This window comes from Colwellia sp. BRX8-7, assembly GCF_014077275.1.
In the GTDB taxonomy this organism is placed as follows: Bacteria; Pseudomonadota; Gammaproteobacteria; order Enterobacterales; family Alteromonadaceae; genus Colwellia_A.
Window position 1 is genome coordinate 115,344 of record NZ_JACGVP010000007.1, and the last position, 57,671, is coordinate 173,014.

At 37.3% G+C, this 57,671-nt stretch carries 52 protein-coding genes (1 of these 52 only partly in view); 29 read left to right on the plus strand and 23 right to left on the minus strand.

Annotated elements, in window-relative coordinates; genetic code table 11:
- Positions 1-235 precede the first annotated feature (235 nt).
- The 3 genes from H4J57_RS08805 (at position 236) to H4J57_RS08815 (ending at position 3,489) form a co-directional block, all read left to right on the plus strand.
- On the plus strand, positions 236-514 hold the full coding sequence (locus H4J57_RS08805) for a peptidylprolyl isomerase (RefSeq protein ID WP_070375959.1): 279 nt from the start codon (positions 236-238) through the stop codon (positions 512-514).
- A gap of 40 nt (positions 515-554) precedes the next feature.
- Positions 555-914 (plus strand): hypothetical protein, encoded by a 360-nt coding sequence (locus tag H4J57_RS08810; RefSeq protein ID WP_182175821.1) that lies wholly within the window; start codon positions 555-557, stop codon positions 912-914.
- A gap of 343 nt (positions 915-1,257) precedes the next feature.
- Complete coding sequence (locus H4J57_RS08815) at positions 1,258-3,489, plus strand: M4 family metallopeptidase (RefSeq protein WP_182216502.1); 2,232 nt, start codon at positions 1,258-1,260, stop codon at positions 3,487-3,489.
- Between the two features lie 61 nt (positions 3,490-3,550).
- Here the strand turns inward: H4J57_RS08815 and msrQ are convergent, their stop codons facing one another.
- The 4 genes from msrQ to H4J57_RS08835 all read right to left on the minus strand — a co-directional run bounded on the left by msrQ (position 3,551) and on the right by H4J57_RS08835 (position 6,383).
- Positions 3,551-4,144 (minus strand): protein-methionine-sulfoxide reductase heme-binding subunit MsrQ, encoded by a 594-nt coding sequence (msrQ, locus tag H4J57_RS08820; protein ID WP_182175823.1) that lies wholly within the window; start codon positions 4,142-4,144, stop codon positions 3,551-3,553.
- 81 nt (positions 4,145-4,225) lie between these two features.
- Complete coding sequence (gene msrP, locus H4J57_RS08825) at positions 4,226-5,245, minus strand: protein-methionine-sulfoxide reductase catalytic subunit MsrP (protein ID WP_182175824.1); 1,020 nt, start codon at positions 5,243-5,245, stop codon at positions 4,226-4,228.
- Positions 5,246-5,347: 102 nt separating this feature from the next.
- Positions 5,348-5,710, minus strand: coding sequence for a glutaredoxin (locus tag H4J57_RS08830; protein WP_182216499.1), 363 nt, complete (start codon positions 5,708-5,710; stop codon positions 5,348-5,350).
- 121 nt (positions 5,711-5,831) lie between these two features.
- Positions 5,832-6,383 (minus strand): DUF2058 domain-containing protein, encoded by a 552-nt coding sequence (locus H4J57_RS08835; RefSeq protein WP_182242540.1) that lies wholly within the window; start codon positions 6,381-6,383, stop codon positions 5,832-5,834.
- A gap of 182 nt (positions 6,384-6,565) precedes the next feature.
- Here H4J57_RS08835 and H4J57_RS08840 point away from each other — a divergent pair, with 182 nt between their 5' ends.
- From H4J57_RS08840 to H4J57_RS08850, 3 genes are all read left to right on the plus strand, one after another.
- On the plus strand, positions 6,566-8,977 hold the full coding sequence (locus tag H4J57_RS08840) for a penicillin acylase family protein (protein ID WP_182242541.1): 2,412 nt from the start codon (positions 6,566-6,568) through the stop codon (positions 8,975-8,977).
- 52 nt (positions 8,978-9,029) lie between these two features.
- Positions 9,030-9,422 carry an MAPEG family protein gene (locus H4J57_RS08845; RefSeq protein WP_070375942.1) on the plus strand — a complete coding sequence of 131 codons (393 nt, stop codon included), beginning with the start codon at positions 9,030-9,032 and terminating at the stop codon, positions 9,420-9,422.
- Between the two features lie 200 nt (positions 9,423-9,622).
- Positions 9,623-10,804, plus strand: a complete 1,182-nt coding sequence (locus tag H4J57_RS08850; protein ID WP_146796287.1) for a chorismate mutase — start codon at positions 9,623-9,625, stop codon at positions 10,802-10,804.
- A gap of 158 nt (positions 10,805-10,962) precedes the next feature.
- On the opposite strand, the gene H4J57_RS08855 is transcribed toward H4J57_RS08850, so the two are convergent.
- The gene (locus H4J57_RS08855; RefSeq protein ID WP_182242542.1) at positions 10,963-12,564 is read right to left on the minus strand and encodes a YdiU family protein; all 1,602 of its coding nucleotides are present in this window, start codon (positions 12,562-12,564) and stop codon (positions 10,963-10,965) included.
- A 188-nt stretch (positions 12,565-12,752) separates the two neighbouring features.
- On the minus strand, positions 12,753-13,208 hold the full coding sequence (locus tag H4J57_RS08860) for a hypothetical protein (RefSeq protein WP_182242543.1): 456 nt from the start codon (positions 13,206-13,208) through the stop codon (positions 12,753-12,755).
- A gap of 220 nt (positions 13,209-13,428) precedes the next feature.
- Between H4J57_RS08860 and H4J57_RS08865 the strand changes: the two genes are divergently transcribed.
- The 4 genes from H4J57_RS08865 to H4J57_RS08880 all read left to right on the plus strand — a co-directional run bounded on the left by H4J57_RS08865 (position 13,429) and on the right by H4J57_RS08880 (position 17,705).
- On the plus strand, positions 13,429-14,745 hold the full coding sequence (locus tag H4J57_RS08865; protein WP_182242544.1) for a leucine-rich repeat-containing protein kinase family protein: 1,317 nt from the start codon (positions 13,429-13,431) through the stop codon (positions 14,743-14,745).
- A 208-nt stretch (positions 14,746-14,953) separates the two neighbouring features.
- Positions 14,954-16,633, plus strand: a complete 1,680-nt coding sequence (gene ettA, locus H4J57_RS08870; RefSeq protein ID WP_070375937.1) for an energy-dependent translational throttle protein EttA — start codon at positions 14,954-14,956, stop codon at positions 16,631-16,633.
- Positions 16,634-16,790: 157 nt separating this feature from the next.
- Positions 16,791-17,171 carry a PilZ domain-containing protein gene (locus H4J57_RS08875; RefSeq protein WP_070375936.1) on the plus strand — a complete coding sequence of 127 codons (381 nt, stop codon included), beginning with the start codon at positions 16,791-16,793 and terminating at the stop codon, positions 17,169-17,171.
- A 36-nt stretch (positions 17,172-17,207) separates the two neighbouring features.
- Complete coding sequence (locus H4J57_RS08880; protein WP_182242545.1) at positions 17,208-17,705, plus strand: glycine cleavage system protein R; 498 nt, start codon at positions 17,208-17,210, stop codon at positions 17,703-17,705.
- A gap of 351 nt (positions 17,706-18,056) precedes the next feature.
- On the opposite strand, the gene H4J57_RS08885 is transcribed toward H4J57_RS08880, so the two are convergent.
- The 4 genes from H4J57_RS08885 to H4J57_RS08900 form a co-directional block, all read right to left on the minus strand.
- Positions 18,057-19,022, minus strand: coding sequence for a PstS family phosphate ABC transporter substrate-binding protein (locus H4J57_RS08885; RefSeq protein ID WP_182216486.1), 966 nt, complete (start codon positions 19,020-19,022; stop codon positions 18,057-18,059).
- Positions 19,023-19,486: 464 nt separating this feature from the next.
- Positions 19,487-20,782: a phosphate regulon sensor histidine kinase PhoR gene (phoR, locus tag H4J57_RS08890; RefSeq protein WP_182216484.1), complete on the minus strand. Its 1,296-nt coding sequence runs from the start codon at positions 20,780-20,782 to the stop codon at positions 19,487-19,489.
- A gap of 48 nt (positions 20,783-20,830) precedes the next feature.
- Positions 20,831-21,532 carry a phosphate regulon transcriptional regulator PhoB gene (gene phoB / locus H4J57_RS08895; protein ID WP_146796261.1) on the minus strand — a complete coding sequence of 234 codons (702 nt, stop codon included), beginning with the start codon at positions 21,530-21,532 and terminating at the stop codon, positions 20,831-20,833.
- Positions 21,533-21,729: 197 nt separating this feature from the next.
- Complete coding sequence (locus H4J57_RS08900) at positions 21,730-22,656, minus strand: porin (protein WP_182242546.1); 927 nt, start codon at positions 22,654-22,656, stop codon at positions 21,730-21,732.
- 314 nt (positions 22,657-22,970) lie between these two features.
- Here H4J57_RS08900 and H4J57_RS08905 point away from each other — a divergent pair, with 314 nt between their 5' ends.
- Together H4J57_RS08905 and rdgC are read left to right on the plus strand one after the other, a co-directional pair.
- Positions 22,971-24,716 carry a HAMP domain-containing sensor histidine kinase gene (locus tag H4J57_RS08905; protein ID WP_182242547.1) on the plus strand — a complete coding sequence of 582 codons (1,746 nt, stop codon included), beginning with the start codon at positions 22,971-22,973 and terminating at the stop codon, positions 24,714-24,716.
- A 135-nt stretch (positions 24,717-24,851) separates the two neighbouring features.
- The gene (rdgC, locus tag H4J57_RS08910; RefSeq protein WP_070375929.1) at positions 24,852-25,772 is read left to right on the plus strand and encodes a recombination-associated protein RdgC; all 921 of its coding nucleotides are present in this window, start codon (positions 24,852-24,854) and stop codon (positions 25,770-25,772) included.
- Positions 25,773-25,890: 118 nt separating this feature from the next.
- Here rdgC and hldE read toward each other — a convergent pair whose 3' ends face one another.
- Positions 25,891-27,315 (minus strand): bifunctional D-glycero-beta-D-manno-heptose-7-phosphate kinase/D-glycero-beta-D-manno-heptose 1-phosphate adenylyltransferase HldE, encoded by a 1,425-nt coding sequence (gene hldE / locus H4J57_RS08915; RefSeq protein WP_182216480.1) that lies wholly within the window; start codon positions 27,313-27,315, stop codon positions 25,891-25,893.
- 84 nt (positions 27,316-27,399) lie between these two features.
- Between hldE and lpxL the strand changes: the two genes are divergently transcribed.
- Both lpxL and H4J57_RS08925 read left to right on the plus strand, forming a co-directional pair.
- Positions 27,400-28,338, plus strand: coding sequence for an LpxL/LpxP family Kdo(2)-lipid IV(A) lauroyl/palmitoleoyl acyltransferase (gene lpxL, locus H4J57_RS08920; protein ID WP_182242548.1), 939 nt, complete (start codon positions 27,400-27,402; stop codon positions 28,336-28,338).
- A gap of 116 nt (positions 28,339-28,454) precedes the next feature.
- Positions 28,455-29,135: a TcpQ domain-containing protein gene (locus H4J57_RS08925; RefSeq protein ID WP_182242549.1), complete on the plus strand. Its 681-nt coding sequence runs from the start codon at positions 28,455-28,457 to the stop codon at positions 29,133-29,135.
- 31 nt (positions 29,136-29,166) lie between these two features.
- Here H4J57_RS08925 and glnE read toward each other — a convergent pair whose 3' ends face one another.
- Positions 29,167-32,040, minus strand: a complete 2,874-nt coding sequence (glnE, locus tag H4J57_RS08930; RefSeq protein WP_182242550.1) for a bifunctional [glutamate--ammonia ligase]-adenylyl-L-tyrosine phosphorylase/[glutamate--ammonia-ligase] adenylyltransferase — start codon at positions 32,038-32,040, stop codon at positions 29,167-29,169.
- A 185-nt stretch (positions 32,041-32,225) separates the two neighbouring features.
- Between glnE and H4J57_RS08935 the strand changes: the two genes are divergently transcribed.
- The 9 genes from H4J57_RS08935 to H4J57_RS08975 all read left to right on the plus strand — a co-directional run bounded on the left by H4J57_RS08935 (position 32,226) and on the right by H4J57_RS08975 (position 39,111).
- On the plus strand, positions 32,226-33,191 hold the full coding sequence (locus tag H4J57_RS08935) for a hypothetical protein (protein ID WP_182242551.1): 966 nt from the start codon (positions 32,226-32,228) through the stop codon (positions 33,189-33,191).
- A gap of 22 nt (positions 33,192-33,213) precedes the next feature.
- The gene (locus H4J57_RS08940) at positions 33,214-34,116 is read left to right on the plus strand and encodes a DUF350 domain-containing protein (RefSeq protein WP_182216473.1); all 903 of its coding nucleotides are present in this window, start codon (positions 33,214-33,216) and stop codon (positions 34,114-34,116) included.
- Between the two features lie 117 nt (positions 34,117-34,233).
- A complete protein-coding gene (locus H4J57_RS08945) occupies positions 34,234-35,940 on the plus strand; it encodes a polyamine aminopropyltransferase (RefSeq protein WP_182242552.1) in 1,707 nt (568 codons plus the stop codon).
- Positions 35,941-36,075: 135 nt separating this feature from the next.
- A complete protein-coding gene (locus tag H4J57_RS08950; RefSeq protein WP_070375922.1) occupies positions 36,076-36,489 on the plus strand; it encodes a YjfI family protein in 414 nt (137 codons plus the stop codon).
- Between the two features lie 23 nt (positions 36,490-36,512).
- Complete coding sequence (locus H4J57_RS08955; RefSeq protein ID WP_182242553.1) at positions 36,513-37,202, plus strand: PspA/IM30 family protein; 690 nt, start codon at positions 36,513-36,515, stop codon at positions 37,200-37,202.
- Positions 37,203-37,298: 96 nt separating this feature from the next.
- Positions 37,299-37,937 (plus strand): hypothetical protein, encoded by a 639-nt coding sequence (locus H4J57_RS08960; RefSeq protein ID WP_182242554.1) that lies wholly within the window; start codon positions 37,299-37,301, stop codon positions 37,935-37,937.
- A gap of 3 nt (positions 37,938-37,940) precedes the next feature.
- A complete protein-coding gene (locus tag H4J57_RS08965) occupies positions 37,941-38,270 on the plus strand; it encodes a hypothetical protein (protein WP_182242555.1) in 330 nt (109 codons plus the stop codon).
- Between the two features lie 25 nt (positions 38,271-38,295).
- The gene (locus H4J57_RS08970) at positions 38,296-38,772 is read left to right on the plus strand and encodes a potassium channel family protein (RefSeq protein WP_182242556.1); all 477 of its coding nucleotides are present in this window, start codon (positions 38,296-38,298) and stop codon (positions 38,770-38,772) included.
- 78 nt (positions 38,773-38,850) lie between these two features.
- On the plus strand, positions 38,851-39,111 hold the full coding sequence (locus H4J57_RS08975) for an LPP leucine zipper domain-containing protein (protein WP_182242557.1): 261 nt from the start codon (positions 38,851-38,853) through the stop codon (positions 39,109-39,111).
- Positions 39,112-39,430: 319 nt separating this feature from the next.
- Here the strand turns inward: H4J57_RS08975 and H4J57_RS20365 are convergent, their stop codons facing one another.
- Together H4J57_RS20365 and H4J57_RS08980 are read right to left on the minus strand one after the other, a co-directional pair.
- Positions 39,431-39,634, minus strand: coding sequence for a DEAD/DEAH box helicase family protein (locus H4J57_RS20365; RefSeq protein ID WP_409049407.1), 204 nt, complete (start codon positions 39,632-39,634; stop codon positions 39,431-39,433).
- 115 nt (positions 39,635-39,749) lie between these two features.
- A complete protein-coding gene (locus tag H4J57_RS08980) occupies positions 39,750-41,006 on the minus strand; it encodes a hypothetical protein (RefSeq protein WP_182242558.1) in 1,257 nt (418 codons plus the stop codon).
- A gap of 398 nt (positions 41,007-41,404) precedes the next feature.
- On the opposite strand from H4J57_RS08980, the gene H4J57_RS08985 reads away from it, so the two are divergent.
- Positions 41,405-42,592: a lipopolysaccharide assembly protein LapB gene (locus H4J57_RS08985; RefSeq protein ID WP_182242559.1), complete on the plus strand. Its 1,188-nt coding sequence runs from the start codon at positions 41,405-41,407 to the stop codon at positions 42,590-42,592.
- Positions 42,593-42,637: 45 nt separating this feature from the next.
- Here the strand turns inward: H4J57_RS08985 and H4J57_RS08990 are convergent, their stop codons facing one another.
- The 5 genes from H4J57_RS08990 to H4J57_RS09010 all read right to left on the minus strand — a co-directional run bounded on the left by H4J57_RS08990 (position 42,638) and on the right by H4J57_RS09010 (position 49,919).
- Positions 42,638-43,906, minus strand: a complete 1,269-nt coding sequence (locus tag H4J57_RS08990) for a PAS domain-containing sensor histidine kinase (protein WP_259366827.1) — start codon at positions 43,904-43,906, stop codon at positions 42,638-42,640.
- Between the two features lie 61 nt (positions 43,907-43,967).
- Entirely contained in the window at positions 43,968-45,368 is a 1,401-nt protein-coding gene (locus H4J57_RS08995) for a sigma-54 dependent transcriptional regulator (RefSeq protein ID WP_182242561.1), read from the minus strand.
- A 76-nt stretch (positions 45,369-45,444) separates the two neighbouring features.
- On the minus strand, positions 45,445-47,868 hold the full coding sequence (locus H4J57_RS09000; protein ID WP_182242562.1) for an FtsX-like permease family protein: 2,424 nt from the start codon (positions 47,866-47,868) through the stop codon (positions 45,445-45,447).
- Positions 47,869-47,876: 8 nt separating this feature from the next.
- On the minus strand, positions 47,877-48,611 hold the full coding sequence (locus tag H4J57_RS09005) for an ABC transporter ATP-binding protein (RefSeq protein ID WP_182221856.1): 735 nt from the start codon (positions 48,609-48,611) through the stop codon (positions 47,877-47,879).
- Positions 48,612-48,662: 51 nt separating this feature from the next.
- The gene (locus H4J57_RS09010) at positions 48,663-49,919 is read right to left on the minus strand and encodes an efflux RND transporter periplasmic adaptor subunit (protein WP_182216442.1); all 1,257 of its coding nucleotides are present in this window, start codon (positions 49,917-49,919) and stop codon (positions 48,663-48,665) included.
- 329 nt (positions 49,920-50,248) lie between these two features.
- On the opposite strand from H4J57_RS09010, the gene H4J57_RS09015 reads away from it, so the two are divergent.
- Entirely contained in the window at positions 50,249-50,923 is a 675-nt protein-coding gene (locus tag H4J57_RS09015; RefSeq protein ID WP_182242563.1) for an alpha/beta hydrolase, read from the plus strand.
- A gap of 308 nt (positions 50,924-51,231) precedes the next feature.
- On the opposite strand, the gene H4J57_RS09020 is transcribed toward H4J57_RS09015, so the two are convergent.
- Positions 51,232-52,440, minus strand: a complete 1,209-nt coding sequence (locus H4J57_RS09020) for a lytic murein transglycosylase (RefSeq protein ID WP_182242564.1) — start codon at positions 52,438-52,440, stop codon at positions 51,232-51,234.
- 152 nt (positions 52,441-52,592) lie between these two features.
- Between H4J57_RS09020 and H4J57_RS09025 the strand changes: the two genes are divergently transcribed.
- Both H4J57_RS09025 and H4J57_RS09030 read left to right on the plus strand, forming a co-directional pair.
- A complete protein-coding gene (locus tag H4J57_RS09025; protein ID WP_070375914.1) occupies positions 52,593-52,919 on the plus strand; it encodes a DUF6172 family protein in 327 nt (108 codons plus the stop codon).
- Positions 52,920-52,943: 24 nt separating this feature from the next.
- Positions 52,944-53,801 carry a PA4780 family RIO1-like protein kinase gene (locus tag H4J57_RS09030; protein WP_182221863.1) on the plus strand — a complete coding sequence of 286 codons (858 nt, stop codon included), beginning with the start codon at positions 52,944-52,946 and terminating at the stop codon, positions 53,799-53,801.
- Between the two features lie 10 nt (positions 53,802-53,811).
- On the opposite strand, the gene H4J57_RS09035 is transcribed toward H4J57_RS09030, so the two are convergent.
- From H4J57_RS09035 to H4J57_RS09045, 3 genes are all read right to left on the minus strand, one after another.
- On the minus strand, positions 53,812-54,588 hold the full coding sequence (locus H4J57_RS09035; protein WP_182216669.1) for a pseudouridine synthase: 777 nt from the start codon (positions 54,586-54,588) through the stop codon (positions 53,812-53,814).
- Between the two features lie 88 nt (positions 54,589-54,676).
- Positions 54,677-55,054, minus strand: coding sequence for a hypothetical protein (locus tag H4J57_RS09040; protein ID WP_070377181.1), 378 nt, complete (start codon positions 55,052-55,054; stop codon positions 54,677-54,679).
- 107 nt (positions 55,055-55,161) lie between these two features.
- On the minus strand, positions 55,162-55,518 hold the full coding sequence (locus H4J57_RS09045; RefSeq protein ID WP_182242565.1) for a hypothetical protein: 357 nt from the start codon (positions 55,516-55,518) through the stop codon (positions 55,162-55,164).
- A 365-nt stretch (positions 55,519-55,883) separates the two neighbouring features.
- Between H4J57_RS09045 and H4J57_RS09050 the strand changes: the two genes are divergently transcribed.
- Together H4J57_RS09050 and H4J57_RS09055 are read left to right on the plus strand one after the other, a co-directional pair.
- Complete coding sequence (locus H4J57_RS09050) at positions 55,884-57,371, plus strand: HAMP domain-containing sensor histidine kinase (RefSeq protein WP_182242566.1); 1,488 nt, start codon at positions 55,884-55,886, stop codon at positions 57,369-57,371.
- A protein-coding gene (locus H4J57_RS09055; protein WP_182242567.1) for a hypothetical protein crosses the window boundary here: on the plus strand, positions 57,371-57,671 show its 5' portion. The gene runs 287 nt beyond the window's last position; only the first 301 of its 588 coding nucleotides appear in the window; its start codon is at positions 57,371-57,373; its stop codon lies beyond the right edge, outside the window. The genes H4J57_RS09050 and H4J57_RS09055 overlap by 1 nt, the downstream gene beginning before the upstream one ends.

Consider the following 57,671-nt stretch of genomic DNA (forward strand, 5'->3'; position numbering starts at 1 on the left):
AAAGGGTAATGACGATTAATTTATCACATCACAATTAAATAAAACGATTATGATTTAACAAACACCGAATAAGGACCCGAGGACAAAAGTATAAATTTATTGTTAACTTGTCATTTTAATCAATAAACCGAGTATAAAGTTGATGAATATTAATTCAATCCATCGATTTCTTTAATTTTTTCTAAAGATACGGTAAAGTTAGAGGATTAATTTACACCATCATATAGGAAGCAACATGTCACAAGCATCAGCACGTCATTTATTAGTAGATACAGAAGAGCAATGTTTAACGCTTAAAGCACAAATCGAAGATGGAGCAGATTTTGCGGTTGTAGCGCAGGAGCACTCAAACTGTCCTTCAAAAATGCAAGGTGGAGATTTAGGATCATTTGGCCGTGGTCAAATGGTACCAGAATTTGATGAAGTGGTTTTCACTGCTGATTTAAACACAGTTCAAGGACCAGTAAAAACGCAATTTGGTTATCATTTATTAGAAGTAACGGCTCGCTCTTAATAGTCAGCTTGCTTAAAAATCGATAAAGGAAAGGTTATCAATGGCAAAAATTATAATATTGATGTTTCTTTTATCGATTTCAAATCACTGCCAAGCTAATTCTATTGCAATTGACGCGGTAAAAGCAGATGAAAAAATAATTCATTACCTTGCTGATAAATCTATCACTAACTTTCAAATAACTTACCAGCAACTCGAGCTTGGTGATATTTGTGGATTTGTTGGTTGCCAATGGCGAAAACTCGTTTCTGTCGTCGTAACGTCTAGAAGTGCTAATGCACCATCAACAACCATTGTCGCGCTTGTTGAAGGCATAGTACCTAACAACCAAGAACAACCTAAGGTTACCTTTGTAACGTTAAACAATAGCCTACCCAACACGCTAACCTTTATTAATTAACGAACGCGTTAATACCTTATTAATTTGTTAGATACTTTCATTATTTTCTCGAATCTTTATTTATTTTTCCTTATATAAATCATTGCCTATTTCACAAATATCACTTCGCATAAATTTTTTTAAACAATAATTTATTGATAGAGTTGTTAATTAAATATTAATAATAGATCAATTTGTTGCTAAAGATGTTAAATCAATGTTACGGTTGATTTGTCAGCAAAGACTGGCTAAAAAATCCTCAAGGCCATTGGAGGACAAATTAATCAAAGGAATGAGGGAGGAAAATAAAAATATCACTTGGCTTTTAATGCAAGTATAAATTAAGTAAAATTAGGAACACTTAATGCAAAATAATAATAAGATTTCTCAACTTTCATTCCTTATTGGCGCAGCACTTACCGCTGCAACAATGAACGCAACAGCTGTTGAAATGAGCGCCAGTTCACTGCAACAAGAAACAAACACCGGAACACCGGTTATGGCACCAGCAAGCCCAAGTCCAGTGCTTGGAAATTACCCGCTGGTAATCAAAAACCCTGCAGAACAAGCCTTTCAAAACATCATTTCAAATCAAAGCTCATACGGCTCAGTTGGTAATGAAAAATTTAAAGTTCGACGCCAATGGACTGATGAATTAGGTAAAAGCCATACTCACTTTGATCAAACGATTAACGGTATTAAAGTTTATGGTACAAGTATGATTATGCATACTAATTCGCCAATAAATACTTTTAACGCAAGTAATAGTGCAAGTAGCGTTTATAAAGTTACGGGTAAATTAGCCACTAATTCATTACCTTCGTTTTCAGTAATGAACAACGCTAGTGCATTAAGCAATGACTCTGCACAAGCACTGGTTGCTGCTGAAAGTGTTGGAGACGTGTTAAATATTCCAGAGCTTGCTTACGTGTACCTACCACTTTCAGAAGAAACTAAACTCGCTTATAGACTAGAAGTATCATGGGATAATGGCGGTGAAGACTTTGGTCGTGATTTTATATACTTTGATGTGAATACTTCTGAAATCTTAGCGAGAGAGCCACAAGTACATTCTGCTAAAAATTGGCGGACATACACGCTTAATGGCGGTTCGGCAAACTCGGCTCCAGGTACTTTGTTATGTACTAACACACAAAGTTGTGGCAGTAACGCCGCAGCACAACGTGCACATGATGGCGCGTCAAAAGTGTATGACTATTATCAAAGTAAATTTGGTCGCGACAGCCTTGATAACAATGGAATGACACTCGTATCTAGTGTTGATTTAGGCGTAGTTAACGCTTATTGGACGGGCTCACAAATGATGTATGGTCAAGCATCTGGTGGCATGAACGACTTTACCAGTGACTTTGATATCATAGGTCATGAATTAACACACGGTGTCACAGATAAAACGGCAAACCTAATTTATGCCAATGCATCAGGCGCCTTAAACGAAGCTTGGTCAGATATTCTTGGTATCTCAGCCGAAGCTTACCGTAATGGCACAACAAGTTCTTCATGGTTATTGGGAGATGGTTTATATAACACTCAAGGTCAGGCCTTACGTTACATGGATAATCCAACTCAAGATAATTACTCAAAAGATTGGTACCCAGAGCGCATTCCTTTTGTAAGTAACCCAAGTAATAGTAATGACCAAGGTGGTGTTCACGGTAACTCAGGTATTGCTAATTTAGCTTATGTTTTGTTGGTAGACGGTGGTACTCATCCGCGCAACAAATCAACGGCACAAGTACCCAGTATAGGTATGGCAAAGGCCGAAAAGATTTTCTATCGTGCACTTGTTACCTACATGAATCAAAATACTAATTTTGCGGGTGCAAGAGCGGCAACAGCTCAAGCCGCACAAGATTTATATGGTGCTACCGAAAAAACAGCAGTAGAAACGGCTTGGTGTGCTGTAGGTGTTGGTGCTTGTCCGACAACAGGAACACCTCCAACGGGTAATGTATTAACCAATGGTGTTGCTGCCACGAACCTAAGTGCGTCAACAAATGCAGACGTTGTTTACACGATGGAAGTTCCATCGGGCGCAACAGATATCAGCTTTTTAACAACGGGTGGTTCTGGTGATGCTGATATGTATGTTAAGTTTGGTTCAGCACCTACCGATTCAAGCTATGACTGTCGTCCTTATAAAGGCGGAAATGTAGAGTCTTGTGCAGGTACATCAACGGGTGGAACATATTATGTTCGAGTCAAAGCCTATTCAGCATTTTCGGGAGTTAGCTTAACAGGTAGTTTTACAGAAGCTGCTACAGGAAATCCTGCGCTTAATGGTTCAGAGTCGAATGTTGCTGTATCAAAAGGACAGTGGAAGCGCTTTACTCAAGTTTTACCTGCAGGTTATGCCGATCTGACTATTAGCCTTTCAGGGGGGTCAGGTGATGCTGACTTATATATTCGCCGAGGAGCACAATCAACAGCTTCTGCCTATGATTGTCGACCTTATAAAAATGGTAACAATGAAAGCTGTAGCTTTACAACCCCTGCTGCAGGTACATGGTATATAGATATATTTGGCTATAGTACAGCTTCAGGTATGACATTAACATTGCAAGCAAATCCATAAAATTATTTATAGTCATTACTTTATAAATAATAAATAAGTTAAGACTAGCCGGTGCTTTTGGCTAGTCTTTTTTTATCCACTTATTTAGTTTTTTAAAACGAAGTGCTAAAAGAAGAAAAGTAATAAAAAGATAAATACTCGGTTCTATGATTTCAGACTTTACCGACCAATAAAAATGAATCCCAACAAGAACAACGGCTAAGTAAACCCAATTATGGAGCTTTTGCCAATTTTTACCCATTTTTTTTCTTAATAACGAAACTGATGTTATCGCAAGCGTTAACAAAATCAATAAGCCCGCCATACCAATAGTAATATAAGGTCGTTCAAGTATTTCACTCACAAATAGTGACCAATCAAACTGCACTTCAAACACTAGGAAATTGGTTAAATGTAGGAAAGCATAAGTAAAGCTATATAAGCCTACTAAACGGCGAACTTTTAATAATATTGATATTTTAAAACGCTTACTTAAAGGCGTTATCATTAAACTTAACAACAATAAATTAAACGCACCAATACCGGTAAAGTGAATAATGGCTTCAACTGGGTCAGCGCCTAGTTGATCAGTAAAAGCCAGATAATAAGCATTGGCTAGCGGTAAAAAAGCCGCAAGGTGGACAAAAACTTTAAACAAAATAACTTTATACTTCATAGAGATGATACGACTCAAGTTATTACTACAGATTAGTGGGGCAATAAAGCCCCTACTCACGATTTTACCCTGTCGCTATTTTTAAAAGTTTTTCCGTAAATCAAGGTTTCTATATAGATCGGCAACTTCCTCACCGTAGCCATTAAAAGGCAAAGTATCGATACGGTTACGCGCAAACAATCCGCCAGAAGTTAATCTTCGTTCACTGGCTTGACTCCACCTTGGATGGTCAACTTCAGGATTAACATTGGCATAAAAGCCGTATTCGTTAGGGGCTAAAATATTCCATGTTGACGCAGGAGGATGTTCAACAAATTTTATTGCAACAATCGATTTAATACTTTTAAAACCATATTTCCATGGCACCACTAAACGGATTGGCGCACCATTTTGTGCTGGTAATGTTTTGCCATAGAGACCGACACTCATTAGGGTAAGTGGGTTCATCGCCTCATCAATACGTAACCCTTCCACATAAGGGTAATCAATACCGCCGCCCATTCGCCTACTTGCTTGTCCTGGCATTTGCTCTGGGTCGTGTAAGGTTTCAAAAGCAACATACTTAGCTCGAGAGTTCGGCTGTGCCTTTTTTAATAGTTTTGATAATTCAAAGCCAACCCATGGGATAACCATTGACCAAGCTTCTACACATCGCAGCCGATAAATACGCTCTTCAAGGGCAAAACTTTTCGTTAAATCATCTAAATCTAAAGTATAAGGCTTATCACACTCACCACTTATCGTGAGCTGCCAAGGTTTAATATTGAAGTTTTGCGCATTATTAACGGGATCGTTTTTACCTATACCAAATTCATAAAAATTATTATGGCTGGTTACTTTAGCTTCAGGTGTCAACACTTCAGTATTATTAGTAGCGTCAGCCGTGAACTTTAAGGGATAACGTTGAAAGGTATTTTCTGGTTCTGATGAAAAAAAATCTAAACCTTGGGCGTTTACAGTGCTAGATATAGTTGAAGATAATAAAGTACCGGCACCGAAGAAACCCATTTGCTTAATAAGCTGCCTACGCTTTAAGTAAACACTTTCGCTGGTAACTTGATGTTCTTTTAGTGCTGACTTTCCAGGAGATTTAATTAACATATGGCTACTTCTCAGGTTATTAATTAACTAACGATAAACCAATAGACCCGAGAAATAGAGAAATACTTCATTATTTATAAAATAATATTACTGTTCTATCAATTAACGGGCAAATTGATGTAAATAATCAACCACAGCAGAAGATTCATATAACCAAGTAACCTTTTGGTTTTCATCAGTGATTTTCAAACAAGGTACCGTACGTTTTCCACCTTCTTTGATTAACTCTTCACGATAATTCTCATTTTGATTAATATTACGTAATTCGATATTTAAACCATCGCGTTTTATAGAACGACGAACTTTCACACAAAAAGGACAAGCGGGTAATTGATATAAGCTCAAGTGTTGTGTGCTTGTATCTATTTCAGCTTGCAATTGAGTTGTTCTTTTTGGGCCGCTCGGTGAAAAAACAAAATTTAACAATAAGATAATACGACCAATAATCCAGCGAACAATAAACATAAATCAACTTCTCTTTATTTAAAAAAAAACACTAGACTGTCTAAAAACAGCCACCCTAATTTTGCGCGAGTTTAACATATCTACTTGGTTAACACTGCTTTCATTTCGCGCAAATGGCTATCTACCACATCATATCGTCAGGAATTTGATAATCGGCATAAGGATCGTCAGCTTCAACTAAATCACTTTCCACTTTATCATTTTGTACTAAAATAACACTAGCATCTAAAGTCGCTACTTTTGCTGCGGTTTCAGCTGTTACTAAATAACTCTGTTCGGTTAACCCACAAACCGCTAATCGTCCATTAACTAAAGCTCTATGGGTAACCGCGTTAACAAATAACTTTTTAATTTTACTGTTAAAGGTGTAATTATATTCTGTTTCACCGGTAACATTTTTTATTTGATGGTGTTCGAGTATTTGTTGGATGCGTAGCATTTTTTCTTTGTTGGCGAGTTGTTGCTTTTTTTCTTCATTGAGCGCGGTGTCTTTCGCCAATTTTTCTTTTTGAGCTTTAGCTAAGTCTTGCTTTACTTGTTCTTGTAAACTTTCGTCTTTTGCTACGCCACTGCGTTTTTGTTTATTTGATTTACGCTGGCTTGTATTTGCTTGTCGCGCTTTTTGCTTAGTCGTTAAGCCTGCTTTTAATAGCTGATCTTGTAAAGATGCCATACAAACTCCTTAATTAGGTTTATCAATAGTAATTATTGCTATTCTATCGGGAAAAATAGCAATAAAAAAGTAGCTCGGCTTTTCTTTGTACATAAACCGATAATAATCTTCTATCATTAAATGTTAACTTTATAAATAATAAGGTAATCTAGCACGTCTAAATATCCTAAATACACCACATTATGAATAGATTTAAACATATATTAATTGGTTTCTTGCTGATCTTATTTTTAGTTGTTACAAGTTTAGGTACTTGGATTTACAGCCAAATTGATAGCGCGTTACCGGTACTTGAAGGAAAGCGAACATTACTTGGCTTGAGTGATACAGCCATTGTTGAGCGCGATAGTCAGGGTATTGTCACCATAAAAGCGAAGAAACGTAACGATGTTGCAGTCGCCACAGGGTTTATACATGCCCAAGAACGTTTTTTTCAGATGGACCTACTGCGCCGTAATTCAGCAGGCGAACTCGCCAGCTTATTTGGCGAAAAAGCCTTGCCACATGATAAAGAGATCCGCCGTCATCGTTTTCGTGAGCGTGCTAGAGCCATAGTTGCACAACTTCCTGAAAAAGATTTAGCCTTATTAAAAGCCTATACCCGTGGTGTGAATCAGGGCATAAATAATTTAAGCTCACCTCCTTTTGAATATTTATTACTTCAACAAGCTCCCGTTTCTTGGCAAGAAGAAGACACCATATTAACCGTATTAAGTATGTACATGGACTTACAATATGCGGCAGGTGACCGTGAAAGAACCTTAGGAAATATAAAAAACACCTTAGGTGAAGATGTCTTTAAATTTTTGAATCCTAAAGGCAGCATTTGGGATGCCGCCATTGATGGTAGTCAGTATCCATCAAGTAAAATGCCAACACGTGCATGGCCTTCTGCCTCATCTGAACAAGATGCTTTAGCTGCTAATACGGTACAAAATTTAGTAAAAAATATACCTGAGCAAAAATATCAAGGTGAGGAGTTCCCAGGTTCAAACAACTGGGCGGTATCGGGGAAAATAAGTAAAACAGGAAGTGCTATTGTTGCTAACGATATGCATTTAGGAATACGCGTACCAAACACTTGGTTTCGGGCAACCTTTGAATATCAAAGCGATAACAATAAAGCCATCAAAGTAACAGGACTGACCCTCCCGGGAACACCTAATATCATTGCTGGCAGTAACGGTAATATTGCATGGGGGTTTACTAATAGTTACGGCGATTGGAGCGATATAATTATTTTAGATACCAATGCAGATAACAGCCAATACTTAACACCTGCTGGCTACCAAGACTTTACAGAGCATAAACATGTTATTGCGGTAAAAGGTCAAGACGCGCAGGAAATCATAGTCAAAGAAACAATTTGGGGGCCAGTTATAGGAACGAACAACAGCCAACAATTATTAGCTTATCGCTGGGTTGCTCATGATGTACAAGCCGTAAATCTGCACCAAACTCAACTCGAATTAGCCACTAGCGTTGATGAGGCATTTAACATTGCTAACCAAGCAGGTATTCCGGCACAAAATCTAGTTGTCGGAGATAAAGCGGGAAATATTGGCTGGACAATCATGGGGCCTATTCCAAAAAAATCCTCCTCGTTTGGTGAAACACCTACACATTGGGGTGACGGTATCAATCATTGGCAGGGATATTTAAAAGCGGATCTGTATCCTAAAATTAAAAATCCGCAAAATAATCGTTTATGGACCGCAAATGCTCGTGTGGTTGGCGGGGAAATGTTAGAAAAATTAGGCAACGGCGGTTATGCACTTGGTGCAAGGGCACAACAAATCAGAGAGGGATTGCTTGCAAAAGAGGTATTTTCAGAACAAAACTTACTTGATATTGCGCTGGACGACCGCGCCATTTTTTTAAAACGCTGGCAGAAATTTTTAATTGATAAAGTACTAACACCAGACGCGATTATCAATCATCCGCGTTGGCAAGCAGTGAAAGAAACCCTTAATACTGATAATTTATGTGCATGCACAGACTCGGTTGCTTATCGCCTTGTTAATAATTTTCGCTTGAATGTGCGTAATGATGTTTTTAGTCTACTCAACGAAAACTTAACTCACTTAGATAATGGCTACTCTTTTCACACCATTCGCCACCAAGTAGAAACACCGCTTTGGCAAATGATTAATGAACAACCAAGCAACTTTTTATGGTTGCCCGAAGATAACTGGCAAAAAGTTTTTGAGCGAGCACTCTCTGCCACCTTAACGGATATGACCCAAGACCAACCATTGGCTAAAGCGACTTGGGGGCAACAAAACACCAGTAAAATACAACACCCACTTAGTAACGCTATACCCTTTATTGGTCGTTGGTTAGATATGCTGCCAATACCTCTTGCTGGCGATAGCTATATGCCTCGTGTCCAAGGAAAGTCTTTTGGTGCATCTCAACGTATGGTGGTTTCACCGGGTCATGAGGCCTCAGGAATATTACATATGCCAACCAGCCAGTCTGGCCACCCGTGGAGCCCTTATTATGGTTTAGGTCATGATGATTGGGTACAAGGAAAGCCCTCACCTTTCTTACCGGGTGAGACAAAATATACACTGACATTACTGAGCTATTAAGCTAAATTTTCAACATTAAAATTAATATCTACAATATAAAAAGAGGAAAAGTATGACGATTCTTATCTGGTGTTTATTTGCAGCCACTCTATTGCCTTATTTAGCTAAAGCCCCTGTCGCAATAGCTATGAGTAAACTCGATGGTTATGACAATAACCACCCGCGTGCGCAACAAGCAAAACTAACTGGCTTTGGAGCCCGTGCACTCGCGGCTCACCAAAATGCTTTTGAATCACTGATTATTTTTGTCCCTGCGGTTTTACTCGCAATAACCACAAATACAATAACCGACAGTGTAACCTTCTTAGCAATTACCCACGTTGTCGCTCGAGTGGCTTACAACTTATTATATTTATTCAATATTGGACTACTGCGCTCAATTGTCTGGGGAGTAGCAACCGTGTCTTCTTTTGCCATTATTTGGCAATGTTTTCCACAAAGCTAAAAATCTATTTCTATTATAGATTTTTTTAATACAAGCCTTTAGCAATAAAGGCTTGAACAATTTCTTCGCCCTCGCTACAGTAATGCTATATATCCTAGCTAATAGCTTGTTTTAGTCGCCTTCATGACTTTCCTTTACTAAAACATCAGGATTCTTTCTTTTTAACCATTTTCGAAAATAATATATAGGGTGGAAGTACTGTGAGTGAAGATTTAGATCTGAATAAAATTCGTGAAAAAATAACCAAACTTGACCAGCAATTATTAGAGTTATTTGCTCAACGCCGTTCTCTCACTCTCAGTGTTGCAAAAAGTAAAGCGCATCAGATACGCCCCGTTCGCGATCAACAACGCGAGCAAGAATTATTAATACGTTTAATTAACCAAGGTAAAGTGCTTGGTTTAGACGCTCACTATGTTACCAGCGTTTATCAAACAATTATTGAAGATTCAGTATTAAATCAACAAGCCTATTTACAAACATTGGCCAACCCCAATATCCAAGTGCCTACGGTTAGCGTCGCTTTTCTAGGTAATAAGGGCTCTTATAGCTATTTAGCCAGTCATAGATATTTTTCACGCCGTGCAGCAAAAATCAATGAATACGGTTGCCAAAGTTTCAAAGAAATTATGCAACAAGTCGAATCTGGCCATGTAGATTACGGTATGCTGCCCATTGAAAATACCAGTTCAGGTAGTATTAACGAAGTTTATGACGCCCTACAACACACTAACTTGTCAATTGTTGGTGAGATAACTCAGCCTATTGAGCACTGCTTATTAACCGCAGTAAATACCCAACTCAGCAAAATAAAAACGATTTACGCGCACGGACAACCCTTTACTCAGTGCAGTAATTTTCTCGACAAACAAAAAAACATTCGCATCGAATATTGTGACAGTACCGCTGATGCAATGGCCCAAGCGTATGAGTTGCAAGACCCTACAGTCGCCGTTATTGGCAGTGAAGAAGGTGGTCATCTCTACAAGCTTCATGCTTTAGAAAAGTCGATTGCTAACCAAGCAGAAAATCACAGTCGCTTTATTTTAGTCGCTCGTAAACCTATTGATGTCGCTGAACAAATCCCGGCTAAAACGGCATTGATTTTGGCAACAGGACAAAAAGCAGGTGCCTTAGTTGATTGTCTTATTATTTTAAAAGCAAAAGGTATCAACATGTGTAAACTTGAATCTAGACCTATTCAAGGGCGACCATGGGAAGAAATGTTTTATATTGATGTTGAAGCCAATTTGAAGAGTGCTGTACTGCAAGAGGCAATTAATGAAATAACCTCAATTACTAATTTCATTAAAATATTAGGCTGTTATCCTATTGAACATATTAGCCCAACCAGTGTACCAAGTAGCGCGATAAACGCTTAGCCGTTGTCGCTTAACTTTTAAGTTAATGGCTTTGATAAAGTCTCTACGCCAGCAAAATTTACCTTACTCGACCTCTTGAAAAATACAGGTCGGTAAGGTTTTAGTTTTATTTTTAGTTTTAGTTTTAGTTTTAGTTTTAAGCGTTATTCAACAGCGTTTTAAGAGCTGCACGATAACATCGAACAACCCGCCTTATTTCTCGCCCATTCAGGACGTTTCTCACTGTAATGATGATATTTAACTTGTTCATCATAAGGGTTTTCCAGAACCTTTTGTAATTCATGTAATTTACTAAAATCACCTTGCTCTGCAAGCTCAATGGCTTGTTGTGCTAAATAATTACGCAATACATATTTAGGGTTCACCTTATTCATCGCCGCTTTTCTTTGCGCTGCTGTTTTTTCGTCGTGCTCAATTCGATTAGCGTAGTTTTCTAGCCAAGAAGAAAAACGTGCTTGATGCTGAGGCGTTAACTGCTCGTCTAGATAGAAACAATCGGCAAAATGATTGACGTTATTTGCTTTAACTTTTTTGTCATAACTAAAATCAGCCAGTAAACGATAGAAAATAGTCATGTCTGTTTCTATATCACCCAACAAGGTTTCGAGTGCTAAAAACAAGGCTGTGTCCGCTTTATGGTTTATATCTTCAGCCGTAATACCCAGTTTATTCGACATCATTTCATGCCACTGTTGTTGATACGTTTTACTGTAATTATTTAATATCACTTCTAGTGGCTTAGACTCTTCTATCAATGGATAGATAGCGTTCGCTAATTGAAATAAATTCCATTGTGAAATTTCACCCTGTTTGCCGAAGCTGTAACGCTTACCTTGAGCATCTGTTGTATTTGGTGTCCAAGACAAATCAAAATTATCAATCCAACCATAAGGACCATAATCAATCGTTTCACCGATTAATGACATATTGTCGGTATTCATTACGCCATGAACAAAACCAACCCGCATCCAATGCACCATCAATCGACAAGTGCGTTGGGCAATTTCATCAAACCAAGCTAAGTAACCTTGTACCGAGTCATTTTCGTGGTCATTTAATAAATGCGGAAAATCTCGTTTTATCGAATAATCAACGAGCTGCTTTAACAAAGCCTTATCTTTACGGTAAGCCGGTAGCTCAATACTTCCAAAACGCATAAATGACGATGACACTCGACAGACAACAGCGCCTAATTCAGCTTTCGCATTACCGTTATAAAACATATCCCGAACGACACTGTCACCCGTTAACGATAAACTCAGTGCTCGGGTGGTAGGAATACCTAAATGAAACATCGCTTCTGAACATAAGAACTCTCGTACCGATGAACGTAATACCGCTAAGCCGTCAGCCGTTCGTGAAAACGGTGTTGGTCCTGCACCTTTTAGCTGGAGAACTTTATGGCCATCTAAGGGAGTGTTTACTTCAGCTAAGTTAATGGCGCGGCCATCACCTAATTGTCCAGCCCAATGGCCAAACTGGTGTCCGCCATAACACATCGCATAAGGGGCAAATTCTTTGGGCACGACATTCCCCGTGAACAACTGTAAAAATTCATCACTTTTAAGCTGCTCTTCACTTAACCCTAATATTGAGGCAACATCACGACTAGCCGTAACCAACTGTGGATTTGACGTTCTTTTAGGTGATACCCAAGAAAAAGCAGCGGCATGAACTTGGTGCGGAAAAATAGACTCTTCTAAATCTTCAGGTAACTGTGAAGAAAAGCTATTATCAATATTGAAATCTAAGTAAGACAAAATAAGCGACTAATTGAAAAATAGAATTGAAAGGGAATTATTGACTGTCAGTTTCTATATTGCAATATTCATTTCAAACAAAAGGCTGATTTGGGTTATACCCTTGTCAGCTTTCTATTACTTATTTATATATTCACTTATACATATCATTAAAAAGTAATATCTACTTAGGTAAAAGCTAGCACTGACTATTGCAAAGCTATCGTCAGTTCAGCTTTAAAAGTGCTATGGCAAGATTGACAAGCCAGTATTAATTTTTGATATTCAGCGACAATAACAACCATATTTTTTTCTTTGGCCGCTTGCTTAATTTTGATAGCACCACCATGAACAACTTCGTCGAAACCTTTAAATGTAGCGACTTTTGTTCCTAAGGCTTTCATCAATTTTTTCCGTTGCGACATTGCTGGTTTTGGATGATTAATAATCCCCTGTGCTGCACTTTCAACAAGGCTAAAGTCTTCTAAAATAATTCCTTGTGTGATCATCTTGGTGTCAGATAACAATGCCTGCATGACCTGTTTAAACGTTACAATACTATTTTTATCAATACCTTGTTGATAATGCTGTGCGTTCGATGAAACAGCAACGAAAAAAGCTATCACAACACTGGTAATAATGATTTTTTTTTGTATTTTATACATAGTGACTCTTATTTTATCAGTGAGGTAAATGAATAAACTAAGGTTAATAAAGTGGTTAAGTTATGATGACATTAATCGCTTTAAGGATAACCAAACAGGAAATAATCATTAATAATCGCATAAGAACAGCCAATTTACGCCAAAAATATTAAAGCACTTTAGCTTAGTTCAGTTTCGCGGTAAAATAGCGGCAAATTTTAGCGCCCTATTAGGCTTTATCTTGCAAACATTAGCCCAGCTCAATTCAGGTAAATATTCAGATATAACGCATTTAACCCTCAGTGAGAATTTAACTGAATTTCCGCAAAAAATCTTTTCATTAGCAAACTCTCTTGAAGTATTAGACTTAGCAAATAACAAATTAACGGCTTTACCCTGTGAGTTTTCTTCATTGAAGAAGTTAAAGATATTATTTTTAACTGATAATAACTTTAAAAGTATTCCTGAAGTCTTAGCGGCTTGCCCACAACTAGAAATGATCAGTTTCAAAGGTAATCAATTAAGCCGAGTAGATGAAGACGTGCTGCCAACAGGAACACGTTGGTTGATATTAACCGATAATAAAATATCAGCACTACCCCATTCAATGGGCAAGCTAAGCCGTTTACAAAAATTAGCATTGGCTGGCAATCTATTACAGCAACTGCCCGATAGTATGAAGAACTGTAAAAATTTAGAATTAATGCGTCTTTCTGCTAATCAGTTAATCACACTTCCCGATTGGCTATTTCAATTACCTAACTTGGCGTGGCTGGCTTTTTCGGGTAATAAGTTAACACACAGTGTTAAACCAGTGATTGATCAGATACCGAGTGTTTCACCGCAAGACTTTCAACTAAAACAAAAATTAGGTGAAGGCGCATCAGGAATAATTCATCAAGCAACATGGTTAACTAGACCTATCACCATTGATTCAGACGAAGATATAGCGGTAAAAATCTTTAAAGGTGAAATAACCAGTGATGGTTACCCTATTGATGAACTAAATAATTGCCTGCAAGCCGGTGAACATAAAAACTTAATCAAAGTCATTGCTAAAATTATGTCGAAAGAGCAACTTTCTTTAATAATGGAGTTAATTCCTCAGCGTTTTTATAACTTAGGTTTACCCCCTTCATTAACAAGCTGTACTCGTGATACGTTCCCTACATCTGCCACATTAACAACAAGTCAGATAATAAAAATAGTCCTTAGCATGGCTGATACTTTACGTCATTTGCATGAAAATAAAGTCAGCCATGGTGACATCTATGCTCACAATACTATGGTCGATGAAAACGCAAATATGCTGTTTGGTGATTTTGGTGCCGCTTCTAACTTGAAGGTTTTGCCTGAAACACAACAAAAAGCAATGCAAGCGATAGAAGTGAGAGCTTTAGGCTGTTTATTAGATGATTTATTGCCTTTGTCTGCTCATTTAGAAAACACTGCGCAATACCAAGCTCTGTTGATAATAAAAGAGCGTTGTATGCAAGCCGATACGTTTAAAAGACCCACCTTTTTCGCTATCGTTGAGCAATTAAAAGTACACGTTTAACCTGATTTTTTAATTCATATTATTAGGCGTATAACCGGTGAGATCGAATGACTGGTTTTAAAAGCTCTCTTTTCAAACCAGTTTATTCTCTACAAAGCGATTTTTTTTAAACACCAGTACTAAAACGATTCAAACACATTTGCTTGCCCAGCCCCTTTAACCTAAAATATCGACAAGTTAATTTTTCCTTCAAATAATAAGGTTTTTCATGGCACAACCATTACCAGATAAATTTATCATGTCGATGAACCGCGTATCAAAAGTGGTTCCACCTAAAAGAACAATACTTAAAGATATTAGTCTTTCATTTTTCCCTGGCGTTAAAATTGGTGTTTTAGGTTTAAACGGTTCAGGTAAATCAACGCTGCTTCGAATTATGGCAGGTGTTGATAAAGATTTTGAAGGTGAAGCAACGTCTTTGGCCGGTACAAAAATAGGTTACTTACCGCAAGAGCCTCAACTTGATGAAAGCCAAACAGTGCGTGAAGCTGTTGAAGAAGGGGTTGCTGAAGTTAAAAATGCTATGGCTCGTTTAGACCAAGTCTATAACGAATATGCAGAAGAAGGCGCTGATTTTGATGCCTTAGCCAAAGAACAAGGCGATTTAGAAGATATTATTAATGCGCAAGATGGTCATAATCTTGATAACGTTTTAGAACGTGCGGCTGATGCTTTACGCTTACCTGAATGGGATCAAAAAATCGCGGTACTAAGTGGTGGTGAACGCCGTCGTGTCGCGCTTTGTCGTTTATTGCTCGAAAAACCAGACATGTTATTACTTGATGAACCAACTAACCATTTAGATGCTGAGTCTGTTGCTTGGTTAGAGCGATTCTTACACGATTATCCAGGCACTGTGGTAGCAATTACCCATGATAGATACTTCCTTGATAATGTAGCGGGTTGGATTCTAGAGCTTGATAGAGGGCATGGTATTCCTTATGAAGGTAACTATTCTTCATGGCTAGAACAAAAAGACGCACGTCTTGCACAAGAAAGTAAAGGTGAAAGTGCACTACAAAAAACCATTAAGCAAGAACTTGAATGGGTGCGTTCAAATCCAAAAGCTCGTCAATCAAAAAGTAAAGCCCGTATGGCGCGCTTTGAAGAGCTTAATAGTCAAGATCATCAAAAACGTAATGAAACCAACGAACTTTACATTCCACCTGGACCTCGTCTAGGGGATAAGGTTTTAGATGTTAATAACTTAACAAAATCTTTTGGTGACAGAGTACTCATTGATGACTTAAGTTTTAGTGTGCCAAAAGGTGCTATTGTTGGCATTATCGGACCAAACGGCGCAGGTAAGTCAACATTGTTTAAAATAATGTCAGGCGCAGAAAAACCAGACTCGGGTAATGTCGAGCTAGGTGATACGGTTAAACTTGCCAGTGTAGATCAGTTCCGTGATGACATGGACAATAGTAAAACCGTCTACCAAGAAATATCTCAAGGCCATGAGATATTACAAATTGGTAATTTTGAAATTCCAAGCCGTGCTTATGTCAGCCGTTTTAACTTTAAAGGTAACGATCAACAAAAGATCATCGGTGAGTTGTCTGGTGGTGAACGTAACCGAGTTCATTTAGCTAAACTAGTGCAAACCGGCGGTAACGTATTACTGCTTGATGAACCAACCAACGATCTTGATGTTGAAACCTTACGTGCGCTTGAAGAAGCGTTGTTAGAGTTCCCAGGTTGTGCCATGGTTATCTCGCATGACCGTTGGTTCCTTGATCGCATTGCAACTCACATTTTAGATTACCGTGATGAAGGTAAAATCAACTTCTATGAAGGTAATTTTACTGACTATGAAGCTTGGTTAAAGAAAACATTGGGCCCTGCAGCTACTGAGCCTCACAGAATTAGATACAAAAAAATTGGCTAACCTAAAGCTAATAGATAATTTTTAAATTACCTATTAGTTATTAAATAGTTATCGGCACTTTATTTTTGTGGTTTTATAAAAATCCACACGAATAAAGTGCCTTTTTGCTAAAAGGGAGCTATGCTAAAGATACCCATTTATAATTTGAACTTAAGCAATGGAAAATAGACGTCAATTCACGCGAGTTTTGTTTTCAATCAATGCGATATTAGAGGTTGAACAGCAGAATTATCCAGTTACTATCCACGACATTTCACTTAATGGCGCTTTGGTCACTATGCCTAAAGCTGAAAAGTCATTAAAAGGTAAGTTAGGCTTATTACATTTTGACTTAGTTAATGGCGAATCAATCGTTGAAATGCATATTGCTGTCGTTCATGAAGAAAATGACAAGCTAGGTTTACAGTGTGAAGTAGGCTTGCAATGTAATGCTATCGATATTGACAGTGTCACCCATTTAAGACGGTTAGTTGAATTAAATTTAGGTGATGAAAGCCAGTTACATAAAGAACTTTCACAATTATCACGCCTTGCTTAATATGATGACAATCGCCTTGCTTTATAGAGGAACATTATGAATCACTTAGTTATTTCATTTATTACCAAAGACCGTCCTGGTTTAGTCGAAACCTTATCCAAAGTCATTAAACAACACCAAGGTAACTGGCAAACCAGCAGTTTGCATCATTTGTCCGGCTGTTTTGCTGGTGTACTTGAAATAGCGGTAGCGCAAGCTCAATGTGAAGCCCTAACTCTTGCAATTACGACACTGGACGGTTTTAAAGTCATTATCGAAAAGACTACCCCTAGCCAAATTAACGATGAGTCACCGGTAGTTTTAGAGCTAACAGCAAACGATCGAGAAGGTATTGTAGAAGAAATATCTGCGGTTATTCACCATCAAGGCGGTAACATGATAAAGCTTGTCAGCGAGCAAGATAATGCGCCACATACTGGCCAGCCACTATTTAAAGCGAAGATAACCTTAGCGGTTAATAAAGAACAAACACCAAGCTTAATAAATGCATTAGAAGATCTTGCTGACGATTTAATGATTGATATTTCTCGTTAATCTGTTGAATAGTAACTTAATCTACACGGTTTTATTAGCCCACTTATCAATACTTCTTTGGGCTTGATAATCCCGTGATATTTTATTCATAGACTGGCTTAACCCTGATGTTAAAAAGGATCGAGTAAACAAGATTCCCCCTCTTTCCCCTTTAATAATGCTCCCGTAAAATTACTGTTAACTCCTAGCTACTAAACTAAACAACTAAGAAACTAAAAAAATAAGTATTAACTGAAAATAGCCTTAGCTCCCCTAAAGAGTTTGATGAACCTTTAGGGATTTACCAGTGCAATAGAAACAAAAAGGCCTGACATAAGCCAGGCCTTTTCAAAGTGGTACTGGTGCTTTTTCTTAAAGCTTAATACCTAATTTTTTCAATTCTTTTTGAACAACTGAGTTCGGTAATGGAATATAACCATCTTTCTCAACAATCTTTTGACCCGACTTAGAAAGTACCATAGTTAAAAATTCAGCATCCATTGGCGCTAATGGCTTGTTTGGATGCTTATTTACATAAACGTATAGGAAACGAGATAGTGGGTATTTTTTCGATATAGCATTCGCCATATTAGCTTCAACATAGTTGTCACCTTTTTTAGACAAAGCTAAAGCACGAACACCTGAAGTTGTATAACCGATACCAGAATATCCAATACCGTTTAGTGAAGAAGATACTGATTGAACAACTGAAGCTGAGCCTGGTTGTTCATTAACTGTGTTTTTAAAATCACCTTTACAAAGGGCTTTCTTTTTAAAGTAACCGTAAGTACCAGAAACTGAGTTACGACCATAAAGTTGAATGTCTTTTGCTTCCCAGTCACCTGTTAAACCTAAGTCGCCCCAACGGTCTGCATCTTTATCAGCACCACATTTGCGGTTATTTGAGAAAATAGCATCAACTTGATCAATACGTAATCCTTTAATAGGGTTATCTTTATGAACAAATACCGCTAATGCGTCAATAGCAACACGAACAGCCATTGGCTTATAGCCGTAACGCTTTTCGAATGCTTCTATTTCACGAGACTTCATCTTACGGCTCATAGGGCCTAAGTTTGAAGTGGCTTCTGTTAATGCTGGTGGCGCAGTAGATGAACCAGCGGCTTGAATTTGTATATTCACATTTGGGTAAGTGCGCTTAAACTCTTCAGCCCAGAATGTCATCATGTTTGCTAAGGTATCTGAACCCACTGAAGATAAGTTACCTGAAATACCACTGACTTTTTTATATTCAGGTAAATCTTTATCCATTGCTAATGATGAGAAACTCACCAAGCTTGCTAAACCTATAACGCCTAAAGCACGTTTAAAACCCATGTTATTCTCCACTAAGAGTGATGTCCCATTAAATTATTATTAATTTGTTTGGGGCTAATTAATTTATGAACACTATATAAAGTTTATGTGACAATTATATTTAAGGTTTATGACACTTATATTACAGTGATCAATATATGGGTATATAAACAACATTTAATCAATTTCTCTCCTTCCTTCAAAGATAAAGGCGAATAGTTAGACCCTAGCTACGATTTTATAACGAGTAGTATTACTGGAACTTACGGCGAAATAAGAATTAACACATCAAATAATAGCGTTCATCATTAAAGCCGTGAATGTTCAGATAAAAGATTAGGATAAAAATACCGCGGCAATAATTATTATAATGATAAAAATTTAGCGTGTGTTGAAGTTAGTTAACCTTGGTAAATAAGCCACGTTTAGCAAATAAAGCGCTATCGGCACCTTATTCACTAGTGGATAAGGTACTGTTCAGAAGATTATTTTTTATTTAATGCTTCAAAGTAAATAATAAACTCACTACCCTTGCCCCACTCGCTTTCAATGGCTAATTCGGCATTATGGTGATGTAAAACATGTTTAACAATTGATAGACCTAACCCTGAACCACCGGTGTCACGAGAACGTGACTTGTCTACTCTAAAGAATCGTTCTGTGATCCGGTTAACGTGTTCAGGACGAATACCAGGACCATTATCTTTAACGGAAAACTTAGCCTTATTACCACTTCGTTGCCATAAAATGTGAACAGAACCATGGGCAGGCGTGTAAGCAATAGCATTAGATATTAAGTTAACACACGCACTTTTCAATTCAGTATCTATGCCTTCAATCCATAAGTCATCATTAAGATCAGCAGTAATTTTGTGTTGTTTATCTTGGTTAAGCCAAGTGGCATCGTCGACCAATGTTTTAATTAGTTTAGGCATATCAACAAATTGTTTATTTTCTTCATCGGCATGATTTTCTACCCGCGATAAAACTAATAACTGCTCTACTAAGCGGTCCATACGTGATACTTGAGTTTCAATAGTGCTAAAAGCTTTTTGCCAATGAGGCTCGAGCGCATGTTCAGTGGTCAGTATCATTTCCACATAACCACGCACCACGGTAAGCGGTGTTTTGAGCTCATGAGAAACATTGGCAACAAAGTCACGCCGCATTTCTTCTAATCTTTTAATTTTACTGACGTCTCGGGCAAGAAAGAGTACTTGGTCACTTCCATATGCCATTAAGCGCAGCTCTAACTGTAATTCGCTGTTAATGGGTGAAATAATATGACAGGGCTGTTCAAAATTACCGAGTTCTAGATATTTAGAGAATTCAGGAAAACGAATGAGGTTGTCAATACGTTGACCAACATCACTGGGCCAACGAATGCCTAAAATGCGCTGAGCTTTTTTATTACCCCACAAAATAGTCAGTTCATCAGATAAGACTAAGGCAGCATCAGGTAATGCTTCAGCACCATCCCTGAATTTTCTAATTCTTTCGTTTAACTGTCTTTGTTTGTGGCGGTGCTGTCTAATTTGTCGGTACAGGCCATCATATATTTTCCCCCAGATACCTTCAGATTGTGGAGGAGAGAGTGACTTACTTAGCCACAGCCACTTAATAAGTTTAAATAAATGGTGATAATGCCAACATAAAATAACCAAGGTACTGATACAGAGTACGAGGAGAGTTTGGCCAATTAAAAAACCAAAGAACGCGCTTACCGACAATATAGTCAGTAAACGCGTGATAATACTTTTTACGGATAAACGAAAATACATAGTGAGTCGTTTTTACCTATATATAATAATAAAATGCATACTTATGTATTACACACTCGTTTTAAGCTTTCCGGAGAATCGGTAGCCAGAGCCTCGAACGGTTTGAATAAAATCTTCATGCCCTTCGCCAGTAATCGCTTTACGTAATCGTCTAATATGAACATCTACCGTTCGGTCTTCCACATAAACATTCGTCCCCCAAACATTATCAAGTAATTGTTCACGGCTATAGACTCGCTCGGTATGAGTCATAAAAAAGTGTAATAAACGAAACTCCGTTGGTCCAAGCTCAAGTGACCGGTCATTAATTGAAACCCGGTGGGCGATGGGGTCAAGTTTCATTCCATGAAATTCAATGGCTTCTTCGAGCGCGGTAGGAGAAACTCGGCGAATAACAGCTTTGATACGTGCTATAAGCTCTTTCGGCGAAAATGGCTTAGTAACATAGTCATCAACACCCGCATCAAAACCTTTAACCTTGTCGTCTTCATCGGCACGGGCAGTTAACATTATAATAGGAATAGATCGCGTATATTCATTTTGTTTTAATGATTTAGCAAGCTTAACACCTGTGCCTCCTGGCAACATCCAATCCAATAAAATCAAATCCGGATAAGGCTCAACAATCTTTGCTTTTGCCTGTTCGTAATCTTCAGCTTCAATAGCATTAAAACCATTTTGCTCTAATACAAAAGTAATCATTTCCCTGATCGGCGCTTCATCTTCAACAACCAATATTTGTCTATTCATGTAAACTTCCCGTTGTCTAACTACACTTTACTTATTGACCATTGTGATAACTTTTTATGACATTTATATTACACACAACAAGTTTAATTCATTTATCTTTAAGCCAAAAGCTTAATTTATTAATCATCATCTACAACGTTAGTTATAAAAAAAGCGACCAAAAGTCGCTTTTTTTATTTTTACAATACGGTAATTAATTAAAACTTGTATTCTATACCTGCCGCTAAGTAATCTTGATCAGCTTCATTGTCTAGATCAAAACTCGTGTAAAAAGCAAAAAGTTTAGTACTTTTCGCTAAGGCGTAATCCGCGCCAACGGTCATACCTGAACGGTGATCGCCGCCATCATAATTAGCCGTTTGTACTTGTCCTTTAACTGTAATTTTATCAAAGCCATATTTTGCTGAAAACAAGAAACCTTCGACATCACTGCCATCAGAAACTTTTTCTTGTCTGTGAACAATAGCACCTAAGGTAAAGCCAGCGAGTTTACCCTGCAAGGTTAAACGGGCCGCATCATAACCTTTTACTTCTGAGTCTACCGCGATAGCAGCATAAATCTTAGATTTTTTAAGCGCTTTATCACCATAAAAAAGGGCCATTGAGGTGCCATCTTGTCCATCAACCTCATCTTCTGCAATATAAGTAACACCCAGTTGAAAACCGTTAACCTTAGGTGATTTGTAAGTAACCGTGTCGCTCATGCGGTTCTCACCTTTCCAGAGCTGTTTAATATCTCCGTTTAAATCACTGAATAAGTCAACCTTGCCTTGTGACTGTTTTAATACGGTATCGTTAATACCTAATAATACTTCACCAAAATTACCTTTCAAGCCAATGTATTGATTACGATCAGAAATGCTATCACCCTTGTCACTATCACCATCAAGGTCGACTTGAAACTCTGCTTTAAAAATAACTTCAAGGCCATTACCCAAATCTTGACCACCTTTAAAACCTATACGTGAAGCGTTACTTTTAACTTCAGAGTAAGTACCAGTACCGTCATCTGATGACTGAACTGTAACATTGGCTTTACCATAGATATCAACATCACCAGCAAACGCTGATACAGAAAGAGTTGATAATAATGCCGCTACAAGAGTGCTGTAAGAAATTTTCATATATATACCTTATTGGGTGACAGAGTCTTTTATATTAAGAACGATTTAAATTAACTAATTATTTGCCGCATATTCTGCCTAATTTATATGACATTTTTGTGACATTATGAATTATTTTTTAAAAGTTTATGACAATTTGATAAATTTAGCTAAGAAAGACTTCGTATAAGCCACAGCAATTTAAAAAAATTATTTCCTTTAAAAAGAGATAAAACACCTTATATTGAATAAAAATCATTCTTATAGCAGAAAATACTTTTAACCTACCGTAAAATGTCTAGAATTAAGATAGGTATCATAATAAAGAAGATAAAATGAAGGTAACAAGCATTTCTCGAAAACTATTGACCCGAGTGCTCTCGGTTTATTTTGTTTTAACCTTTATTGTCACCTGCGTGCAAATTGGTGCTGAGTACATTAACACTAAGAGCCACATAAACAGTGAGTTACTGACCTTAGAAAAAACATTTAGCAGCAGTTTAACACGTGCTGTTTGGGAGCTAAATACACAGCAAGCTGTTGATATTGCTGTGGGATTAGTCGCCATTCCTATGATAAAAGGCATTATTGTTACCGATGAAAATGACCAAATCATTGCACAATTAGGTGAGTTTTCTGAGGGTGAACTTTTTAATCAACCCGATAAAGTAACCTTAAATAGTGAATCTACTGCCATTAGCTCTTTTTCTGAAGGATTATTCGGCCATTCATTTCAACTCATCTTTGAGTTTTCTGGTCGAACAACAAAAGTGGGGACCGTCGTTCTCTTATCAAGTAATGAAGTGATTTTCGATCGTATTGAAGTTGGTATATATTTTTTAATCGGTAATGCGATGGTAAAGACAGCCGCGTTAGTTATTTTATTTTCCCTCGCCTTTTCCAGCTTATTAACAAATCCGCTTAATGAACTTACTGAACAAATCAACCATTTTGATATAGACGATCCCGAAGCTTCAAAGCTTCATACCATGAGTTATGAAAATAACGAGCTGAACATTTTACAAAGAGCCTACAACAATCTGCTCGATGAGCTGGTGCAATATCAAAATCGCCTGAGTACCGCAAAACAAGAAATATTAATGGCGAATCATAAACTTGACGATCAAAATTTAATATTAGAACAAGAAGTCGCTAAAAAAACGTCATCACTAAGTACCACCATGCTTGAAATGAATAAACAACAGCGTGAACTTATCGAGCAACAAAAACAGTTAAAAGCTGAAAATATTCGCCGCAGCCAAACAGAACAAACCTTAACAAAGACCAATCAAGAATTAAAAAACTCGATTCTAGAACTCAAAAAAGCGCAAGAACGTTTACTTGATGCAGAAAAAATGGCTATTTTAGGAAAATTATCAGCTGAAATATCCCATGAAATTAATACCCCTATTGGTGTCAGTATTACCTCAACCAGTTATTTATCAGATTTGTTAAATTCATTAAAAAATGATGTCGACAACCAAAAATTAACCAAACGTTCATTAGATGACTTTACTAAAAATGCTGACCAAAGTTTACATTTACTCTTTAACAATCTTAATCGCGCATCTGATTTGATCACCAGTTATAAACAAGTCGCTGTTGATCAAACGAGTAATAAAACACGCAAGATTAACGTTGCACAATACCTAAATGAAATTATTCAATCTTTGCAGCCAAAATTAAAGAAAACCAAACATACGGTTAACGTAAACTGTGTTGATAATATTGATATTTATTGCCATGCGGGGGCAATATCACAAATATTTACTAACCTAATAATTAATTCTATTATCCATGGCTTTGATGGTATAGAGAATGGCATGATTACCATAAGTGCAAAACTAAAAGGTGAACGGCTACATCTGCATTACCAAGATAATGGTGTTGGTGTTCCTCAAAATAAATTGCCACAAATATTTGACCCTTTTTATACCACCAAAAGTGGTACTGGAGGCACAGGCTTAGGCACTCATATCATTAACGAATTAGTTACTGATACATTGAATGGCACAGTAGTCGCACATTCTGAGGTTGGACAAGGTCTTAGCTATGATATTGAATTTAATGATATGCGTTAAAAAATTCTTCATTGCGATATCTTAACGGTAAGACTCTGCAAGTGAGTGCTAATAGCTGATATTTAAGTTACTATATTGCTCTTTTAAAATTTATCAGCCGGTGCACTTAGTGTTCCAGCGGCGCAGGAAACTTCTATGTGGTTCAAAAACCTATACTTTTTCACATTTACTCGCCCTTTTGCATTATCAGAAGATCAATTAGAAAAACACTTAGCTGAACATTTATTCACCCCTTGTGGGTCAACAGAGCAATCGCATTTTGGTTGGGTAAATGCTTTGGGTAAACATGGCCATTCAACGGTTCATGCCGCTAACGGTAACCTTTTAGTTTGCGCAAGAAAAGAAGAGAAAATTCTTCCTGCTCCCGTTGTAAAAGATATGATTGAAGCAAAAGTTGCGCAACTTGAAGTTGAACAAGCGCGCAGCGCAACTAAAAAAGAAAGAGAACAGTTTAAAGAAGATATCATTTTTGAACTACTACCTCGGGCGTTTTCTCGTGTTACCGATACCCATGCTTACATTAATGCTGAGCATAACCTTATTGTTGTAAATTCAGGTAGCCGCGGTAAAGCTGAAGATTTATTAGCCTTGTTGCGCAAAGTTATTGGTACTTTACCCGTAACAAGTGTTTCACCAGAAAAAGCGCCTGATGAATTGATGACTGACTGGTTAAACGAGAAAAGTATTGGCGACAACTTTACTTTAGGTATGGAAGCAGAGTTTCATGCCTTAGGCGATGATGGTGCGGTAGTTCGTGTTAAAAATCAAGATCTTGATAGCGATGAAATTAAAACGCATTTAGACGCTGATAAATACGTAGTGAAATTAGCGCTTGAATGGGATGAAGCAATGTCGTTTATTCTTTGTGACGATCTAGCGATTAAGCGTTTAAAGTTTTTTGATGTCTTACAAGAACAAAATGACGATATCGATAGTGACGACGTTATAGCAAAACTTGATGCAGACTTTGCCTTAATGGCTGGAGAAATTAATCGTTTGATTAATGACTTACTGGCTGAATTCAATGTTAAAGCGACAGACTACTTAGAGAGCTAATACGCTTTAGGTTACTGATGTCTCTAAAGAAAAAAGCAGCTAATATAGCTGCTTTTTCATTGCTTCACTTTATTACTTCAGTATCAATCGAGTTAATAATACCGGTAAAATAGGTAGACTACTTCAAACGAATAGAGTTGATGATATCGGTCGTGGAAATACCTTCTTCAAAGTTAAGTACTTTAACTGTGCCGCCATTGGCCATCACTTCTTTACCGCCAGCAATATCTTCAACTTTATAATCCCCCCCTTTAACTAATATATCGGGGAGAATGTTGCTTATAATACGTTGAGGGGTGTCTTCTGAAAAACTCACTACCCAGTCAACAGCGCCTAAACCAGCTAAAACTGCCATTCGTCTGTCGGTAGGGTTAACCGGTCGTCCACTGCCTTTTAATCTTTTTACAGAAGCATCGTCATTAACAGCAACAATCAAACGAGTGCCTAAAGTACCTGCATGGGCTAAATACGAAACATGGCCTGCATGTAAAATATCAAAACAGCCATTGGTCATGACAATATTTTCACCACGAGCTTTTGCTAATTTAACCGCAATTTTTAATTGCTCTTCGCTGACAACACCAAAACCACTTTCTTGCCCTGTCGATATTTCAGCTAATAATTCGGTCTCGCTCACGGTTGATGTACCCAATTTACCAACAACAATACCGGCAGCAATATTGGCTAAAGCACTCGCTTGGGTATATTCAGCTTTTGCTGCAATAGCCAAAGCAAGTGTCGCAATAACCGTATCACCGGCACCGGTTACATCATAGACCTCACGCGCTCGAGTCGGTAGATGGAATTCGTCATGATCTCGACGGAGCAAGGTCATTCCTTGTTCACTGCGCGTCACTAACATTGCTTCTAAATCAAGGTGCACTAACAGTGCCTGACCTTTAGTGACAATATCATTTTCTGTTTTACATGCGCCAACCACAGCTTCAAATTCGGATAGATTGGGCGTTAGTAATGTTGCACCACGATAGCGTTCAAAGTCGGTACCTTTGGGATCAACTAAAACAGCTTTCCCTTGCTTTTTAGCTATAGCAATTAAATTTTGAACCTCTGATAACGTACCTTTGCTATAATCAGACAACAAGAGTAAGTCATGATTAACCAATTGAGCAGCTACTTTTTCTTCAAGTACTTTTTTATTTACTTCGCTAAGAGACTCTTCAAAATCTAAGCGGATCAACTGCTGATTTCGGCTCATTACACGTAATTTAGTGATCGTGGGAATATTAGCTTGTTGATCAAATTCACAATTAATATTTAATGCTGATAGCTTTTTTTTCAAATGCTGAGCGGCTTCATCATCGCCAGTAATGCCAACAAGAGTCGCTCTTCCACCAATAGAAGCTATGTTTAATGCAACATTTGCCGCACCGCCGGGGCGATGTTCATCTTGATTAATTTTAACAACAGGAACGGGGGCTTCTGGAGATATACGATGTGTTGGACCGTACCAATATCGATCTAACATAATATCACCAACAACCAACACACTTGCTTGCTCAAAAGCGGGAATGTCTACTTTCATCCTATGCCTCTTAACTCTTTATGGATATACAGATATAATGGTTAATATTGTATCACATGAATTTCAATGAGTTGACATCATCCCGTGAGTAAAAATAAAGTTTTACAACCTGATTTTAAAATATCCTTCCTATTACCTAAGTATTGGTTAACTTGGTTTGGGGTAATTGTTCTCTATACCATTTCATGGTTGCCTTATAAATTACAATTAATGCTCGGCAGGATGCTCGGGCGCTTACTGTATAAAATAGGCTCAAGTCGCAAAACGGTTGCGATGAAAAACTTGCAACTGTGTTTTCCAGAAATGTCGCCACAAGAACGTACCCGTATTTTAAAGAAAAACTTTGAAAATACCGGCATCGCTTTATTTGAAACCGGCATGGGCTGGTGGTGGCCAGATTGGCGAGTTAGACGAAAAACAAAGATTGTTGGCCTTGAGCACCTAGAAAAAGCCCATCGAGAAGGTAAAGGTGTTTTACTCTTAACTATGCACTACTTAAGTGTAGAAATTAACTGTCGTGGCATGGGTACTGGGCACCCTACGGTGGTTTTTTATCGCCCCCACAATAATCAACTAATGGAATTTTTTCAGTTTAGAGGTCGTGGCCGCTCCAATAAATACATGTTGGGTAAGCGCGACGTTAAGGGCTTAATGAAGGCACTACGTGATAAGGAAGTTTGTATTTATTTGCCCGATCAAGATTATGGTCGAAATCGCAGTTTATTTGTGCCTTTTTTTGCTGTACCTAACGCTGCAACAACCACGGGTACATTAATTTTTGCTCGCCAGAAAAACGTACAAAGTCACATACTCATACCGACCAGAAATGATGATGGCAGCGGATACACTTTAGAAATAAAGCCAATGATGGAGAATTTTCCTACCGATAATGACGAGGCTGACGTTATTCGCATCAACCAAGAGCTAGAGAAAGCCATTATGTTTAAGCCTGAACAATATATGTGGTTACATCGACGTTTTAAAACTAGACCTAATGAAGATGACCCTTCACTTTACAAATAAGTCATGGTTGAAATCATCAGCATTGTATAAATAACAACTTTTCAGTATGGTAGTATTTATTATAAGTACACCATACTGGAATTTTCCATATGGCCTCATAACTAAGACAGCCTTATATGAACTTTTGGTTACGCAACATTATTTTTGGTTCAATTCTAATTGCTTTAGCTTTTTTATTATTTGACAACCAAGAAGAGCTATTTTCTTCTTTGTCGGATGATACCCAGGCAACCGTAGAAGTTGCGCCGATTAAACCAGCAGATAAAGCTGTTCTGGCATCAGAGTCCTCGACTTCAAAAATAAAAAGTAACAATGCGGCAGCAGATGGTTTATCTCGATTTTACGCCAACTTACATGGTGACGATGGCAGTTCAGGTCCAAAAATTCGCAATAATATAGTTTACTTGCAAGAGCCAACGGGTGACATAGTCAAACTGCTAGAAGCTCGGCGCATGGTCACACGTCCCTTACGAAAAAACTGGCGTGGCACCAATGAAAACCACCCATTTCGCTTAGGTGAAACACTCTTTCAAAAACTTTCAGAATATGCAAATAGTGAGGGTTTAGAAGTTATTTGGTGGTTAAATAGAGATTTTTTGGTCAAAGACCCTTTTCGTATTAATAAAGAAATCATCAAAACAGCTTACCAAGTTGGTAAAGCGGTTGAAGGACATTTTCGCGAGGGTATTAAGGTCTATTTTTGTCATCAACAACGAGCCATTGTACTGATTGATTTGGATATACCCTACCTAGATGAAGAGTGTATTTTATTACCGCAAAAGTCTCAAAGACGCTAAATAATAACGTCTTTGTAGTTATCAAACATTTCTATAAAGATTTTTCATACAGTGACAGGCAAATAGCAGCAACGTTTTCAGCTATTACTTCAAAGTCTACCTTAGTCAATAATTGCTGCTCATTTTTTAAGGTCGCGTGGTGACCAAAATCACGTAACGTGCAATAACTAGTCGTTAGCTGCTTTTGTTGCTCTGAGCTTATTACTCCGCAGTGTTGTAGCCCTTTAAGTAAATGCAAGTTATCGGAATATTTGCAAAGCTCTGGGTGCCTTGCACTTTCGCTAAGTACAAGGAATTGCACTAAAAATTCGATATCAACTAACCCACCCTCGCCTTGCTTGATGTCAGTGTCAGCCGATGTTGATTTATCTAAATGCGCACGCATTTTTGCACGCATTTTTAAAACATCGGCACTGACATTTGCTCGTTCACGGACGCAAGTCAGTATTTCTTGTCTTATGGCTGAAAACTTATTAGCTAATTCAAGGTTACCAAATACAGTACGAGCTCTGACTAACGCTTGATGTTCCCATGTCCATGCTTCTTCTCGCTGATATTGTGCGAAAGTATCAACATGAACGACCAACAAACCAGAATTACCAGAAGGACGTAGCCGCATATCTAATTCATATAAAATACCACTGGCCATACGTGTATTAAAAATGTGCATAATACGCTGTGCTAGTTTCATGTAAAATTGCGAAGCGGGGATCTGCTTTAAACCGTTGGTAACCTCATTACTTTGACTATTATGAACAAAAACCAAATCTAAATCGGAACTATAACTTAATTCTATACCGCCCATTTTTCCATAGCCAATCGCAGAAAAACCTTTATGGTTTTCGCCAACTGTCGACTCGGGAACGCCAAAACGCTGAACCATTTGTTGCCAAGCTAAATGAATAACTTCTTCAATAATGGCTTCGGCAAGAGCGGTTAAATGATCGCTAACTTTAGTTACTGGTAAGATCCCACAAATATCACCGGTCGCAATTCGCAAGTGTTGTGCTTGCTTAAATTGTCTTAACATGTCCATTTGTGCCTCCTGATCATCTTCAGGTATCCGCAACATTGCTTGTCTTAAGTCAGCAGAATAACTACTCAGCTCTGGCGGATTGTGTAACAATTTAGGATCGATTAATTCATCTAATAATATCGGATACTTAGCAATATGTTCTGCGATCCAACTACTTTGATGGCACAGTTTAATGAGGTGCTTCAATGCGCCTTCATTTTCAAATAATAATTCAATATAGGCGGTACGCGTTGATATTTTATTAAAAATAATTAAGACCCGCTCTAGCGTAAAGTGACCACTATGCTCTTGCTGTATGTGCCACATTAAAACGGGTACTAATTTATCAAGTACGCCACGCCCTCGATTACCGATACTGCGCTTTTCCATCTCAGCTCTAAATTCAGCGAGCAAACTCCATATTTTTTTAGCATCAACGAAGAAGCTGACCTGTTCGATCCAAGCAACACTCTCCTCATCTGACCATTTACTGTCCCACAATGCTGTCCAATGCTGATCTTTCGCTTGATGATTAGGACTCTCTTCGCCAATAAGTGCACAAAATTCCTGATGAACGCTGTTCATTTTCAACGCTAAAAACTCAAGAAAGTCTGGCCATGTTTGACATTGTTTATGATTAAGTGCCCATAATAAACGTATTTGATCCAAGATATTATCTGGCAAGGTCTGAGTTTGTTGATCATTTAACGCTTGAATAATATTTTCTACTCGTCGTAAAAAACAATAAGCATCGGTCAGCACAGCTTCATTCTCAGCGGTAATAACTTCTTTCTCGACCAAAATAGGTAACACCGTTAATAAGCGGCGGTGTTGCAATTCTTTTATCCGCCCGCCACGAATAAGCTGAAACACTTGTACTATAAATTCAACTTCTCTAATACCGCCTGCACCCAGTTTTATGTTGTTATTTAATTGTTTACGACGCACTTCTTGGGCGATCATCATTTTCATACGGCGTAAGCTATCGATAACACTAAAATCAATATAGCGACGATAAACAAAAGGTCTGAGTATGGTTGAAAGCTGGTCATGATATTTGCCATGACCAATAAGACGCGCTTTGAGCATCGCATAGCGCTCCCAGTCACGCCCTTGCTCTTGATAATAATCTTCCATGGCATTAAAGGTTAAAACAAGCGGACCACTTTCACCAAAAGGACGTAAACGCATATCGACGCGATAAACAAAACCATCAGCCGTTTTTTGATGTAAGGCAGTAATTAATTTTTGTGCTAAACGAATAAAAAATTGCTGATTATCAAGACTACGCCTAGCACCTTGTGTTTCTCCCATTTCTGGGTAGGTAAAAATAAGATCGATATCAGAAGAAAAATTTAATTCACGTCCACCTAGCTTGCCCATCCCATAAACTAACAGTTGTTGAACCTCACCATTTTTGCTGTTGGGTATGCCCCATTTTTCTTGGCAGAGTAATGTTAACCAGTTTAATGCGGCTAAAATAAGCTGGTCAGCGAGTTCGGATAAACGCTCTAACGACAAGGTTAATTCAAGATCAAATAACAAGTCAGCAACGGCAATATTAACCATCTCTTGTAAACGAAACTGCCGTAAGATTTTATGTAATTGCTCTTCACTTTCACAAGGGGCAATCAGCTCAGTAAGCATTTGCTGATAATTGGGACAGTCAGTTTGGTAAACACGTTCACTTGAAAATAAAGACACCACAATGTCAGGGCACTGCAATGCACTGTTTAATATAAAGTCACTTGCCATTAATGCTTGATGAAAATCAGCGAGTTGTTGATCGGACAAATTAGCGGTTGCTTCGGGGTATTGATGATTAAACAATTGCGTGCTTTTTTGCTGTTGCAGGGAGAGTATATTTGGTAGCTGAGTTGATTTATTCATTTAATGACCCATTTGTTAACTATGCAAAAGATAAGGAAGAAGAATTTCAAATGAAATCACGAATTAATAGACATATTATGTCTATGATGCTATTAATAACGTGTTATATATATTACACATATAGATAGCAAATTCGTACTCAAATAACCTGAGTATATGTTAATAATAGCATTTTTGAGGACACTATGGCAGGAATGCAACACATCAAATACGCTTTTTTAAGCTTGATTATTTTCTTAGTCGGTTGCTCTGATCCCTTCGAAGAAAAAATTAAACAACAAACGCCAATCACTGAGCTTCGTATTCAACAATTAGCTGACGCCTTAACGGATGGTCAGGTACGTAATGCCAGTTTAATTCATCAATATGCTGAAAAACTTCAACAGCAAAAGCCACATCTTACGCAATTAATTAACGAATTTAACAAAGATGCGACGACAAAAGGTCCAATGTATTTATCGCTACTTGACCGTTTAGCAACCATTAAAAATCAACCAAGTATGTTTGCCAGTAAAGAAGATATTTTCAATGAACTGGTTAACATTTATCTTGCCGCTGACCCAGTACTTTACTCCGACGCATTAAGCGACCCACTCAATGTGCTTGCTGACATGTCTGATGGTATTTTGCCGCGCGTTAACTCGTTATCAAAAGCACAAAGTAAACAAGCCAATAATGCTCAGGACTTTGGTACCGGAGAACAGTTAATTGGCAATCCAAGTTATGGTAGTTGGACGCAAGGAAGCAATGGTATGTCTTTTTGGGCATGGTATGGCATGTATTCAATGATGGGTGATGTATTTGGTTCTCGCCGCACTTCATATAATGATTGGGGTCGTTCAAGAAACTACAGTTATTATAATGATTACGGCCGAACTCGCTATAGTTCACCAAGCCAATTAAAAAAACAAAATGATTTAGATACCCGTACAAAAAAATCATTTCAAAGCCGCGGTCAAAAATATAACAGTACTTACAGTAAAAGTCGGACGGGGTCATCTAGCCTTTCTAAACAAAGTAGTACGGCACAAACCAGTGCAAAGCGATTTAGTACCAATAGTTCATACGCAAAGAAGTCTAGCTACTCAAAAAGCTCCAGCTTTAGAAACAGCAAAAGCACCACATCTCGCAGCTTTAGACGCGGCAAATAACGAGTAGGATATAGGAATTAACATGAATACATTTTTTGAAATTACTGCCCTAAATCAAGATTTATTAATTTACTTAGTTATTGATATTTCTATTGCGATTGTTTTATTAGGTGCAATGCGTTTTATTTCAGGTTTATCGGCTAAAGTTAACTCTACGCAAGAGTTAGCACAAAAAGATAACTTTGCTTTTGGCATCAGTGTCGCAGGGAGTGTTGCCGCCTTAGGTATTGTTCTTACAGGTGCAATCAGTGGTGAAAATGCGCCAAGCTACTGGATGGAATTTGTTGGCATGTTCGCTTATGGCACATTAGGCTTGATACTGATAAAAATTGGACGTGTTATCCATGATAAATTATCACTGCAACACATCAATAAAACACAAGAGATTCTCAATGAAAATTTAACCATAGGTATTGTTGATGCTGCAGGTGCGATTGCGACGGCTATCATCATTCGCGCGGTTTTACTTTGGGTGCATGGTTTAGACGTTGATACCTTTATTGCCATCATTGCCGGCTTTATTATCTCTCAAGCTATTTTATTATTAGTTACCCGCTTAAAAGAGCGCCAATACGCAAAAAATAATCAAGGCGATTGCTTACAAGAAGCATTTACACGTGGACAAACCGCAATTGCTATACGTTATGCTGGCCAATTAATTAGTACCGCTTTAGCCGTTACCGCAGCCAGTCACTTTCTTACGTACTCACCTGAAACTTTATTTTATAATTTAATCTCTTGGTTTGTATTTGCGGTCGTGATGACTCTATTAGTCGCAATATTAACAGCCATTGCCAAACGTATTGTACTGTGGGGAATTAATTTAGTTGAAGAAGTTGATCAACAACAAAATATAGGCGTTGCTTGTGTTGAAATGGCAACGAGTATTTCAATTGCCCTCATTTTAACCGCATTGATGTCATAACCTTCCCCTCTTTTACCAAAAAAGCTTTAAGGGCATAAGCACTTAAAGCTTTTTTATCTTCAGGAAGAACAGTATTACCCATTGACCTTATTTGATGGTGCTAGGTACTTTATAACTATGAATAAAAAACAATTATTTTGGAACGATACACTGCTTATTTTAACCATGGCCGTTTTAGCTGGTTGTGGTTTAATCTATGAATACCTTTTATCCCATTATGCTGGTCGTGTCTTAGGCGCAATGGAAAGTACTATTTATGCCATGATAGGCTTGATGATTGTCGCCATGGGTTTGGGTGCTTTTGCCGCACGCAAGATCACTTGTGCATTCAAAGGTTTTGTTTGGTTAGAGCTTACCATAGCGTTTTTAGGTTGCAGCTCAATTTTAATTATTGGCGGCTTAATAGCACTCACTCAAACGTTTCCGCAGGTATTAGCAGACACCTTTAATTTGCCACCCGACTCTATGCCCCAGGGTGGATTTTTAAAACAACTATCGCAGCTCGCTTTTAATAGTCCCTATTTTTTTGGTTTCATCTTAGGTTTTTTCATTGGTATGGAAATTCCCCTTATCGCACGTATTAGAGAATCAATTCACCAAAAACATTTAAAAAATAACCTAGGCACTATTTATGGCGCCGATTATGTTGGGGCGGGTATTGGTGCTGCAATTTGGGTTATTTTTTTATTATCCATTGATATCAGTAAAGCCAGTGCGTTAACTGCTGCCTTAAACTTAATTGTCGGTGGTATTTTTATCTTTCATTTTTGGGATAAACTCACCTGGCGAAAAACCTTAGTTTCACTTCATATTTTATTATTGATCGCCATTGGCGTTATTTATCAGTCTGGTAATAGCTGGTTAAATCAAATGAGTAACTTGCTCTATTTAGATAAAGTTGTTTATACCGATAAGACCCGCTATCAACAACTCAACTTTACCCAACGACATATGGGAGCAGAGCAGCCAAGTGTGATTAATTTTTATCTTAATGGCCGTTTACAATTTTCGTCTGCTGATGAGTTTATTTATCACAGTTATTTAGTCAGTCCTGTTATGGCTGGTTCTGCTAGACATGACAATATATTAATCATTGGCGGTGGTGATGGATTAGCATTACGTGATGTCTTGCAGTGGTCGCCCAAAAAAGTCACCTTAATTGATTTAGACGCCGAATTGATGCAAATATTTTTGGATCCTACCGAAAAGTTATCACCGTCGTTGGCGGCTCAGCTTAATCAGTTAACGCAGAAAAGTTTACAAGACCCTAGGGTAAAAATTATTAATGAAGATGCCTTTTTAGCGATTGATACCTTGTTAAAACAACAGCAAACCTTTGATAGCATCATTGTTGACCTACCTGATCCTAGCCACCCTGATTTAAATAAACTTTATTCTGTTAATTTTTATGCGCGCTTAAATCAGTTGCTCGCGGGTGACGGCTTAATTGGCATACAATCGGCAAGTCCATATCATGCCAAAGATGCTTTTATTGCGATTGGAAAAACAGTAAAAGCGGCTAAATTCGCTCACGTTCAGCAATATCACGATAATGTGCCAAGCTTTGGCGAATGGGGTTGGACGATAGCATCAAAACGTGGTGCTAGCCCCCTTAACCGTTTACAGTCTTTAGAAAAATTACCGATTGAACATCATTGGCTAACACTACCTATGGTGATTAATTCATTCGAGTTTTCGAAAAGCTTTTATAAGAACCAAGCAGATGTTCCTATTAACTATTTAGGTAGCCATAATATTTATCAATTACATCAAAAAGCATGGCGCGATCAACAAGGTTTGAACAATGCTTATTTACAAGAATGACAAATAAATAACAAATAATGCAAATCGGCTCTTGACATATTATGTCAAAGTGCTAAATTTACCTCAACGACATAATATGTCTGAGAGATATTTACTTTTAGATTTATTAACGAAAAATACAGACTAAGGAATCACATGAATATTCATAAAATTGCTGATCACTTAAATAGCTTAGCGGACAATTCTGAAACCGGGATGGTTTTTGATTGTCAGCCTATTTCAGGCGAAGTGGACGTTTTACAAATTACTGTTATCGACCGTGAAGAATTACCAATTTTTGTTTCTGTAACCGATGATCAAATACTATGTATCACCTACTTATGGGGCGTAGAAGAAGTAAAACCTGAATACCTTCAAGACATGCACGTAAGCATGTTAGAAATGAATATTCCGATGCCTTTATCATCATTTTCAAAAATTGGTGATAAATACGTAATTTTTGGTGCCCTATCTATTAATTCATCTTTTCATGATATTGAACACGAATTAGGCGTTTTAAGTAATAACGCGATGGAAATTATAGATGATATGGGCGAGTACCTAATTTAATTAACCACCCTAAGGAAAAAACTATGAGTATTTTTAAAAAGATAATGACCGCAATTCGAGGTGGCGCTTCAGAAGTTGGAGAATCAATTGTTGATTCAAACGCTACCCGCATTTTTGAACAAGAGATTCGTGATTCAGAAAATCACTTAACTAAAGCTAAACGTGACCTTACTGGTGTTATGGCTCAACAAATGTCATCAAGCCGTGAAGTTGACCGTTTAAAGCGCGAAGTAATTGAACATGAAGGCTATGCAGTACAAGCCCTTGAAAAAGGTGATGAAACGTTAGCATTAGCTGTTGCTGAAAAAATTTCTCACTTGGAAAATGATCTAGCATCTCAACAACAAGCACTTGATAGTTTTTCAGGTAGTGCTAATCGTTTAAAAGAACTAGTGAAGAAAAGTGAGCGCCAAGTAGGTGAATATAAACGTCAACTTTCTATGGTTAAAACAACAGAAAGTGTTCAAAAAGCAACATCGGCAATCACAGATAACTTTTCATCAAGTAATTCTAAGCTGTTAAATGCTAAAGATTCTTTAGAACGTATTAAAGCTAAACAGCAGAAGTTTGATGATCAAATGAAAGCTGCAGAAGTGTTAGAATCTGAAAACTCAGATAATTCATTAGCTGCTCAACTTAAGCAAGCCGGTATTGGTGGCACAGATAATAGTGCGAATTCAGTATTAGATCGTTTAAAAGCTAAACAAAAGTAACACACATGCTCGTTAGCCATTATTGACTAACGAATACCGTTTTAACCGCCTAGCTGTTTTCCTCCCAACAACTAGGCGGATTTTTGGGATCTGAATATGAGTTTTCTAAAGCGACTATTTAAAAAGAAAGAAGACGAACGCCAAGTTAACTCAGCTGAAGAGTTAAAGATTAAAGATATTATTGTGCTGACCGACAGTTTCGCCTTACCTGAGTCCTTACGTAAACAACAGTTTCAAGTATCAGCCATTAACTGCTACGAATTTGAAAATAACACACAAACTGAATGGGTTTTACAAGGTGCGAACAACCTTGAACTTTACTTAACCATCGAAAGTGATGATAAAACTTACCTTAAATTTGCCCTTAAAATTCAGCACCAAGATATCGAATCACTGTTCGATTTAGATGAGTTTGCCACAATATTTGATGAACCTGGCCAAGCCTTTCTAGAGAGAAAGTCAGATTCTTTATTAACGTCAGGCTGGAGCAGTCCACAATACCAGCAACAAGTTTTTGCAAAAGTAGGTTATTTTCACCGCAGAGATAATCGTAGTGAAAGTTTAAGCGCCTATGAAGGAAATGAAGCAGGCGAGCAATTTGAACTTTATAGCTTACTTGATGAAGAGCAATCGCGCGGTATTGATATTGAAGTATGGCAAGATGGTGATACCGACTTATTTATTACGTTATACCGTCCAACTTCTGATATTATCGATATTTTCCCGGGGAGCTAATTTGTGAGCAGAAAATTACCTGAAAAATGGCAATCTTCAATTCAAGCAGTCAAGGCGGTGCAAGTTGCTTTTGATATGGATGAAAAAATTCAATTAGCAATTCGTACTCAAGCATTACATGCCGGTCTGAGTCCATCAGACCAAATTCGTGATATTCTTGGCCTACCAACGAATAAAAGACCTAAACGACCTCGTTTAACCGTAAGTTTAGGACAAGATGATTACCAAATATTAGCCTTAAAATACGGCCTTTCTCCTGAACAACAACTTGAAATAAAGCGTAAATTAATGGATGATTTAATTCTACATGTTACGCAAAACAATAATAATTAACTGCAAAAATGAAATTATACACATTATGATGATGCGCCATAAACTTAAACATTACACTATCGATGAATTTGGTATTAAGAATTATAAATCTCGATATATATTAATCTTAACAATATTGACACTCTATTTGATTATGGCTGGAGCAGCGAAACTGTTACTGCATTTCGAATTACCCGCACCTACAGCCAATATTAAAACATATAATGATGCTTTCTGGGCGCTACAAGTGAGCTCTAGTACCATAGGTTATGGTGATTACTATCCTGTAACTACAGGTGGCAGGGTCGTTGTTATGTGTATGTTCTATATTGGTGTTGGATTAATGAGTTTTATTGGCGCGCAGTTTATTAATCGTTTTTTTGGATTTTCTAACACAGACGTTAAAAATAGAGAGTTGCGCCGACAAAATAAAGAAATACTTGATCATAATAAGCAACTCGAAGTGAAAATTGATTTATTAGCCAATAAAATTGAAGAAGTTATTCACAAATCAGCCAAGTAAATATTAATAAATAATGTGTAATAAATTTATTATATTATGCCATACTTGTCTTTTAAATATAATAAAAGGGAAAACACTATGTTAATTAAAACTATTGCTCTAGCAGCACTTATCATGACAGCAACAGGCTGTGCTAACACTGACGCTTTAGAAGCAAGTGTAAGTAGCCTAAACCAAAAGGTTGATACACTAACTAATAAAGTTAATGCCTTAACGGATGAAGTTGCCGATGTAAAAAGTCAGCAAACAATGAATACAGAATCAATAGAAGGTGTTAAAACATCTGTTGCTAATGCTAATGAACGCATGGATAACATTGCTTCTAGCTACAAAAAATAACGGTTAGACCATAGGTCTATTAAATAAAACACGAGATTGATTATATCAGCCTCGTGTTTTTTATGCCTGCTATTTTCGTATCAACAAACTATGACTATTAGCGTGCAAGGATACAGAAATGCCTAGAAAGACAGGATGTCTGAGAAAGACCATCCTGAACATAAAAAGCCAGTTACCTTTCAGTAACCGGCTTTCAATTTTTGCTGATTCATATCAACATATAGCAGCACTTAACTAGCTACTTTTTCTTTTACCTAAAAAGCTTGGGCAAGTTCAACTAATTTCAAAGCTAAATGGGGGTCTATCCCTGGTTCTTTACTCAAGAAACAGTATAAAGGCGCTTATTGAGTTTTTCTGCCATATGGGCAATGAAACGCGTTTTACCACAACCTGTTGGCACTTTAATTAATACGGGTAATTGATGGTGATAGGCATATTCAAATAAGGAGACTTCATTCTTTTGTTCTTGATAATATAAAGAATCGTCAGTTTTGGTCGAAGGTTTAAGATTAACGGTGTTGATAAAAACTCAAAGGCGTAATTTAACTTAACGTTAAAATACGCCCTAAATGAGTTAGCTGCAAATTTGAATGGACCTTAGTTGATTCCGATCAATTGAGCATGAAAATAGCGATTAATTAGCCAAAAATTGCGCGCATTAAACCGATAGCTTGCTCAACACTTTTACCATTTTTAACCTGAATAATAATTGAGTCACGTTTACCCTGCAAGTACGCAGGAAGATCTTCTGAGGTAAGCGCTTTGTCCACTAATATTTCAGCTGACTCTTTACTACGTTTTTTAGGCGTCGCCTTTGACTTCGACTTCGCTTTATTAAGCATTTTTTCACGTAATTTAATGTAGTTTGAATTTGGTGCTAAATCAGCATCAGCAAATAAAAACAAATCAATTAATACCGCACGATTTTTCCAAAGAATAAGTTCACGATTTTCTTTGTTGCCAGTAGCTTCATCTTGAGAGCTTTCTTCGCCCTCATTTGCATCACTGTTTGCTTCAACTATCTCTGGTTGTGCTTGATGCCACCATGCGAAAGTACGCATAGTACCAATCATGTCATGCCAGTAAGATGAAAAATCTGTATTTTTTAATTTAGCAATCGATAAGCCTTGGCAAAGAATATCAATTTTATTGTTATTTAATGCAATAAATTGATCCGGTCTGCGCATCGCTAACAGACGGGTAGCTACCGCTAAAGGTGCTTTTTCGCCTTGGGCTTTTGTTTGGGTATATTCTTTAAAAATTTGTTGGAAGTCATTCACAAAGCTTTGGTAGTTTGCATGACTTACTTCTCCAGTTAAAGGTATGTGCGCTAATGCTGCATCAAACTTTTCTGGCGACTGCTCAAGTAAGGTATGAAAAACTTTTGCGCCTTTAGTGCCCGCAAACCATTCAACATCAAAATTATAAATGCTGTAGTCATGCTGAGTTGTGTGCTTACCAGAAAAAGCTAAACGGTCTTCAACAATTAAGTCTGCTAAAGGTTGTTGGCGAATTTCGTCAAGATAATTCAATAAACGTAAACGTTCATCTAAAGCATGAATCGTGCTTTGTTGTTCAATAAAACTGGCAAATATAGGCCAAGGAGCAATTCTAGCCATTTTAAACTGACTAAGCGTAAAGCCAGCTTCAAGAATATCTTGTAGCTTCTTAAGCGGTAAAAGTTGCTCATCTTCTAAAAGATCCTTATTAAGTTCTTCACGACATAGTCGGGCCAACTCGCCACACCAGCCCAGAAAATCATCTGGACGATGTGTCACTTTAACCGCCATTAAATTTAGGCTCAATGGCGTGACATATTTAAGGGCATTTTGATAAACCTGATTTTCAGCATCAGACAAGGGCATATTAACAGGTGAAGATAACAACTTTCTCATGAAACTATATAAACTCCGTATAAGGAATTATCACTAATAATACGGTTAAGCATAGATTAGAAATAATATAAAAAAAGCGTGAAAAATCCACGTTTTTATTAGGTATTGCAATTAAGTGTATCGATTATAGCAAATGAGGAGTGTTTTGTTGATTTAATCTGCGAAAAAAAACGCTAGCCAACTTTAATCTTTATGCATCTACACCACCCAACTTATAATTAGCATAGATAAAGCATAGCGTGTAGTTAAACGGAACGATAAAAGTGACGTGTAATGATTAGTTTTCAACAACACTTTATTATAAGTTATTATTCTGTTAATTTAAGTACAGAGCTCTTCGTAGTTAAGTTATCCCGTGGCAAGACGAGATAAACATACCCGAATGTTAAGGATGACAAATGCATCGCATAAAAATAATTTTACTTTTGATATTATCTTTTGTTTTTTCAGCCTGTTCAACTAAATCTATAGATGGCTCAAAATCTGATATTAAACAACACATCAATATCCCTATTAATTACAATTTATTTGAACAAACAAAAATAGCGCCATTAAATGAGCAAGAGCTGTTTTACCTAACGCAAGACCAACAGAAAAAGGTAAAAATAGATTTTGAGAAAAAAGTAGCTACGGGCTATGAACCTCACCAAGCACTCTATCAGATACTTAACGAAAACATGGCCAATTTTACCTATTATGGTGAAACATATAATGCCACTACCGTAATGCGTCTTAATAAAGGTAACTGTATGAGTTTGGCCATTTTAACAACTGCTTATGCTAAGCTTTTGGGGTTGGATTTCTCATATCGTAATGTGTATACATTACCAATTTTTTCTAAAAAAGAAGATGTTATTTTGTCATCTTCGCATGTACAAACAGTAATTTATGATCCCTCTTTTGTTGCTGATGATAACTTTTTCTATTTTTCTCCCTCCGGTATAACCATCGATTACTTCCCAAATAAAAATAATCGTAGAGGAGGAACGTTTTCTTATAATACCTTTGTCGCTATGTATTATAAGAATATTGCTGCTGACGCTTTAGCTGATAAAGATTTAGCGAAATCCTTTATGTATGCTAATACCGCCTATAAATATGACACTAAAAATATCGAAACAATTAATTTATTAGCCGTTATTCACCGCAGGGCTGGCGATGTAAAAACGGCAGAAGCAATCTACAAAATAGGTATAGGTAGAGGAAAACCAAACATAGCACTATTAAGTAATTATATTATGCTACTTAAGTCTCAACAGCGAATGGAAGAAGTGAGTTTTCTGCAAAGTAAGATGGAAGAATTAGACGACCCTAGCCCCTATAAATCGTTAACTCAGGCTTATGTCGCAACACAAAACAATGATATTAAACAAGCAGAAAGACACTTTAAAAAAGCATTGAAGAAAGCGCCCTATTTAAACCAAGCCTATATGGAACTATACCGTATTTACATCAAGCAACAAAAAATGGAGATGGCCCAAGCTATGTTAGTTAAAGCACTGGAGTGGACCTATGAGCTTGATGAAAAAAAGCTCTATAAGCAGAAGCTCTATAATATTAACCAAAGCATTGCTAGAAATATCTAAACGGTAATATTGGTAAATATCGAGTGTAGTTGATAATTTATCGTATCAACCTTTAGGTAGCGATATGACAGCTTCAACCCCTGCGACATTTTCTCTGTTTTTTAAGGATAAAAGTCCATCATGATTAAATAATATTTGTTTGCATAACGTTAAGCCAATACCACTGCCTTGTGGTTTTGTCGTATAGAAAGGGACAAATAAGTTATTTTTGTTAGCTATCCCGCTACCTGAATCACAGACGTGAATGTGAAAATATTTATCATCCTCATGACAAAACACTTCAATAATTTTATCTGTGCTACGAGTTATCTGCATGGCTTCTTTAGCGTTTTTAAAGACATTTATAAAGACTTGCTCAAGCTGAGCTTTATCTGCGTAAATATTTACCTGCTCTAAATCAATAGAATTTTCTGGAAATAGAATACGACAATCATTAAAGAGCGCAATACAATGGCTAATAAAACCTTGCAAGGCAAATCTACTTTTATTGGGTTCAGGCAAGTGAGAAAGCTGACTATAGCTGGCAATAAAGGAACTAAGCGAACTTGCTCGTTCGTTAATAATATCAACCCCCGTTAATAAAGACTCGCGATTTAAGGCTTTCTGCCCATCTTGTAATTTAGAACTTATCGATTGGCTAATACTAGAGATAGGTGTTAAAGAATTGTTCATTTCATGACTCAAAACACGCAATAAACTTTGCCAAGATTTTCGTTCTTTTTCTAATAATAATCGTTGTGCTGAGGTGATTAAAAAGAGTTGATGTTGCTTGCCTTCACTTAAAAAGTATTCTTTAAAAAGGAAGTGTTCACCGCTAAGCTGGGGTTGTTCAAAATCAATAATACCGCTTTGTGCTTCACTAATAACTTTCCCTATCACTAGGCTTGTCAGCAATAAATGAGCGTGTTGAGACATATCTATTTGTAATAATTTTTGGGCCGAATCATTTGCCAATACAATCCGACCTTGTTCATCAACCGCTAAAACCATTGCATCCATTTGTTGCATTATTCGCTCAAGTAACTGCCGACTCTCTTTCGCTTCAATTTTACTTAATGCCAGTGTGTCTGCGAGGTTATTAACGAGAGTGAGTAGTTCTTGAAAAGCCTTATTTTCTTGCTCTCGGCCACGTAAACTATAATCGCCATCAATCATTGATTCCAAAATATTGGCCAAGGTTCTTATTTGTTGCTGAGAACGTTGCTCAGAAATGACAACAATAAAAACAGCAATTAACGCCAAAATAATAAGTATAAAAGCAATTAAATAAGCAGACACATTGGCTATATAAAGTGCTACGGTTGTTATAAGCAAACAAGGCAAGCACAAAAACAGAGCTAGCAAGCTATGATCATTTTTTTGTTTTCGTTGTTGATTAGTCAAGGCCGTGTTTACCCATACGACGATAAAAGCCACTGCGACTTAACCCTAAAGATTTGGCCGTTTCTGTGGCGTTACCTCGATGATGTTTCAAACGGCCGATCATTGATATTTTTTCTATTTCATTTAAAGATAATGACGAATAATTAGCGAGTTTATCACCTCTATTCTCATCAAGTTCACTTGCTGAAGGATGAATATCCTCAAGTAATAAATCTCGTCCACCTATCACCGATTTTTTACAGGTAAAAAGTAGTTTTTCCATAAGATGACTTAGCTCACGAATATTACCCGGCCAAGTATACTGTTGTAACTTTTTAACAGCATCCGATGATAACTCAGGGGCGATAATATTATATTTAGCACTAAAGCGTTGTAAAAAATAATGGGCTAAAGGCTCAATATCTTCAATACGTTCGTGCAATGAAGGTATACGTAGTTGAATGGTATTTAAACGGTAAAATAAATCTTGTCTAAATTGCTGTTCACTAATAGCTTTTGCCAAATCACAGTTGGTGGCTGAAATAATACGTACATCCGCGCTCAGTGATTTACTACTTCCGACTACTTCAAATTTTTTCTCCTCTAATACTCTTAATAACTTAGCTTGTTGAGCCATTGGGATATTGGCAAGTTCATCCAGAAATAACGTGCCTTGCTCCGCCATTTCAAAACGGCCAACCCTGTTTTCTTTAGCGTCTGTAAATGCCCCTTTTAAATGACCAAACATTTCGCTTTCAAATAAGCTTTCTGGAATAGCGCCCATATTTACTGGAACGAAAGAATTTTCAGCTCGCGATGACTGTTGATGCACATAAGAAGCAAGCATACTTTTCCCCGTGCCATTGTCACCGGTAAGTAAGATACTCATATCACTTTTTGCGAGTTCTTCTAACGATGACAACAATGTTTTCATTACGGGTGATTGCGCAATAATGCCATTATTTTTAGGAAACGACTGTGAGCGGAGTAGTTTATTTTCTTGATTGAGTCGGTTGAGCTTTTTATCGATACTGGCTAATTTCAATTGCGTATTAATAGCGCTTAGCATACGTTCATTGTTCCACGGTTTCTGGATGAAATCTTTTGCGCCGGCCCGCATAGCATCAACTGCAATATCAATAGTTGCCCAGCCGGTCATAACAATAATAGGCAGAGTTTCGTCAAACTGTTGAATAGCCTCAACTAACTGTAACCCTTCACCACCAGAAGTGGTGTCTTGTTGAAAATTCATGTCAATTAAAACGAGATCTACACTTTCACGCTTTAAATTTTCCAAAACAGCTTCTGGCGTGGTCATCGCTAAAATATCAAAATTCTCTTCTGATAACATATATTTTAAGCTGGCAATAATATTGAGGTCATCATCAGCAATTAAGATTTTATTATTTTTCACAGTATTATAGTTACACCATTAATTAATATTAGTCTATCGCCCTAACATTAAGGGCGATAGCTTTTCTTCCTTCGTCTTATTCGTAACGAAGAGCTGAGCTTGGTTCCATTTTAACTGCTTTGGTCGTTGGTGCATATATCGCTAACATTACAATAGCAGACAATCCGATAACTACCGTTACTGCAAGAACCACATATAAATACGTTGGAAATATACCTTCCGACATTTTATTAAAACCAAAGGCAATTAATACAAAAATGATTAAGGCTAAACCTAATCCTTTAATTAATTGTTTCGCACCTTGTTTCATAAACATATTCACAATACTTTTATCGGTAGCACCCACTGCGCGTCTAATACCAACTTCATGAGTACGTTGTGCCACCGAATTAGCGGTTAAACCATAAATGCCAACCAGTGCTAACATTAGGGCAAAGAAGCCGGTACCAAAAGTGATATTAGACGTTAATTGCATTACATCACGCATCATACCTCTATTTTTCTCTGCCGGTTCAACCGCATAAAAGAGATCAATATTTCGATCTATTTTATACAAGGCTTGATAAAATATTTCTTCACTATTAATTAATTCGCCTTCTATTAGGTAAAAAAAGTTTTGAAAAGCCGTCATAAATTGTAAACCTGAAGTATAAACTTCATCAGCGCTATCAAGCTTACCGAGCATGGTTTTGGGATTCATGCGATTTGTTACAACGCCTACTATAAATAGCTTTTCGTTTTTTTCATCTATCTTAAGTTGAAAGCTTTTACCAATGACAGATTCTCCAGGCCAGTATCGGCTCGCCATTGATTGACTAATCAAAGCGACTTTACGATTACCTTCTTTGTCTTGATGATTTAAGAAACGCCCATCAACCAAGTTAACACCAATAGTATCTGTTTTCCCTATCACACTTAGCGTATCAACAGATGGCTTACTTTTTTCATCGGTGTAATCAATTCCCTCAAGTGTTAGGGGAAAATTTCCAAGCCAGTTGTTCATAACGACACCCGCAACGCGAGGGTGACTTTTGATGTCTGTCATTAGGTTTTGATAAAAAGCAATTTGCTGTTGTGGTTCTGCATACTTATTTTCAGGTAGGCTGAGCCTAGCTCTCATCACATTAGTGTAATCATCTCCCGTTTCTAAATTAACCAGTTTATTGGATATATACCCTGACATCGAACCAATAAGCATTAATATCGCGACAAGAAATACTTGAGTCGTCACTAAGAATCTTGATAAACGACCTGCTTTTTTACCTTGTGCGCCTCGAGTTCCATCACGTAATGTTGTATTAATGTCTTGATTGGCAGAGCGCCAAGCGGGTAAAAATGAGGATAAAAAAATTGTCACTATAGTAAAGGCGGCCGCCATTAATAGTGTTTCTTTGTCCATACCCCAACGCCACCAAAATACTAGCGTTTTGGAGTTCCATGAATGCAATATAATATCGGTGTAATGTAAAGCTGCACCTACAAGTAAAACCGACAAAACGCCACCTAATAAGGTAATAATAACGCCTTCCCACATTAACTGACTAACTAAACGAGTGTTTGATGCGCCTAATGCTGCTCGTATCGCGGTTTCTTTTTGACGTTCTATAGCCCGAGCAAGTAAAAGATTTCCAACATTAATACACGCAAGTAATAGGATCATCCCAGCGATCACATTTAAAAAGGTAAAAATTACCGTACCTTCCCCTCCCATTTGCGCAAAAGGAAATGACCAGAAACGTACTGACTTATCACCTTTTTCTAAATCGTATTGTGTAGCATTTTGTTGATAAATCGTATTAATTTGCTGGCTTAAGGCTTGTTCAGCTTTAGCTCTACTGATATCAGGTTTAATACGACCGTAAAGATGAACATGATTAGGATTGTTCGCTGTCTTTTTTATGAGTGATTGTTCTATCGGCAGCCAAATATGACTCGAACCAGGAAAAAGATACCCATGGGGCATAACACCAACAATTTCGGTAACAATATCATTCACAATAATAGTCTTACCAATAATGTCTTTGCTAGATGAATAATCACTCGCCCAAATCTGAGTGCTGATAACTGCAACTGGAGAAGCACCTGCTTCTATATCTGCAGCTTGCAATGTTCGTCCTAGCGCTGCTTTTGTACCACTGAAATCAAAAAATCCTTGGTCAACATAAGTCCCGTAAACATTCTTTCCACTATCTTCAAAAGACAATCTAAAATCTTGTTTATCATAAATACCAAATTCACTGAGTACTGTTTGTTTTTCCTTTATCATAAAGAATTCATAGGAAGTCCATAACTGAAATTCACCATTAAATTCTGCATTAACCGACAGCATGCTTTCGCCGTTAGGTAAGTCTAAGTCTTTATGCATGGTTGAATACAAAAATGAAAAGGTGAATAAGCTGATGGAAAGCCCCCCAACAAGAACAGCTAAAGTCATCGCAGTGAACTTAGGCGACTTAAAAAGTAATCTAAAGGCATATTTGATATCAATAAATGTAGACATGTATCCTCCTAACCTACCGCTAATGTAGGTGCTGGCATTGAATCTGCATTGTTTTTTATGTTGATATTATCGGCAATTAAACGGCCATCAAACATCTCTAAACAGCGGTCTGCTCTTTTTGCAGAAGAAGGATCGTGTGTCACCATGCATATTGTCGCTCCTTCTTGGTGAAGTTTATCAAGCAAGGCTAATACAGCTTCAGCATTTCTTGAATCTAAATTACCGGTTGGTTCATCAGCAAGAATAATTGCGGGGTCGTTAACTAAAGCACGAGCTACAGCGACTCGCTGTTGTTGACCACCAGAAAGCTGTGATGGGAAATGATCTTTTCGGTGAGACATTTCAACTTTTTCTAATACCTGCTGTACTTTGCCCTCTATTTCACTTTTTGATAAACCTTTTTGATACGTTAACGGTAGCATCACATTTTCAAAAACCGTCAAATCGGAAATCAAGTTAAATGACTGAAAGACAAAACCAATTTGTTCACTGCGAATTTTTGCTCGTTGATCTCTTGATAATGATGAAACATCAACACCATCTAGTTCATAAGTGCCATGGGTTGGAGAATCAAGTAAACCTAAAAGTGATAATAATGTAGATTTACCACAGCCAGACTGTCCACTTAATGAAATATACTCACCCTTTTTAATCGTTAAATTAACAGTATCAATAGCGCGTGTTTCGATTTCTTCAGTCAAAAACCTTTTACTGATTTCTTTCAATTCGATTAATGTGCTCATTTTTATTTCCTTTAATTTGTCTGTTACTCTTATCTTCATAAATAATTATTATTAGTTAATCATCACTTCTTGATGCTCTTGCCAACTCGTTGTATCGGAAATAATAATTTCATCTCCAACGTCTAAACCAGAAAGTATTTGAATTTGGTTGACTGAACTCTGCCCTAACTTCACCTTTTGTTTTTGAGCAAATTTTTTATCATTAATCAATTTATATAAACCTGCATCACTATAACGAGGGGCAAATACCGGACGTTGGACATAAAGTGTATCCGCAATATCACTTACCTCAATTAAACCATCTACCGTTAAATCAGGTCGGGCATCATTAGGTAATTCACTATTTAGCTGCACATCAATTTGAACCATGCCAGTATTTACTGCCGGGTCAATACGAATAACTTTACCAAAAATTTTATTACTTCTCGTATCAACAACAACGGCTTGACCTAATGCAATATCACTCACTTTATTTTCTTGTACTTGAAGCTCAGCAAACAACGAACGTTGATCCGCAATCAAAGCGACACTACCACCAACTTGAACTTGCTCTCCTAACGCAAGAGAAACCTGCTGAACCACCCCATTAGTTGTCGCTTTTACGGCTAAAGCATCGACTTGATCTCTAATACGCTGATAGTTATTTTCAACTAAGCCCAATCGTGCTTGTTGAGCAGTTTTAGAGGCAAGTAAACTCGCTTTCATTTTTTCAACTTTTTGCATTTGTGATAGCCAGTATTGATTTTGTTGCTTAACGGCCAGTTGGCTATGCTGATAATCAAGCGCTGATACGGTGGCATTTTTTTGCGCGATTAATTGTGTTTCAGCATCAAGTTTTAACTTGCTGATTTGGTAACTATAGTCAGCTTCAACGACTGAATTTTCTAAATCAAGCAATTGAGATTCAAGCGCAATATAAGCAGCATAATTTTCTGCTTTTTTTGCTTCGTATTCCCAACGGGCTTTTTCTAATTCACGGTGTAATTCAGGGTTAGAAAGTTGCATCAGCATCTGCCCTTTAATGACATGAGCGCCTGCTTTTACAAAGGCTTGTTCAACACGACCAGAAACTTGTGCTGAAACCCAACGAATATAGACTGGTTTTAAAACCCCTGTTGCGCGAACATTCACTTGAAAACGACCTTGTTCAACAACAGCGGTCACTAATTCATTTTGTTTAACAATAAAAGAAGCATCGCCCATCACACTTTTTAATTTATACGTTGCAAAAGCTAACATCAGTACAACGGGTACATACCAGTACTTACGCCACAAAGGTATTATTTTTTTTTCTCGTTGGATATCCATACTCTGATGATTTCATTTTATTAAGTAATAATTAAGTAAGGTAATACAAGGGACATGCCAACTTCAAAAAAATACGTAAGCAGCTGTTATTTAATAACAAAAAAAATCAATCAATTGCTTTAGCATTAAACTGTGTCGAAAACGACACAAAGTAAAAATTAAGATGTGGCATTTATGGAACAAGCTAAAACGCGACCCCATCAAAAAATAAATCCTACTGTGAATAGGTCTTCAATTTTTGGTATATTTACTCTTTTATATAGATTTTTAATATTAACTCAAGCTGTTATCATAGAGTAAATTTCAATTTATTAAGATAAGTAAAGTAGATGTCAATAAAACACTTAGCGCGCGTTACGGTAGAACCAAAATCAACAGCCACATCATGTGTTATTTGGCTACATGGACTTGGCGATTCAGGCGATGGCTTTGCGCCGATTGTTCCTGTATTAAATTTACCAAAAAATCATGCTATTCGTTTTATTTTTCCGCATGCTCCTGAGCAAGCGGTAACAATTAACCAAGGCTATGTGATGCGTTCTTGGTACGATATAAAAAGTATGGACTTGCATAATCGAGCTGATATGGCTGGCGTACTTGAATCTGAACAAGCCATTCACGCGCTTATTCAACAGCAGATAGATTCTGGTATTGCTGCCAATAAAATAGTACTAGCAGGTTTTAGCCAAGGTGGCGTTATTAGCTTATTTACCGGTCTTAGGTACCCAAAAGCCTTAGCGGGCATTATGGCTTTGTCATGTTACCTACCAACCGCAGATAAATTGCCCGACAACTGTCACATCGCCAATAAGCAAACGCCTATTTTGCAAAACCATGGTGATCAAGATGACGTAGTACCAATGAGCTCGGGGAAAATGGCCAATCAACTATTGATTGATGCTGGATATAATACAAAATGGCAATCTTATCGCATGCCTCACAGCGTATTACCGGAACAGCTTAGCGATATTTCAGCTTGGTTAGTAAATACCTTATTAAAGTAATCAACATTATTAAGCTATAAATTAACTCAATAAAAATAAAGCCGGCATATTGTCGGTTTTATTCATTTAGGTCAGGTAGGCAATAACGCGTTAGTTATTAACGAACAATTCATTTAACCAACAAAAGAAAAATTACATTAAAGACATTACTGAGCATAGACAGCCTCAGTAATATCAACCTACTTGCACTTCCCTTTTCTTCGCGCCATCTTTTCAATTGGCGCATATAAGCGTCTTTATAGGACTTAACCAGAAAGTACTCACTCAATTATATAGCCATAAATATCTTATCTAAGAGATAAATAGAGTTATCCTTGAATACCTGCTTTTATTAATACCGCACTATTGGGGAAACCGTCGGCGATTAAATCATGTTGTAATTGATATAAACGAATAGCTTTACGACTTTTTGGTCCCCAAATACCATCAGGTTTTCCAACGTCAAAACCTAACGTATTAAGCTTTTCCTGAAGCGCTTGTAGTTCAGCAGGCTTGTATAATACGTCCTTATCTTGAGCACTGACCTTTAAGCCGCTAGCCCCTTGAATACGGTTAGCTAACAAGCCAACAGAAAGCGCATAATTCTCAGACAAATTCCACTTCATAATAACATTAAAATTAGGGTAGACTAAAAATGCAGGTCCACCAGCGCCAGCAGGTAAGACTAACTCAGCATCTATTTTATAATCAGATAAAGCAGTACCATTAGCACGTGTTACGCCTAAAGCTTTAAAGGTTGCTAAGGGATAGAACTGATCAAACTCGACTTGTTGAAAAGCAAAGTTTTTTGGCAGCTGTACTTGACGACCCCAACGCTCTTTTTCTATCCAGCCAATGCTATTTAAGTAATTAGCCGCACTCGTTAACGCATCGGCCTCACTTTGCCAAACATCTACTTTACCGTCATCATCGCCGTCTAATGCATACTTTCTCAATGCTGAAGGCATAAACTGCATATGCCCCATGGCTCCGGCCCAAGAACCAGCGAGTTGCTTGGTGGTGACCGTTTTATTATCGATCAAATGAAACAGATCAAATAATTCAGCGGTAAAGTATTCACTACGTCGCTCATCACAGGCCAATGTGGCTAAAGAGTTTAACACCGACATTTTCCCTTTGTTTCTACCAAAGTTAGTTTCTAAGCCCCAAAAAGACACTAAGTACTGTGCAGGAATGCCGTATTTTTTAGACAATTTGTCAAATAGTTCTTTATGCTCAGCTAATTTCTTTCTACCGGTTTGGATGTGATAATTAGTTAAGCGTAATTTTAAATAATCAGCAAAGCTTTGACTAAATTCAGGTTGGCGTTGATCGAGCTCAATCACGCGTTTTATCGGCGCAAGCGCTGGAATAATATCATTAACAATATAGCCTGAATAACCAGCAGATTCGGCCTTGACCTGCAAATTATTGATACATTGAGTGAAATTGTTATTACCCGAAGCATTCACTACTAAGGGCAATGTTGTTAATGAAACAAAAACTAACTGGGAGAAACGTTTAATAACGGATGACATAACAGAAAAACCTTATAAAAAATTGAATAAAACATCGAAAAATATAACCAAGTTCACTTTAGCAAATACTAACTGTCGCACCCAAGGAAAAATTAACGTAAAATGCAGATCATATGTAACAAATTCTCTTAACAATATCATTTAGGAACGTCATGAAAAAAACATTCAACATCACTCACCCAAAAATTAAAGTTGCTCGCTTATTTGAAGGTGTAAAACATGATGTGAAAAAATACATAAAAAGAGAAAGAAACAAAAAGCTGCCTGCTGGCGTTGATTTTTGGGATTTTGACTCTAAATATGGTATCACCGAAGCAGACGCAGAAGTTGTACACTTATCTGCACTTAATAAACATATCGACGAAGCTGAAAAGCTTGGCTTAACTTCATTCTATGTAGAGATCGTCGTAAAAGAAGGTTTCCGTTCAGTAAAACCGCTTGGTGAAGACGAAGACTTCGACGAACTTGACGAAGAATAACTTCAAAGCCGATTTAATTAAATAATGAAAATACCTAAAAGACTACAACCCCTGGTTGACGATGGACTGGTTGACGAAGTAATCAGTCAATTAATGAGTGGCAAAGAAGCAACTGTATATATGGTACGTTGTGGCGATGATATTCGCTGTGCCAAAGTATATAAAGAAGCCAATAAACGCAGTTTCAAAAAAGCCGCTCAATACCAAGAAGGTCGAAAAAGCCGTAATAGCCGTCGCGCACGCGCGATGGAAAAAGGCTCAAAGTATGGCAGAAAACAACAAGAAGATGCTTGGCAGAATGCCGAAGTTGAAGCCCTTTATACATTAGCTGCTGCTGGTGTACGAGTGCCTCAGCCATTTGGTTGTTTTGAAAGTGTGCTGTTAATGGAACTGATCACCGACGGTGAAGGCGATGTTGCACCGCGCTTAAATGACATAATATTGCCACGTGAACACGCCATTGAAGACCACCTTATCATGATGAATTATGTAAAGATCATGCTTTGCGAGGGTATCATTCATGGTGATTTATCAGAATTTAATGTCCTAGTTGACGAATACGGTCCTGTTATTATTGACTTACCACAGGCTGTAGATGCCTCAGCCAACAATAATGCCAAAAGCATGTTACTGCGCGATGTTGAAAATATTACTGATTATTATGCTCAATTTGCCCCAGAATTAGCAAAAAGTAAATATGCTCAAGAAATGTGGGCCTTATATGAAAAAGCAGAATTAACACCAGAAACCGAGTTAACGGGCCTATTTAAGGAAGACACAAAATCGGCTGATGTTGATACAATATTAGAAGAAATAAAAGCAGCATTTGCTGAAGAACAGGAACGATTAGAGCGTATTAGTGATGCTGATGAGTTAGATTAATCTATTATTATCAGTTAGTAACAGTCGTTGTAAAAATACCAAGTACTTCATCATCCGTTAAAAATCGACTTTGACCTACAGGTAGATTTTCATCCAAGAATAAGTTTCCGATGGCTTGTCGATGCAAGCCTATAACGGGATTACGAAACCGACCAAACATCCGCTTAATTTGGTGATAACGCCCTTCAATTAACTTAACTTCAGCAATATATTGATTAGTTTGTTGGCCTACAGTATTACTGATAATTGTTAATTTTGCTGGCTTAGTGGTGATATTTTCAAATTCAAAATACATCCCTTGTGCAAAAGCTGACTGATAGTCATCTGTTAACGGGTTTTGTAAAGTGACTTGATAGCACTTTTCTACTTTATGCTCTGGGGACATAAGTCGTTCAGACCAACGACTGTCGTTGGTCAGTAACAGTAACCCGGAAGTATTTAAATCGAGTCGACCAACAATATGTAAGTTGTCTTTTTCTTCGTTACCACTGTCGCTAAATAAGTTTTGCTCGACAAGTAGGTCTATGACCGTTTTGTGTTGTTTATCTATCGTTGCACTGACTACACCAATAGGTTTATTAAGCATTATATAGAGCGCACGATTATCTTGTAAAATGTGACCATCTAGAGTGATTTTTGAGAACTTATCAATTCGTTGGCCAATATCATCTGCAATAATGGTATCTACCGCTATACGCTTTTTCGCTAACATTAAGCGCACAGCTCTGCGACTAACGCTGCAATTTTCACTAATGAAACGGTCGAGACGAGCAGTACTTAATGACATAAATAGGCATTCATTTTATCTGGGGATTAAGAATTATTGATATTTTAGCCGCTTTTGATTCGAAAAATAACGCAAACCTGCAGATAAGTTAACGAACCAGTTTAAGTATTGTTGTCTGCTTAACCGCTTCAGCTTCAACTTTAATCGGTTTAATATCAACACGTTCAGCAATGAGTTTGTTATTTTTAAAGCGATCGAAATGAGCTTGTTTAACTTGCATTTGCTGACAAAATTTATGGAAAGCTGCGTAATCTTTTCGATTAAATTTTTCATTCTCTCGTGTTAACAAACCATCTATGTAGGCGTTATCTCCATTTACTGTTAAATTGGCGATCGCCGTGTAGGGTTTACCATATTCATCTACACGTATAGCTCGTACGGTTTTTATTTCAAAAATCCAATCATCAACTTGTACAAATCGAGGCATTGATTCTATAGGGACACCGTCAGTGGGTTTATTGCTCATAATAGTTTTCGACTGCGTATTAACTAATAAAAATTCCAACTGTTTATTATCTACAGTTGGAAATTAGGGACTATAATTCTAGAGAGATATGGCTTATTTTTCAACCATTAATTGTTAATTTTTACAGCCGCAAGGTAGGTTTTTAGCTCGCTAGCACTGATTTCAGCGTCAGCATTTTTATCGATGTCTTTAAAATGCTTAACTAATTTTTCATCTTTGCTCGCAATAACTTCTGCTTCATTAAGCAAACCATTTTTATCTTCATCGAACTGAGTCAGTATGGCCGGTGTACTTTTTGCTACATTGTCTACCGACAACATTTTAGTTGCCACAGGTTTAGTTGCTGCTTGATCAGCAATAGGAATATCTAGGCTTGCAACTTTATCTCCTGCGTTGACAAAATACGAAGCTAAGGCACAAGTACCAACAAGTAGAGTCACTTTTGTTAAGCTAATAGAATTCATTTTAATTCCTTTATTTATAGAGTTCATCGGGTTATTTTAATGATTGTAATAATATCATTAACGACATTGCAGGAATCGAACCAAAAATATAAAGCACTGATTTAATTCAATTAATGATAAAACCAAAATAACTAAGCTGCCTAAAGTGTCGCCATTAAGCAACAGATAAAACAGCCAAAAAAAAAGTAAAAAAACAAAATCGTTAATAATTCAGAAAATAACCGATGTAAAACAGTGACTAACTTATAAAAGTCATAACAAAAAACATTCTAGTATCATCTAAAGTACTGTCTCAAATAAGCGACACGCTTGTTTTTTATCTTAATAAAACTAAAATACACTCCTGATTAATACTTGTGATATCTATGAAAAAACTTAGCTTGTCCGAACTTTTTGCAATAAATTTGTATTCGATTAGAAAACTAAGCATTTTAGGTTTTACTTTTGTTGCGTTTCCGCTAGTCATAGCGTTAATTTATAGCGCAAATCAAGTCACTGAGCTTTCTCAACAAAGTACATCGGCTATCTTTAATGTTGCTGAACTCGTTAAAACAAACCGTCAAATTAACTTTACCTTAGCTAAAATGGAACGCAGTGCTGGGCAATTTATCATTCTAAAAGATCAAGATTTATTGAGTGCTTATTTAAAAGACGAACAAGTTATCTTAAAAGCAATGGCAAGTAATAACCTCTTTAAAAGCAACCCAAGCTTACGCTTGCTCAGTACAGAGTTTTCTCAAACGATTGAGTACCTGCATAGCTACTTAACGCGGCACCCTCTAGAAGAATCGTCATTAACATCGTTACAAGAACAATTTACCCAACTAGTTTCGATACGAAAAACAATAGCCGAACAAAGTAATAACTTACTCATTTTACAAGTAGAACAGGTTAAAGATTCTGCCAACGGTGTTAGACACGATATGCTAAAAAGCTTACTTATCATTCCCTTTACTTTACTTATCGCCGCAATTTTTATCTATTTAATCACTAAACCGCTCAAGCAGTTACTCAGTAAAATACATCATTTAGCATTAGGAGACTTTGAAAAAAAGGTCACTTTACATGGCTCACCTGAGATGACAGAAATTGCTGACGCCTTGGAAGTGATGCGTAAGCGCTTGCATGCTCTGGAATTACAAAAATCGAGTTTTATTCGTCATATTTCCCATGAACTAAAAACGCCACTTGCCGCCATTAGAGAGGGAACAGAATTACTGTACGATAACAGTGTTGGTGAGTTAAACGCTGAGCAGCAAGAAATATCTAACATTATCCGTAGCAGTGTTACCCGCTTGCAACGTTTAATTGAAGACTTACTTGACTTTAATATTGTGCTCGACTCAACCAGTTTACAAGATACTGAAATTGTTGATTTATCATTGTTAGTTACTCAGGTATTACAGCAAAGAACTTTAGATATTAAACAGAAAAACTTAACCATTGACTATAAAAACCACGCAATACAACTCAAGGTCAATGCCAAACAATTAAGTGTTATTTTAGATAACCTCTTATCCAATGCGATAAAGTACTCGCACGACAATAATGTTATTAACATTAACTGTTCACTTGATAATAGTCTGTTGTCGATAACCGTTATTGACCAAGGTCGCGGAATAGCCAGTAGCCAAAAAGAAAAAATATTTGATGCTTTTTATCAAGGAACACCGGCAAAGAATGCCAAAATAAAAGGTAGTGGTTTAGGTTTAACCATAGTAAAGGAGTTACTGATGCGCTTAAATGGCACCATTAATATAGCCAGTAACACAGGTAAAAATAGTGGCACTGCCATGACAATAACCTTGCCTAATGCTTTTCTAACAAAAAAAATGAGTGGAGTATCAGTGTAATGTTATATTTATTTTATAGAATACTCACTGTTAGTTTTTTACTGTTATTACTGCCCGTGTTAACGGGTTGTCAGTTACTAAACAGCGACAATAAAAGCCATCACATTAACAGTGGCCCCCTTGATTATACAGAATATTATTTGTCTTTAGTCGAGTTAAACCAAGCACAAATTGCCGATAAAATACACCAACATCAATTAGTCTCGTTAGCCAAGAGCATGTTAATCAAACAAGATAAAAATAACAGTGCTGAAACTATTGAATGGCAATTAAAATCAGCACTATTTTTTGCTCTACCTC

Coding starts and splice junctions, on each gene's coding strand:
- H4J57_RS09025 (WP_070375914.1), top strand. CDS start 52,593: ATGAAAAAAACATTCAACATCACTCACCCAAAAATTAAAGTTGCTCGC.
- H4J57_RS09040 (WP_070377181.1), bottom strand. CDS start 55,054: ATGAGCAATAAACCCACTGACGGTGTCCCTATAGAATCAATGCCTCGA.
- glnE (WP_182242550.1), bottom strand. CDS start 32,040: ATGAATAAATCAACTCAGCTACCAAATATACTCTCCCTGCAACAGCAA.
- H4J57_RS08815 (WP_182216502.1), top strand. CDS start 1,258: ATGCAAAATAATAATAAGATTTCTCAACTTTCATTCCTTATTGGCGCA.
- H4J57_RS09005 (WP_182221856.1), bottom strand. CDS start 48,611: ATGAGCACATTAATCGAATTGAAAGAAATCAGTAAAAGGTTTTTGACT.
- H4J57_RS08885 (WP_182216486.1), bottom strand. CDS start 19,022: ATGGGTTTTAAACGTGCTTTAGGCGTTATAGGTTTAGCAAGCTTGGTG.
- H4J57_RS09030 (WP_182221863.1), top strand. CDS start 52,944: ATGAAAATACCTAAAAGACTACAACCCCTGGTTGACGATGGACTGGTT.
- H4J57_RS08810 (WP_182175821.1), top strand. CDS start 555: ATGGCAAAAATTATAATATTGATGTTTCTTTTATCGATTTCAAATCAC.
- H4J57_RS09035 (WP_182216669.1), bottom strand. CDS start 54,588: ATGTCATTAAGTACTGCTCGTCTCGACCGTTTCATTAGTGAAAATTGC.
- hldE (WP_182216480.1), bottom strand. CDS start 27,315: ATGAAAGTAGACATTCCCGCTTTTGAGCAAGCAAGTGTGTTGGTTGTT.
- H4J57_RS09000 (WP_182242562.1), bottom strand. CDS start 47,868: ATGTCTACATTTATTGATATCAAATATGCCTTTAGATTACTTTTTAAG.
- H4J57_RS08950 (WP_070375922.1), top strand. CDS start 36,076: ATGAATATTCATAAAATTGCTGATCACTTAAATAGCTTAGCGGACAAT.
- H4J57_RS09010 (WP_182216442.1), bottom strand. CDS start 49,919: ATGGATATCCAACGAGAAAAAAAAATAATACCTTTGTGGCGTAAGTAC.
- H4J57_RS08880 (WP_182242545.1), top strand. CDS start 17,208: ATGAATCACTTAGTTATTTCATTTATTACCAAAGACCGTCCTGGTTTA.
- H4J57_RS08970 (WP_182242556.1), top strand. CDS start 38,296: ATGATGATGCGCCATAAACTTAAACATTACACTATCGATGAATTTGGT.
- H4J57_RS08940 (WP_182216473.1), top strand. CDS start 33,214: ATGAATACATTTTTTGAAATTACTGCCCTAAATCAAGATTTATTAATT.
- H4J57_RS08900 (WP_182242546.1), bottom strand. CDS start 22,656: ATGAAAATTTCTTACAGCACTCTTGTAGCGGCATTATTATCAACTCTT.
- H4J57_RS08960 (WP_182242554.1), top strand. CDS start 37,299: ATGAGTTTTCTAAAGCGACTATTTAAAAAGAAAGAAGACGAACGCCAA.
- rdgC (WP_070375929.1), top strand. CDS start 24,852: ATGTGGTTCAAAAACCTATACTTTTTCACATTTACTCGCCCTTTTGCA.
- H4J57_RS08975 (WP_182242557.1), top strand. CDS start 38,851: ATGTTAATTAAAACTATTGCTCTAGCAGCACTTATCATGACAGCAACA.
- H4J57_RS08840 (WP_182242541.1), top strand. CDS start 6,566: ATGAATAGATTTAAACATATATTAATTGGTTTCTTGCTGATCTTATTT.
- H4J57_RS08945 (WP_182242552.1), top strand. CDS start 34,234: ATGAATAAAAAACAATTATTTTGGAACGATACACTGCTTATTTTAACC.
- H4J57_RS08835 (WP_182242540.1), bottom strand. CDS start 6,383: ATGGCATCTTTACAAGATCAGCTATTAAAAGCAGGCTTAACGACTAAG.
- H4J57_RS08935 (WP_182242551.1), top strand. CDS start 32,226: ATGGCAGGAATGCAACACATCAAATACGCTTTTTTAAGCTTGATTATT.
- H4J57_RS08860 (WP_182242543.1), bottom strand. CDS start 13,208: ATGTATAAAATACAAAAAAAAATCATTATTACCAGTGTTGTGATAGCT.
- ettA (WP_070375937.1), top strand. CDS start 14,954: ATGGCACAACCATTACCAGATAAATTTATCATGTCGATGAACCGCGTA.
- H4J57_RS09015 (WP_182242563.1), top strand. CDS start 50,249: ATGTCAATAAAACACTTAGCGCGCGTTACGGTAGAACCAAAATCAACA.
- H4J57_RS08805 (WP_070375959.1), top strand. CDS start 236: ATGTCACAAGCATCAGCACGTCATTTATTAGTAGATACAGAAGAGCAA.
- msrQ (WP_182175823.1), bottom strand. CDS start 4,144: ATGAAGTATAAAGTTATTTTGTTTAAAGTTTTTGTCCACCTTGCGGCT.
- H4J57_RS08905 (WP_182242547.1), top strand. CDS start 22,971: ATGAAGGTAACAAGCATTTCTCGAAAACTATTGACCCGAGTGCTCTCG.
- H4J57_RS09050 (WP_182242566.1), top strand. CDS start 55,884: ATGAAAAAACTTAGCTTGTCCGAACTTTTTGCAATAAATTTGTATTCG.
- H4J57_RS08845 (WP_070375942.1), top strand. CDS start 9,030: ATGACGATTCTTATCTGGTGTTTATTTGCAGCCACTCTATTGCCTTAT.
- phoB (WP_146796261.1), bottom strand. CDS start 21,532: ATGAATAGACAAATATTGGTTGTTGAAGATGAAGCGCCGATCAGGGAA.
- H4J57_RS08830 (WP_182216499.1), bottom strand. CDS start 5,710: ATGTTTATTGTTCGCTGGATTATTGGTCGTATTATCTTATTGTTAAAT.
- H4J57_RS09045 (WP_182242565.1), bottom strand. CDS start 55,518: ATGAATTCTATTAGCTTAACAAAAGTGACTCTACTTGTTGGTACTTGT.
- H4J57_RS09020 (WP_182242564.1), bottom strand. CDS start 52,440: ATGTCATCCGTTATTAAACGTTTCTCCCAGTTAGTTTTTGTTTCATTA.
- phoR (WP_182216484.1), bottom strand. CDS start 20,782: ATGTATTTTCGTTTATCCGTAAAAAGTATTATCACGCGTTTACTGACT.
- H4J57_RS08925 (WP_182242549.1), top strand. CDS start 28,455: ATGAACTTTTGGTTACGCAACATTATTTTTGGTTCAATTCTAATTGCT.
- H4J57_RS08980 (WP_182242558.1), bottom strand. CDS start 41,006: ATGAGAAAGTTGTTATCTTCACCTGTTAATATGCCCTTGTCTGATGCT.
- H4J57_RS08955 (WP_182242553.1), top strand. CDS start 36,513: ATGAGTATTTTTAAAAAGATAATGACCGCAATTCGAGGTGGCGCTTCA.
- msrP (WP_182175824.1), bottom strand. CDS start 5,245: ATGTTAATTAAATCTCCTGGAAAGTCAGCACTAAAAGAACATCAAGTT.
- H4J57_RS08875 (WP_070375936.1), top strand. CDS start 16,791: ATGGAAAATAGACGTCAATTCACGCGAGTTTTGTTTTCAATCAATGCG.
- H4J57_RS08985 (WP_182242559.1), top strand. CDS start 41,405: ATGCATCGCATAAAAATAATTTTACTTTTGATATTATCTTTTGTTTTT.